72 protein-coding genes and 1 pseudogene are annotated in these 50,065 nt (G+C 70.4%); 6 read left to right on the forward strand and 67 right to left on the reverse strand.

Going from position 1 to position 50,065, the window contains the following annotated elements; translation table 11 throughout:
* The 16 genes from IF19_RS0131230 to IF19_RS0131305 form a co-directional block, all read right to left on the reverse strand.
* Positions 1–349: peptidoglycan recognition protein family protein (locus IF19_RS0131230; RefSeq protein ID WP_030290222.1), on the reverse strand; the 349-nt coding region annotated here is incomplete at its 3' end.
* Positions 349–585: a hypothetical protein gene (locus IF19_RS01000000135120; protein ID WP_030114506.1), complete on the reverse strand. Its 237-nt coding sequence runs from the start codon at positions 583–585 to the stop codon at positions 349–351. The genes IF19_RS0131230 and IF19_RS01000000135120, both read right to left, overlap by 1 nt.
* Before the next feature lie 70 nt (positions 586–655).
* Positions 656–1,060: a hypothetical protein gene (locus IF19_RS0131240; RefSeq protein WP_030114505.1), complete on the reverse strand. Its 405-nt coding sequence runs from the start codon at positions 1,058–1,060 to the stop codon at positions 656–658.
* Positions 1,061–1,070: 10 nt separating this feature from the next.
* Complete coding sequence (locus tag IF19_RS0131245; RefSeq protein WP_050494021.1) at positions 1,071–4,397, reverse strand: hypothetical protein; 3,327 nt, start codon at positions 4,395–4,397, stop codon at positions 1,071–1,073.
* Between the two features lie 3 nt (positions 4,398–4,400).
* Positions 4,401–7,598, reverse strand: coding sequence for a phage tail tape measure protein (locus IF19_RS1000000138755; protein ID WP_030276523.1), 3,198 nt, complete (start codon positions 7,596–7,598; stop codon positions 4,401–4,403).
* Between the two features lie 201 nt (positions 7,599–7,799).
* Positions 7,800–8,321: a DUF7426 family protein gene (locus IF19_RS0131255; protein WP_030114501.1), complete on the reverse strand. Its 522-nt coding sequence runs from the start codon at positions 8,319–8,321 to the stop codon at positions 7,800–7,802.
* Positions 8,321–8,794 (reverse strand): phage tail tube protein, encoded by a 474-nt coding sequence (locus tag IF19_RS0131260; protein ID WP_030114500.1) that lies wholly within the window; start codon positions 8,792–8,794, stop codon positions 8,321–8,323. Before IF19_RS0131260 ends, IF19_RS0131255 begins: the two co-directional genes overlap by 1 nt.
* A gap of 10 nt (positions 8,795–8,804) precedes the next feature.
* Positions 8,805–9,230 carry a minor capsid protein gene (locus IF19_RS0131265; RefSeq protein ID WP_030114499.1) on the reverse strand — a complete coding sequence of 142 codons (426 nt, stop codon included), beginning with the start codon at positions 9,228–9,230 and terminating at the stop codon, positions 8,805–8,807.
* Positions 9,227–9,577, reverse strand: a complete 351-nt coding sequence (locus IF19_RS0131270) for a hypothetical protein (protein WP_030114498.1) — start codon at positions 9,575–9,577, stop codon at positions 9,227–9,229. The genes IF19_RS0131265 and IF19_RS0131270 overlap by 4 nt, the downstream gene beginning before the upstream one ends.
* A gap of 12 nt (positions 9,578–9,589) precedes the next feature.
* Positions 9,590–9,796, reverse strand: a complete 207-nt coding sequence (locus tag IF19_RS0131275) for a hypothetical protein (protein ID WP_234313280.1) — start codon at positions 9,794–9,796, stop codon at positions 9,590–9,592.
* 107 nt (positions 9,797–9,903) lie between these two features.
* Complete coding sequence (locus tag IF19_RS0131280) at positions 9,904–10,569, reverse strand: hypothetical protein (protein WP_050494022.1); 666 nt, start codon at positions 10,567–10,569, stop codon at positions 9,904–9,906.
* A gap of 138 nt (positions 10,570–10,707) precedes the next feature.
* Entirely contained in the window at positions 10,708–11,220 is a 513-nt protein-coding gene (locus IF19_RS0131285; protein WP_050494024.1) for a hypothetical protein, read from the reverse strand.
* Complete coding sequence (locus IF19_RS0131290; RefSeq protein ID WP_030276526.1) at positions 11,220–11,645, reverse strand: hypothetical protein; 426 nt, start codon at positions 11,643–11,645, stop codon at positions 11,220–11,222. The genes IF19_RS0131285 and IF19_RS0131290 overlap by 1 nt, the downstream gene beginning before the upstream one ends.
* Positions 11,642–12,028, reverse strand: a complete 387-nt coding sequence (locus tag IF19_RS0131295) for a hypothetical protein (RefSeq protein WP_030114493.1) — start codon at positions 12,026–12,028, stop codon at positions 11,642–11,644. The genes IF19_RS0131290 and IF19_RS0131295 overlap by 4 nt, the downstream gene beginning before the upstream one ends.
* Positions 12,029–12,107: 79 nt before the next feature.
* Positions 12,108–13,058, reverse strand: coding sequence for a P22 phage major capsid protein family protein (locus IF19_RS0131300; protein WP_030114492.1), 951 nt, complete (start codon positions 13,056–13,058; stop codon positions 12,108–12,110).
* 15 nt (positions 13,059–13,073) lie between these two features.
* Positions 13,074–13,874 (reverse strand): hypothetical protein, encoded by an 801-nt coding sequence (locus IF19_RS0131305; RefSeq protein ID WP_030114491.1) that lies wholly within the window; start codon positions 13,872–13,874, stop codon positions 13,074–13,076.
* A 115-nt stretch (positions 13,875–13,989) separates the two neighbouring features.
* On the opposite strand from IF19_RS0131305, the gene IF19_RS0131310 reads away from it, so the two are divergent.
* Positions 13,990–14,274 carry a hypothetical protein gene (locus tag IF19_RS0131310; protein WP_030114490.1) on the forward strand — a complete coding sequence of 95 codons (285 nt, stop codon included), beginning with the start codon at positions 13,990–13,992 and terminating at the stop codon, positions 14,272–14,274.
* On the opposite strand, the gene IF19_RS0131315 is transcribed toward IF19_RS0131310, so the two are convergent.
* The 22 genes from IF19_RS0131315 to IF19_RS1000000137275 all read right to left on the reverse strand — a co-directional run bounded on the left by IF19_RS0131315 (position 14,271) and on the right by IF19_RS1000000137275 (position 28,377).
* The gene (locus IF19_RS0131315; protein WP_030276529.1) at positions 14,271–15,386 is read right to left on the reverse strand and encodes a phage minor capsid protein; all 1,116 of its coding nucleotides are present in this window, start codon (positions 15,384–15,386) and stop codon (positions 14,271–14,273) included. The two genes, IF19_RS0131310 and IF19_RS0131315, sit on opposite strands and share 4 nt — an antisense overlap.
* 9 nt (positions 15,387–15,395) lie before the next feature.
* Complete coding sequence (locus IF19_RS0131320; protein ID WP_030114487.1) at positions 15,396–16,910, reverse strand: phage portal protein; 1,515 nt, start codon at positions 16,908–16,910, stop codon at positions 15,396–15,398.
* The gene (locus IF19_RS0131325; RefSeq protein WP_030114486.1) at positions 16,891–17,070 is read right to left on the reverse strand and encodes a hypothetical protein; all 180 of its coding nucleotides are present in this window, start codon (positions 17,068–17,070) and stop codon (positions 16,891–16,893) included. The genes IF19_RS0131320 and IF19_RS0131325 overlap by 20 nt, the downstream gene beginning before the upstream one ends.
* Positions 17,067–18,344: a PBSX family phage terminase large subunit gene (locus tag IF19_RS0131330; protein ID WP_030114485.1), complete on the reverse strand. Its 1,278-nt coding sequence runs from the start codon at positions 18,342–18,344 to the stop codon at positions 17,067–17,069. The genes IF19_RS0131325 and IF19_RS0131330 overlap by 4 nt, the downstream gene beginning before the upstream one ends.
* Positions 18,344–18,874: a helix-turn-helix domain-containing protein gene (locus IF19_RS0131335; RefSeq protein ID WP_050494036.1), complete on the reverse strand. Its 531-nt coding sequence runs from the start codon at positions 18,872–18,874 to the stop codon at positions 18,344–18,346. Before IF19_RS0131335 ends, IF19_RS0131330 begins: the two co-directional genes overlap by 1 nt.
* Positions 18,875–18,937: 63 nt before the next feature.
* Positions 18,938–19,411, reverse strand: a complete 474-nt coding sequence (locus IF19_RS0131340) for a hypothetical protein (protein WP_030114483.1) — start codon at positions 19,409–19,411, stop codon at positions 18,938–18,940.
* Between the two features lie 807 nt (positions 19,412–20,218).
* Positions 20,219–20,611, reverse strand: a complete 393-nt coding sequence (locus IF19_RS0131350) for a helix-turn-helix transcriptional regulator (protein WP_030114482.1) — start codon at positions 20,609–20,611, stop codon at positions 20,219–20,221.
* 151 nt (positions 20,612–20,762) lie between these two features.
* Positions 20,763–21,152 (reverse strand): hypothetical protein, encoded by a 390-nt coding sequence (locus tag IF19_RS0131355; protein WP_030114481.1) that lies wholly within the window; start codon positions 21,150–21,152, stop codon positions 20,763–20,765.
* 147 nt (positions 21,153–21,299) lie between these two features.
* On the reverse strand, positions 21,300–21,695 hold the full coding sequence (locus tag IF19_RS0131360) for a hypothetical protein (RefSeq protein ID WP_050494025.1): 396 nt from the start codon (positions 21,693–21,695) through the stop codon (positions 21,300–21,302).
* A 152-nt stretch (positions 21,696–21,847) separates the two neighbouring features.
* The gene (locus tag IF19_RS01000000135125) at positions 21,848–22,219 is read right to left on the reverse strand and encodes a hypothetical protein (protein WP_032747595.1); all 372 of its coding nucleotides are present in this window, start codon (positions 22,217–22,219) and stop codon (positions 21,848–21,850) included.
* A 155-nt stretch (positions 22,220–22,374) separates the two neighbouring features.
* A complete protein-coding gene (locus IF19_RS0131370) occupies positions 22,375–22,746 on the reverse strand; it encodes a hypothetical protein (RefSeq protein WP_030114479.1) in 372 nt (123 codons plus the stop codon).
* A 146-nt stretch (positions 22,747–22,892) separates the two neighbouring features.
* Positions 22,893–23,138 (reverse strand): hypothetical protein, encoded by a 246-nt coding sequence (locus tag IF19_RS0131375; protein WP_234313281.1) that lies wholly within the window; start codon positions 23,136–23,138, stop codon positions 22,893–22,895.
* Positions 23,139–23,174: 36 nt separating this feature from the next.
* A complete protein-coding gene (locus tag IF19_RS0131380; protein ID WP_030114477.1) occupies positions 23,175–23,693 on the reverse strand; it encodes a hypothetical protein in 519 nt (172 codons plus the stop codon).
* The gene (locus IF19_RS0131385; protein ID WP_030114476.1) at positions 23,693–24,391 is read right to left on the reverse strand and encodes a PP2C family serine/threonine-protein phosphatase; all 699 of its coding nucleotides are present in this window, start codon (positions 24,389–24,391) and stop codon (positions 23,693–23,695) included. Before IF19_RS0131385 ends, IF19_RS0131380 begins: the two co-directional genes overlap by 1 nt.
* Before the next feature lie 5 nt (positions 24,392–24,396).
* Positions 24,397–24,546 (reverse strand): hypothetical protein, encoded by a 150-nt coding sequence (locus IF19_RS1000000137855; RefSeq protein ID WP_156095466.1) that lies wholly within the window; start codon positions 24,544–24,546, stop codon positions 24,397–24,399.
* A gap of 80 nt (positions 24,547–24,626) precedes the next feature.
* Positions 24,627–24,791, reverse strand: coding sequence for a hypothetical protein (locus IF19_RS1000000137860; protein WP_156095465.1), 165 nt, complete (start codon positions 24,789–24,791; stop codon positions 24,627–24,629).
* A gap of 74 nt (positions 24,792–24,865) precedes the next feature.
* Entirely contained in the window at positions 24,866–25,024 is a 159-nt protein-coding gene (locus IF19_RS1000000137865; protein ID WP_156095464.1) for a hypothetical protein, read from the reverse strand.
* 3 nt (positions 25,025–25,027) lie between these two features.
* Positions 25,028–25,885, reverse strand: coding sequence for a hypothetical protein (locus IF19_RS1000000135570; RefSeq protein WP_030114475.1), 858 nt, complete (start codon positions 25,883–25,885; stop codon positions 25,028–25,030).
* Between the two features lies 1 nt (position 25,886).
* The gene (locus IF19_RS0131410) at positions 25,887–26,336 is read right to left on the reverse strand and encodes a hypothetical protein (protein WP_030114474.1); all 450 of its coding nucleotides are present in this window, start codon (positions 26,334–26,336) and stop codon (positions 25,887–25,889) included.
* Positions 26,337–26,349: 13 nt separating this feature from the next.
* Complete coding sequence (locus IF19_RS0131415; RefSeq protein ID WP_030276534.1) at positions 26,350–27,009, reverse strand: hypothetical protein; 660 nt, start codon at positions 27,007–27,009, stop codon at positions 26,350–26,352.
* Positions 27,006–27,872, reverse strand: coding sequence for a hypothetical protein (locus IF19_RS0131420; protein WP_030276536.1), 867 nt, complete (start codon positions 27,870–27,872; stop codon positions 27,006–27,008). Before IF19_RS0131420 ends, IF19_RS0131415 begins: the two co-directional genes overlap by 4 nt.
* 55 nt (positions 27,873–27,927) lie before the next feature.
* The gene (locus IF19_RS1000000137275) at positions 27,928–28,377 is read right to left on the reverse strand and encodes a hypothetical protein (RefSeq protein WP_136975159.1); all 450 of its coding nucleotides are present in this window, start codon (positions 28,375–28,377) and stop codon (positions 27,928–27,930) included.
* 143 nt (positions 28,378–28,520) lie between these two features.
* Here IF19_RS1000000137275 and IF19_RS0131430 point away from each other — a divergent pair, with 143 nt between their 5' ends.
* Entirely contained in the window at positions 28,521–28,799 is a 279-nt protein-coding gene (locus IF19_RS0131430) for a hypothetical protein (RefSeq protein ID WP_050494027.1), read from the forward strand.
* 385 nt (positions 28,800–29,184) lie between these two features.
* Positions 29,185–30,012: a DUF3800 domain-containing protein gene (locus IF19_RS0131435; RefSeq protein ID WP_158706252.1), complete on the forward strand. Its 828-nt coding sequence runs from the start codon at positions 29,185–29,187 to the stop codon at positions 30,010–30,012.
* Positions 30,013–30,343: 331 nt separating this feature from the next.
* Here IF19_RS0131435 and IF19_RS1000000135575 read toward each other — a convergent pair whose 3' ends face one another.
* The 27 genes and pseudogenes from IF19_RS1000000135575 to IF19_RS1000000137990 all read right to left on the reverse strand — a co-directional run bounded on the left by IF19_RS1000000135575 (position 30,344) and on the right by IF19_RS1000000137990 (position 45,683).
* Entirely contained in the window at positions 30,344–31,090 is a 747-nt protein-coding gene (locus IF19_RS1000000135575) for a phage antirepressor KilAC domain-containing protein (RefSeq protein ID WP_050494028.1), read from the reverse strand.
* A 401-nt stretch (positions 31,091–31,491) separates the two neighbouring features.
* Positions 31,492–32,265 carry a hypothetical protein gene (locus IF19_RS0131445; RefSeq protein WP_030114465.1) on the reverse strand — a complete coding sequence of 258 codons (774 nt, stop codon included), beginning with the start codon at positions 32,263–32,265 and terminating at the stop codon, positions 31,492–31,494.
* Between the two features lie 91 nt (positions 32,266–32,356).
* Positions 32,357–32,800, reverse strand: a complete 444-nt coding sequence (locus tag IF19_RS0131450; RefSeq protein ID WP_136975160.1) for a DUF6011 domain-containing protein — start codon at positions 32,798–32,800, stop codon at positions 32,357–32,359.
* A complete protein-coding gene (locus tag IF19_RS0131455) occupies positions 32,797–33,048 on the reverse strand; it encodes a hypothetical protein (protein ID WP_030114463.1) in 252 nt (83 codons plus the stop codon). The genes IF19_RS0131450 and IF19_RS0131455 overlap by 4 nt, the downstream gene beginning before the upstream one ends.
* The gene (locus tag IF19_RS0131460; RefSeq protein WP_030114462.1) at positions 33,041–33,607 is read right to left on the reverse strand and encodes a hypothetical protein; all 567 of its coding nucleotides are present in this window, start codon (positions 33,605–33,607) and stop codon (positions 33,041–33,043) included. Before IF19_RS0131460 ends, IF19_RS0131455 begins: the two co-directional genes overlap by 8 nt.
* Complete coding sequence (locus IF19_RS01000000135140) at positions 33,604–34,134, reverse strand: hypothetical protein (RefSeq protein ID WP_032747601.1); 531 nt, start codon at positions 34,132–34,134, stop codon at positions 33,604–33,606. The genes IF19_RS0131460 and IF19_RS01000000135140 overlap by 4 nt, the downstream gene beginning before the upstream one ends.
* A 74-nt stretch (positions 34,135–34,208) precedes the next feature.
* Positions 34,209–34,748: a 3'-5' exoribonuclease domain-containing protein gene (locus IF19_RS0131470; RefSeq protein WP_030114461.1), complete on the reverse strand. Its 540-nt coding sequence runs from the start codon at positions 34,746–34,748 to the stop codon at positions 34,209–34,211.
* The gene (locus IF19_RS0131475) at positions 34,748–34,939 is read right to left on the reverse strand and encodes a hypothetical protein (protein WP_030114460.1); all 192 of its coding nucleotides are present in this window, start codon (positions 34,937–34,939) and stop codon (positions 34,748–34,750) included. The genes IF19_RS0131470 and IF19_RS0131475 overlap by 1 nt, the downstream gene beginning before the upstream one ends.
* Positions 34,939–35,445 carry a single-stranded DNA-binding protein gene (gene ssb / locus IF19_RS0131480; protein ID WP_030114459.1) on the reverse strand — a complete coding sequence of 169 codons (507 nt, stop codon included), beginning with the start codon at positions 35,443–35,445 and terminating at the stop codon, positions 34,939–34,941. The genes IF19_RS0131475 and ssb overlap by 1 nt, the downstream gene beginning before the upstream one ends.
* A gap of 156 nt (positions 35,446–35,601) precedes the next feature.
* Positions 35,602–36,324 carry a hypothetical protein gene (locus IF19_RS0131490; protein WP_030114458.1) on the reverse strand — a complete coding sequence of 241 codons (723 nt, stop codon included), beginning with the start codon at positions 36,322–36,324 and terminating at the stop codon, positions 35,602–35,604.
* Entirely contained in the window at positions 36,321–36,623 is a 303-nt protein-coding gene (locus tag IF19_RS0131495) for a hypothetical protein (RefSeq protein ID WP_030114457.1), read from the reverse strand. The genes IF19_RS0131490 and IF19_RS0131495 overlap by 4 nt, the downstream gene beginning before the upstream one ends.
* 5 nt (positions 36,624–36,628) lie before the next feature.
* A pseudogene (locus IF19_RS1000000138985) lies at positions 36,629–36,919 on the reverse strand (zinc finger domain-containing protein); the annotation flags it as partial.
* Positions 36,919–37,614 carry a hypothetical protein gene (locus IF19_RS0131500; protein ID WP_030114456.1) on the reverse strand — a complete coding sequence of 232 codons (696 nt, stop codon included), beginning with the start codon at positions 37,612–37,614 and terminating at the stop codon, positions 36,919–36,921. The pseudogene IF19_RS1000000138985 and the gene IF19_RS0131500, both read right to left, overlap by 1 nt.
* The gene (locus IF19_RS0131505; protein ID WP_030114455.1) at positions 37,611–38,597 is read right to left on the reverse strand and encodes a hypothetical protein; all 987 of its coding nucleotides are present in this window, start codon (positions 38,595–38,597) and stop codon (positions 37,611–37,613) included. Before IF19_RS0131505 ends, IF19_RS0131500 begins: the two co-directional genes overlap by 4 nt.
* Before the next feature lie 57 nt (positions 38,598–38,654).
* Positions 38,655–39,509 carry a DUF2303 family protein gene (locus tag IF19_RS0131510; protein WP_234313282.1) on the reverse strand — a complete coding sequence of 285 codons (855 nt, stop codon included), beginning with the start codon at positions 39,507–39,509 and terminating at the stop codon, positions 38,655–38,657.
* Positions 39,506–39,898, reverse strand: a complete 393-nt coding sequence (locus IF19_RS0131515) for a hypothetical protein (protein WP_050494030.1) — start codon at positions 39,896–39,898, stop codon at positions 39,506–39,508. Before IF19_RS0131515 ends, IF19_RS0131510 begins: the two co-directional genes overlap by 4 nt.
* The gene (locus tag IF19_RS1000000136625; protein ID WP_078581016.1) at positions 39,895–40,197 is read right to left on the reverse strand and encodes a hypothetical protein; all 303 of its coding nucleotides are present in this window, start codon (positions 40,195–40,197) and stop codon (positions 39,895–39,897) included. Before IF19_RS1000000136625 ends, IF19_RS0131515 begins: the two co-directional genes overlap by 4 nt.
* A 77-nt stretch (positions 40,198–40,274) precedes the next feature.
* Complete coding sequence (locus IF19_RS01000000135145; RefSeq protein WP_032747603.1) at positions 40,275–40,562, reverse strand: WhiB family transcriptional regulator; 288 nt, start codon at positions 40,560–40,562, stop codon at positions 40,275–40,277.
* Entirely contained in the window at positions 40,559–40,822 is a 264-nt protein-coding gene (locus IF19_RS0131525; RefSeq protein ID WP_030114451.1) for a hypothetical protein, read from the reverse strand. The genes IF19_RS01000000135145 and IF19_RS0131525 overlap by 4 nt, the downstream gene beginning before the upstream one ends.
* Before the next feature lie 147 nt (positions 40,823–40,969).
* Entirely contained in the window at positions 40,970–42,223 is a 1,254-nt protein-coding gene (locus IF19_RS0131530) for an AAA family ATPase (protein WP_050494031.1), read from the reverse strand.
* Positions 42,220–42,519 (reverse strand): hypothetical protein, encoded by a 300-nt coding sequence (locus IF19_RS0131535; protein WP_030114449.1) that lies wholly within the window; start codon positions 42,517–42,519, stop codon positions 42,220–42,222. Before IF19_RS0131535 ends, IF19_RS0131530 begins: the two co-directional genes overlap by 4 nt.
* A complete protein-coding gene (locus IF19_RS0131540; RefSeq protein WP_030114448.1) occupies positions 42,516–42,767 on the reverse strand; it encodes a hypothetical protein in 252 nt (83 codons plus the stop codon). The genes IF19_RS0131535 and IF19_RS0131540 overlap by 4 nt, the downstream gene beginning before the upstream one ends.
* Entirely contained in the window at positions 42,764–43,018 is a 255-nt protein-coding gene (locus IF19_RS0131545; protein ID WP_030114447.1) for a hypothetical protein, read from the reverse strand. Before IF19_RS0131545 ends, IF19_RS0131540 begins: the two co-directional genes overlap by 4 nt.
* Positions 43,018–43,740 carry a hypothetical protein gene (locus IF19_RS0131550; RefSeq protein ID WP_030114446.1) on the reverse strand — a complete coding sequence of 241 codons (723 nt, stop codon included), beginning with the start codon at positions 43,738–43,740 and terminating at the stop codon, positions 43,018–43,020. The genes IF19_RS0131545 and IF19_RS0131550 overlap by 1 nt, the downstream gene beginning before the upstream one ends.
* Entirely contained in the window at positions 43,737–44,489 is a 753-nt protein-coding gene (locus IF19_RS0131555; protein WP_050494032.1) for a BN159_2729 family protein, read from the reverse strand. The genes IF19_RS0131550 and IF19_RS0131555 overlap by 4 nt, the downstream gene beginning before the upstream one ends.
* Positions 44,486–45,079 (reverse strand): sigma-70 family RNA polymerase sigma factor, encoded by a 594-nt coding sequence (locus IF19_RS0131560; protein ID WP_234313283.1) that lies wholly within the window; start codon positions 45,077–45,079, stop codon positions 44,486–44,488. Before IF19_RS0131560 ends, IF19_RS0131555 begins: the two co-directional genes overlap by 4 nt.
* Before the next feature lie 79 nt (positions 45,080–45,158).
* Positions 45,159–45,683, reverse strand: coding sequence for a hypothetical protein (locus IF19_RS1000000137990; RefSeq protein WP_050494033.1), 525 nt, complete (start codon positions 45,681–45,683; stop codon positions 45,159–45,161).
* 230 nt (positions 45,684–45,913) lie between these two features.
* Between IF19_RS1000000137990 and IF19_RS0131575 the strand changes: the two genes are divergently transcribed.
* The 3 genes from IF19_RS0131575 to IF19_RS0131585 all read left to right on the forward strand — a co-directional run bounded on the left by IF19_RS0131575 (position 45,914) and on the right by IF19_RS0131585 (position 48,175).
* Positions 45,914–46,345, forward strand: a complete 432-nt coding sequence (locus IF19_RS0131575; RefSeq protein ID WP_234313284.1) for a helix-turn-helix domain-containing protein — start codon at positions 45,914–45,916, stop codon at positions 46,343–46,345.
* A gap of 151 nt (positions 46,346–46,496) precedes the next feature.
* A complete protein-coding gene (locus tag IF19_RS0131580) occupies positions 46,497–46,727 on the forward strand; it encodes a hypothetical protein (RefSeq protein ID WP_050494034.1) in 231 nt (76 codons plus the stop codon).
* Positions 46,728–46,741: 14 nt separating this feature from the next.
* Positions 46,742–48,175: a site-specific integrase gene (locus tag IF19_RS0131585; RefSeq protein WP_136975161.1), complete on the forward strand. Its 1,434-nt coding sequence runs from the start codon at positions 46,742–46,744 to the stop codon at positions 48,173–48,175.
* A gap of 183 nt (positions 48,176–48,358) precedes the next feature.
* Here IF19_RS0131585 and IF19_RS0131590 read toward each other — a convergent pair whose 3' ends face one another.
* Both IF19_RS0131590 and IF19_RS0131595 read right to left on the reverse strand, forming a co-directional pair.
* A complete protein-coding gene (locus tag IF19_RS0131590) occupies positions 48,359–49,516 on the reverse strand; it encodes a tyrosine-type recombinase/integrase (protein WP_030114440.1) in 1,158 nt (385 codons plus the stop codon).
* Positions 49,516–49,695, reverse strand: a complete 180-nt coding sequence (locus tag IF19_RS0131595) for a helix-turn-helix domain-containing protein (RefSeq protein ID WP_030114439.1) — start codon at positions 49,693–49,695, stop codon at positions 49,516–49,518. Before IF19_RS0131595 ends, IF19_RS0131590 begins: the two co-directional genes overlap by 1 nt.
* Positions 49,696–50,065: the final 370 nt, after the last annotated feature.

Raw genomic sequence — 50,065 nt, forward strand, 5'->3', positions numbered from 1 at the left:
CCTCGTTGTCCGGAGGCAGCGCCTTCTCCGCGATGACGGCGCGCAGGACGTCGTCGTCGCCGAGTCCGGCGTGGTTGGCCCGGCCGTTCCCGACGAGGTGGACCGTGCCGTCCTTGGCGATCACGCCGTGGCAGAGCGGGCCGGGCAGGGCGGAGTGGCCGTTGTAGCAGAGCTCGACGGAGGACGAGGTGCCCGAGGTCACGGTGTGGTGGATCATCACCCCATGCGTCGGACCCCACGGCCCCTTGTGATTCCGATTGTTGGTGCGCCAGCTCCGATGCTCGACGACGTGGAGCCCCTCGTCACGGAGCGCCTTGAGCAGCTTGTCGGCGGACAGCGGCACGGACATCATCTGCTCCCCTCATCGGATTCCGAGATCACGGCCAAGAGGACCGCGCAGTCCTTCGCCTCCCGAAGCTTCCGCAGGGCCGCGCTCAGCTCCGGGTCGTCGGGAAGCCTGTCGAGGAGCTGCTGCCCAAGGTCGTGGAAGGGCTTGCTCACCTCCTGGAGGTGAGCGGGGAGGTGGTCGTAAGCGAGGCCGCGGACCGCCTGGGCGGTGCTCGGGTGTCTGCCGGTGGTGTCCATGGGTGCCTCCAAGGCATGAAGAAGCCCCAGGCCGGGGCGGCGTGGGGCGTGGGGCGGGGGGCAGAGACGGTCAGCCTGTGACGAAGGTCCCGGCGAAGTTCACGCTGGCGCCAGACGCGATGCTGCTGGTGGGGTCCATGCTGGTCAGGGTGCAGACCCCGCTTGGCAAGATCCGGACCGAGCCGGAGGCGGTCCCCGCCTTGTCGAAGCTGGTCACATACATGTCGGCAGGACGGCAGTCCGGCGGCAGCGTGGCGCAGGCGATGTCGCCGATGTTCCCCGCTGAGTCGGCCGCGCCGAGGGAGGCGCCCGACCGGATGAGGATCAGCGTCCACTCCGTGACTCCACCCGCCCGCCGCCCGCTGAAGGTCGACACGGTGAAGCCGGCCGCGGGCGTCGCCACGCTGGTCAAGGGCACGGGCGTGAAGTCGTTCAGACGTGAGTCGGTGATCCTCATGCCGGGCTGCCAGAGCATGCGCTCCTCCTCATAGGGCGACGATGGTGGGGTGGGCGAGCCTCACGTCAGTCCCGGACGAGTGCCCCTTGCGGATGCCGTTGACGGCTCGGGCCACGGTCATCTGCTGTGGGCCGCAGTGCAGGTTGTCGAAGCTCGCCGTCAGCGAGGCGGTCGTGGCGGCGCTGCCGAGCAGGGACCGACACCCTACGGACCCTGGAGCAGTGAGATCACTGTCCGTCACGGACAGCTGCCACCCGGTCGGCTCCGCCGTCCCTCTCAGCCACATCTTCATGGCCAGGGTGCTGCCGATGATGGACAGGCGGACGGTGTACCAGGCACCAGGCGCATACGTGAGCCCCGTCGCGTAGGCCGACCCCAGCTGGGTTTCGCCCCCGACGCGTTTCCGGAGCGTCAGCGTCATAGCCCCCGATGCCGCTACCTGCACCCGACCGAAGTACATGCTGGTGGCCCCGCTCGCCCGGACCATGGGGAAGATGTATGCGGAGTCCCCCACCGGCAACGAGTTCAGCGACCAGTCGAACCGGAGGTCTTGGTCGGCTGCTGACGCGCTGGCGAGGGTGTGCCGGATGGTGTCCCGGGGGGTCATGGAGTGCTGGCCGACCCCGCCGGACACGGCGTAGTCGCCGGGGACGCCGCCGAGGAGCGTCCACGGTTGGCCACTGGGTGCCGTGCCCCACCCGGCCGATACGGTCCGGCCGGTGAAATCGTCCTCGGCCTGCCCAGTGATCGCGGTGCAGGTGGCGACCTCGCCGCCGGCCTTCACGTCGAACGGGAAGTCGCTCGGGTACTCCGCGGTCGTGATCCAGGCGCGGCCGGCCGTCACGGTGATCGGCCACGCCGTAGCGCCCTCCGTCACCGGGGCGGCCAGGACAGTACCGGACGTGTCCACCCGCCCGTGCACCGTATCGCCGACCACGCCGACCCGGTACGGGCTCGCCGGGGTGCAGACCAGGGTGACCGTCCACGCGCGCGGGCGTGGTTCGTGCTGGATCTGCATCACGTGCAGATCTGTCGTCGACTCACCCACCCACAGGGGCAGTCCGGTCAGCCGTACGAGGTCTCCGATCCGGAGGCGAAGCGCAGCTGGGATCAGCTCCGGGTGCTTATGCAGGTTCACCTTGATGCTCGGGTAGCGGGCCTCGTCCACCGTGCCGAGGTGCGCGAGCCACGACGCCATCGGCTGTGCCTGCGCGTCGTCCGCGAGATTCAGCTCGACGGACTCGTCGTAGACGCCCACGCCACCCTGCTCGGACGGCAGGACCGAGAGTGGACCGGTTTCGACGACCGCGCGCCCTGACCCGCCCCCGCGCCGGCTGGCCGTGACGTCGTTCCGTACGGCCTGGTCGTCCTCGACCGGCTCCAGGGACGGAGCGATTGCCCCGTACGGCAGCACGAGCTTCGGCGACTGGTTGTAGAGCGAGGCCCGTGTCCGGTAGACCAGCCCCAAGGCGTCCGGCCGTTCCATGAGGATTCCGCCGTCGGCCTCCGCGCATTCGTGCAGCAGCTCCACCAGGGTCTGTGGACGCTGCGGACCCATCAGCGCGCTATCAGCCGGGTCGCCCAGGACGGCCAGCTGCACCCCCTCCTCGGTCGCGAGCCGGACCGCTCGGGCACCCGCGGTCTCCCGGTTGTACCCGTGGTCGGCGTAGTCCATCACCTGCACGCCGGTACTGCTGAAGACCGAGAGGTGCCCGATCGCCGTCGCCTCCAGGACGGAGGTGTAGGACCCGCTGATCCCTCGCAGAGGGCCCACAGTGCCGGTGAATGACTGGTTCCAGACGCCTCCGGACCCGCCGATCGGGAGGATCAGGACGGAGATCCGGACCAGGGTTCCGTCCTGCGTCAGCGTCAGCCGGAAGCGATTCCACTGACCTGCGACCGGGCCTGAACCGCCAGTCAGTAGCGCCGAAGAGCTTTCGCCGTCGGCACTGGTCCCCATGATGGTGACCCCGCCGCCGGGGCCGATCCGCACCGAGAGGCGAGGCCACGGAGACACCCCAGTGGCCAGCTCCAGGATGGGCATCAGGAGCGTCGGCTCCACGGCCCGGAAGTACACGAACTCCAGCTGCCAGGAGGTGCTGGCGGGGTACGCGGGCACGGACGCCTTCAGCGTGGCCCCCGCCGTGATAGTCGGCAACGGGGACGAGCCCGGCAGCGTGTCGGCCGACGCCCAGTCCAGCCCCGGCGCGACGAGAGGCGCGCACCGAGGGACCGGGCTGTACGCCTGGGTCGCGCTGTCGCCCTCCTCCATCGGCCAGTACGCCACCGGCGCCCCACTCGGAATGCGCCGTCGCAGAGTCGAGTTGAGCGCCTTCCGGCCCTGCTGCATCCGCCGCAGAATCCCCGCGCCCTCGACAGGCACCCAGGCGTCCTGACCGGACGGGGCCCACCGGGATGGCCAGGACGCGATTTCGCCGACGCCGATGGGCTCCTGGGTGGTGATCTTCGCGTCGCCTTCGAGAGCCCACACTCGGCCGGTGGCGTCCGTGTGCGACGTCGCGCCAGCCGGTGCTGTCGCCCAGTCGACCTTGGCCGCCACGGGCCCGCCGATGCCGGCCCGGATCTCCGCGCCGTGCACCCGGCCCGGCATCCCGATCCACGACGTGGTCGGGATATCGCCGATCGAGAGCGGCGTCGAGGACGCATATGTCGACGTGGTGCCGGACCGCACGGTCGGCGACCCGAGCTGAGTCCACGGGCCCGCCAGGGTCGGCGCCTTGTACCAGGTGATCACATGGCTGCCCGACCCGTTGTCCACGTCCAGGGTGACGCGAGCCGCGGCCCGCTCGCCCGGCTGGAGCTCCAGTGCCGGCGACACCGCCCCACTGCTGTCGGTGCCGTTCGGCGACCAGTTCACTTGCAGGCGCCCGGTCTTCGCCTGCACGACGAGGACCCAGGAGCGCCCCGGGGCCGGGTCCCACCGGCTGAGCAGTTCTGTCGCATCGGCCGGCGACCAGGTCTCGGGGGTGAGCTCGACTCGCAGGTCGAGGTCAGTCGACCCGGCCGGGAGGCCGGTGCCCGCCGTGACGGCACGGGCACCGGGGGCCCCGTCCAGCGACAGGTAGGTCTCCCCGCCCGGCACCGAGATCCTGACCGGTGTGTTCCGACCGAGCTTGCCGTAGTACGGCGACAGAGGGTTCCTCGGGCTGAAGACGCCATCCTTGTTGTTGAGGGTGAGGGACAGGGACGCCGGGTCCACCCCGGTGCCCTGCGCGCTCATCCCCGCCACCGTCCGGATCGGGTCCCGCGTGTACGCGCGCTTCGTCACGTCCACCCAGGTGGTCCCGATCCGGAGCTCCGCGCGGAGCCCGAGCGGATCCTCGGGGAAGGCCATCGCCTACCTCCTTCCGCCGAGGACGAGTTGCACGTCCCCGCCCTTCGCCTGCACGGAGCTGCGCAACTCCTCGACGAGCCAGTCCGAGCGACGGGACCCGTCGGACCGGATCTCGATCACGGTCGGAGCCGCCGAACCCCGTGAGCCGGAGCTGAAGCCGCCGCCGTACGAGCCCGCACCCGCCGGCGTGATCACCGCGTCCGGGTCGACCAGGCCAGCCATCGACCGGTCGACCAGGCCACGCTCGCCGTCGATGCCCGCGACCAGGCCGCGCGGGATGTACTTCCCGATCGCCGCCATCACCCGAGACGGGCTCTTGATGCCGAGCGCCCGCCGGATCGCCCGCTGCATGCCGGTAGCGATTTTCAGCATCTGCCGTTCGATCGCCGCCTGCTCCCGCTGGAGCCCACGGACGAGACCCTGGCCGGCCTGAATGCCCGCGCCGTACATCGCGTCGCCCGCGGTCGCCCCCGCGCGCCCCGCCGCCCTGACGAGCGCCGCCTGATTCGCGTTGGCCTGCTTGATCTGCGCCTGCGACGCCGTAGCCAGAGCGGCGGCCGCCGACGCGCCCTGCTCGACCCCGGCCTGCGCGATCTGCGAGATCAGGTCGGCCCTGAGCCCCTTCTTGCGGAGCGCCGCCAGGTGCGCCTCGAAGGTCCGGGCCCGGGATGCCTGGGCGTCGAGCGTCTGGATGATCTGGTCGGCGCTGGTCGGCCCGCCGTCCCCCACGATGTTCCCGGCTTCGAGGACGCCCTTCCGCACATCGGCGGCGAGGGTGTCGCGGGCCTTGATCTGGTCGGCGAGCTTCTTCTGCGCGGTCTTCAGCCGCCCCGCTACCACTAGCTCGCGGTTGGCCAGCTTCACCAGCTTCTTGCTGTCGGAGCTGATCCGGCCGAGCGCCTTCGACCTGGTCTTCCCCGGGCGGAGGCTGTCGGTGACGATGTCCGCGAGCTTCGCGGCCGCCGCCCGGACCTGCTTCGCGGAGCCGGTGAGTCCGTCGACCAGGCCGCGGGCGATCCACCGCCCCTGCGCCTTCGTCACCTTCGAGGGGCTCGCGATCCCCAAAGCCTTCGCGATCGGCCCGGGGATGACGCTCCGCGCCCAGCCCATGATCTTGGCCTTGATCCAGCCGCCCATTGCCTGGATTCCCGACCACAGGCCCTGGACGACGTTGCGGCCCTTCTCCAGCAGCAGCGAGCCCAGGCTTCCGAGGCCCGCACTGATGCGTCCAGGCAGGCCGGAGGCCCATTGGATGAGCTGGACCGCTTTGGCTGTGGCGCCGGATTTGATGCGGTCCCAGTGCCGCAAGAAGATCGAGACGATGTTCCACCGGAGGAAGAAGCCGATGATGGCCGAGGCGATGCCCTTGATCTTGTCCCAGATCCACCCCCACGCCTGGGTAGTCCACTTGACGATCTTGTCCCAGTTCTTCCAGATCAGGACACCGAGCCCGACGATCGCGGCGATCACCCAGCCGACCGGGCCCATCGCGATCACCCACGCGGCAGCCATCCGGGCGCCCTGGAGTAGGGACTGCACGCCCATCAGCAGCCAGGCCCCGACCACGCGCGCACCCGCAGCCACCTGACCGGCCGCCGACGCAGCCGCCCCCGCACCGGCCATCAACCACCCGGCCGCCACCCGGGCCCCGTTGAGCACCGCGCGGCCCGCCATCAGCAGCCACGCGCCGGCCACACGGCCGGCCGCGGCGATCTGCGTTCCGGCCGACCGCAGCGCGGCGACACCGGACATGACCCACCCGGCCACCACCTGCGCGCCCCGCACCGTCGCGGCCACGCCCATCAGGACCAACGCCGGCACGAGCACACCCGCGACAACACCGGCGACGATGCGCAGGGTGACGCCGTTCTTCTGCGCCCACTGCCCAAACCGCATCAGGGCCGGAATTACCTGGGCGCCCAGGACATTCACGATGCCCTGCGTCACACCGCGCTTGAAAGCCTCGACGCGCACACCGGCGGACTCCTGAATCGAGTTCCCGGCCTTGTCGACCGCCCCGGAAAAGGTACCGAATTTCGCGGCCGCCTTTGACGGGTCCATGGTGTCGAAAGCGCCACCAAGGTCCTCGAATTTGGTGCCGAAGAGCCCGATGGCGACGGTGTTCTTCTTGACGGGGTCGTCGAGTCCGCGGATCTTGTCGAAGATCGTGTCCATCGCCTTGGTGGCCTTGGGGCCGCCAGCAGCAAGGATCTTGATCATCTTGTCGGCGTCGAGGCCGAGCGCCTTGTACGCCTCGGCCGCCGCTTCGCTGCCGTCGATGGACAGGAGCGAGAATTCCTTGATTGCGTCAGCCGCGATATCCGTGTCGCGTGCACCCCCGGCGAGAGCCTGCGAAACAAGCCCCATTGCCATCGGTCCATCAATTCCGACCTTGCGAAATTGGGTGCTGTACTCATCGAACGTATCGAGGAGATCCTCGCTCGCATTCAGGCCCTTCTGCTGGGCCTTGACGAGAATGTCCATCGCCTCTTCGGCGTCACGTGCCATCCCCGTCTTGACCATCTTCCCGACGGTCGTAGAGACGTGCGCGACCTCCTCGCCGAGGATCCGCCCGGTCGTCGCGATCCGGATACCGAGCGCGTCGAGCTGGCGCTCGGTCGCGCCGGTCGGGATCAACCCGTTCTGAGCGATCGCGGCCATGGTGTCGGCGGCGGTCTGGAAGTCCTCGACCATCGCCGAGGCGAAGAGCCGGCCCGCAGCCTTGCCGTACTTCTGCGCGACCGCGGGCGTGCCGCCGATCTGCCCCTCCAGCGTCCCCAGGATCTGGGACTGCTCCAGGTAGTCGGTGATCCCGACCACGAGGGCGGCCCCGGCCGCGACGCCCGCGCCAGCAGCGATGGTCTGGAGCCGGGAGAGACCGCCCTCGGCAGCCTGGACCGCGTCGTCGGCCCCATCTCGGGCCCCGTCGCGGAGCGCGTCGCCGAGGGCATCCCCGGCAGCGTCACCGGACCGGCGGGCAGCGGAGACGAAGCGGCCCCGGGCGTCCCGGATGCTGCCGTCGGCGGCCCGGGTGAAGCCGTCGCCGAGGGCCTGGCCCGCCTGCTGCCCGGCCTGCTCGGCGTCGTCTGCCATCCGCTGCCCGGACGCGTTGAGGTCGCCCTCCGCCCGGCGAAGGGCAGGGCGCACCTCGCCGTCGTCGAGCCGGATGAATCCCACCAGCTCGCCGACGGTCAACGCCACGGTGGCCCCCTTACTTGCTGCGCTCAGGAGGCGCGAAGTGCCGGTTGATCCTGGTCTCCGCAGAGAGGAGCCCGTAGATGCGGGTCTTCAGCCAGCGCCAGCTGCGCGCCCGCATGAGACCGGGGGTGTCGAGGTCGATCCCGTACGTTTGCTGGAAGTCGGCCTCGATCAGGGCCCATTGCTCCAGCAGCCCCGCCCAGGTCAGCTGCGGGCCGCCGCCTTTTTGGGCTTTTTGGGCCGGGATGCCGTCTTCGTACCACTCGTAGAGGCCGGTGGCTTCGTCGTACTCGCCGCACCCTTTGCCGAGGAGGCGCGCGCGCCCGACTTCCGCCGTGCCGCGCGATTCGGTTTTCCCGGCTGCGCCCCGGTCTTCCAGTACTGGGCGGCGGTCTCACGATCCACGGTGATCCACATCATCGCGGTGATCGCGACGTGCTTGAAGCGGGACCAGCGGAGGTCCGTCAGGAGGACGTCGTACTGGTCGCCGAGGCACATCTTGTAGAGGTCCAGCTCCTCCTGGTCGTCCAGGGCCTGGGACTCGACCGGGGCCCCGCCCGCGACCATCCGGGCGGCCAACGTCGTGATCTTCTCGATCTTCACGCCGTCCACGGCCGCCGGGTCCTCGATCCGGTAGACCCGCTCGACACCGTCCTTGCCCGTGACCGGGAGCTCCAGGACGTCGTCGAGGAAGGCGTCGAGCGCCTCGAACTCGCCGGCGCCCATCAGGCGATCGGGTTCGTGATCGGAGTGATCTTGCCGTCGCCGGTGATGGTGATCTCCACCTGGCCCAGCGCGGTGTGCTCGCCGCCGGACTCCTCCCACTTCACGATGCCCGTCCCCTCGTACGCCTCGGGGTAGCCCTCGCGGTCGAACCAACGGCTGTGGACCTTCGAGCCGGAGCCGAACTCGAAGGCCGCGAGGCGCAGCTTCTCGTGGGTCGGGTGGTACGTCCTGACCTGGTCGTTGACCTTGCGGTTCAGGGTCGTGGTCAACTCCCAGGACTGGGCCGTCTTGGTGTTGCCGTTCCAGCCCTCCGACTCGTAGTCGCTGCTGTCCTCGATGTTGGGGTCGGGCATCGGCGGCTTGAAGTCGGTGACGCCCATCACCGTCGTCCATTCCGGGGCCTCGGCGGTGCCCATGTTGAGCTGCCAGCGCCACCGGCGGGCGAGAGCGGTCTCCGGGGTGGGTGTCGACATGCGCGATCTCCTAGTCGTTCAGAAGGGGCCGGGTGGTCCGGAAGTAGAAGTTGCTGGTCAGCTCGTGCCGACCGTGGGTGTCCTGGCCCATGGGCCCGGCGGACTCGCGCCAGGACAGGGCCACGTAGACGCTGCGGAGCCGGTAGCTGCGCCGCTCGTGCAGCAGCCGGAAGGCGCCGTCCGCGAGGGCCCAGACCTCGCGGAGGTCCGGGCCGGCCCGGTACCGGATCTGCACGGCCGTGATCGCGTCCGTGGTGTCGGTGTCCTCGACCGGGTACGGCGTTAGCGCGTACACCCGGGCGGGCTCCTCGGGCATCGCCCCCAGGATGATCGGAGTCTCACCCGGCCGGATCGGGGCGTCGGGCCGGTAGACCCCAAGGCCCCCGCCGGCCATCAGCTCGGCCAGGCCCTGCAGGAGGTCCACGGTGTACGTCATCGCAGCGTCCGCCGGAGCTCGGCCGCGACGATCGCGGCCACCTGCTGCCGGGCCTGGTTCAGCGGCTCCTCTACGTACTTCGCCTGGCGCCCGGGCGCGTGCTGGAAGTCCAGCTCCTCGTGCTGCCGGACCGCGTACGGGGTGTCGTAGCTGACGGCGGAAGTCAGCGTCGCCTCGTCGACTGACGCAGTCCCGGACCGGGACAGGGCGGCCTCGTCGAGCGGGACGACGGCCTGGGTCTCGCCGAGGACGTACTCCGCGGCGAGGAACGCACCGCGGGCGGCGGCGGGCCGGAGCGCGCGCACCACCTGGTCGCCGTTGAAGCGGAGTCTGTAGCGCGCGGGCATGCGGCGGCCTCCCTACTCGAGCTGGATTTCCACGTGGTCGGGGGTGCCGAGGCCGCCGCTGTCCCGGGGCGCGTCCTGGATGACCCGGGTCTGGCGTCCGCCGGGGAGCGTGACCCGGGACAGCGGCGGGGCCGTGGTGCCCGGGGAGGCGTACGCGGTCGACGAGGAGACGACGACGTCCCCCTGGGGTGTCCGTACGTTCCGCGTTTTCTGGTCCAAGAGGCACCGCACCTCGACCGGGGGGCCGTACAGCGGGCCCGTGCTGGTCCGGCCTGCATACGGCTCGACGACGATCTGATGCCGCAGGAAGCGGCGCGGGATGGCCATCAGCAGCTCGCCAGAGCCGTGAAGCGGATGTGTTGCGAGGGGATGAGCTGGAGCGCCCGGAGGAGCTTGGGCGCGTAGTAGGACGGGCTCGCACGGTTGTCGCCCGCGCCGAACTGGAGGTTCACGCTGCCGATCTGGGCTCCCTGGAGAGGGCCGGAGATGTCGGTCTCCTCGCCGACCTCGCCCCAGAACTCCACCTGGCTGCACACCGCGTCCCGGAATCCGGCGGCGACGAGGGGGTGTGTCGGCATCCCGTCGCTGTCCACCTCGTAGATCGCGGTGAGCAGAAAGTCGCTGTCGAGGAGCTGCGACGCCCGTTCGAGCAGCCGCTGAGCGCCCAGCGGCGGCGCCTGTCCGAGGGCGTTGGCGAGATCGGTCGTCGTGGCGTACACCCGGCCGTCCCCGCGCGCGCCCGGGGCGGGAGCGATGGACACGAGCTCGTGCTCGACGCCCGCGCCGGTGCCGGTGATCGACCACGACAGCCGCCACACCCCGGCCGCCGTGTAGACCACCGGCGCGGTCCACGCCGCGCCGTCATCCACAGGCGTGACCACAGGTGTGGATACCGTGCCGTCCGGCGCGGCCACGACCAGCGTCACCGCCGTCGTCTCGTCGTGCTCGCCGACCTCCAGCCGAGCCGTGACGAGGTCTCCCACATCGGGCATCGAGTCCTCCTGTTCAGTGGCGCGGGCGGCCGGAACCCCGTCGGCCGTGCGAGAGCGCCCACCACAGCACTCCGTCGCGCGGCCAGGCTCCGACCGCCCACGCCTCCACCACCGCACCCACGGGATGGTCCAGGTCGGCTACGCGGACGCGCCGATGATGTGGATGTCGTAGGTGACCGCCGACCCCGCGCCGGAGTTGGCGATCTTCAGCAGGTCGCCGGTCGACGCGGTGACCGCGTAGCCGATCGCGTCGGCCACCCCGGTCCCGACGGCAACGAACCCGCCCGGGCGGACGGTCAGCGTGTGCGTCGCGCCGAGCAACGTGGCCCACGGGTTGCTGGACGCAGCGCCGACGACCACGTTGTTCGTGTTCCCGGCCGCCGCCGCGATCACCAAGCCCTTAATCCGGGCGAAGGTGATCGTCGCGCCGAACGCGTCGATGAGGACGCCCGCCAGGTCGAGGTCCTCGGTCCCCGACGCGGCCAGCGTGCGCCGATCGGAGAACACCCTGTCGGCCTTGCCCGCTCCTGTGCCGCTCGCCAGGGACATGGACCGGGACAGCGACTGGGGCGCCCGGCTGGTCCCGAGGTCGATGGCGGTGACCTGCTCGGCGAAGGCGGACACCGCGAGCATCGTTCCGGACAGCGGCATCAGCTATCGCCCCCGTACCGGGCCGCGAGCTCGTCGCGGGTGAGGCCCTCGATCTCGGCCTCCTCGTTGGAGTCCTTGGCGCGCGTGTGGGCGTACGCCTGCCAGTCGGCACGGCTGGCGTTCTTGGCCGGCTGGCGGGGCTCGCCCACCGGGGCCTGGCTGACCGGAGTCAGCTCGACCGGCGGCGTGTCCTGCGTCGGCACCTCGTGAGCCGCCGGGGGCGTCGTCTCGACGAGAACCTGGCCGGGGCCCCGCTCGGCCCGAGGCCCGGCCAGGGAGGGACGGGACAGGATGCCGTCGGCGACCACGGGCGGGTTCGGCTCGTCGTCGCCGAGCCGCTTCCAGTTGGGCAGCGAATCGAGTCGGGCGGACCGGCCGTCCATCTCGACCCGGTCGCCGGTCCGCTCGTTGAAGTAGGTGGTCATGCTGCCGGTACCGCCGTTCGCAGGTCGACCTGAACCAGGGTCTCGGTCGGGGAGCCCCCGGGGGTGCCGAGAACGACGGACAGGTTGTCACCGGCCGCGCAGGTGGCGTTCTGGACGGTGGTGCTTCCCGCCCAGGCGTCGGTCGTGGTGGCCATCGGCGACGCGAGCACGTCGCTGGTGCCCTTCTTGACCTGGACGGTGCCGGACGTCCCGCCGGTCCGGTAGGCACGGACGGCGATGATCACCGCTCCGGCCGGGACCTTGCACAGCTGGTACGTGCCGGCCGCCGAGGAGGCAACACGGACGCTCTTGCTGTACGTGCGGGCCGTCGAGGTGTCGACCTCGCCCGCGCGACCGTCCACGGTGTGGACCTTGTAGCCCATGTGGAATCCCTTCCTGGGAATGCGAAAGGGCCCGCACCGGCGGGCCCTGCTGGGTCAGTGGCGCGTGACGCGCCGAAGATCAGGCGGCGTCGGCACCCTTGATGAGCACGGCGCGGTTGGCGTCGAGGGTCTTGGCGCCGTACAGGGTGTCGATGCTGACGACGTCCTGCTTCTTGTCCTGGTCGTAGCCGTAGATCACGCGCAGGGCGAAGCCCTTGTAGTTCATGATCGCGGCGTTCTGCGCACCCTTGGGGAGCTCCAGCGGGCGGAACGCGAGCGCGAACGCGGTCCGGTGGAAAGCGAGGTTGACCTCGGTGGTCGGCTGGCCCGGGGCCGGAGACTGCGCCGGCTGGCCGACGTTCTGGGTCATGTACGGGTCGAAGCCGGATACGCGGCCGCCCATCGACGCCTCCAGCAGCCCCTCCGTGGAGCCGCGCTTGTCCGCCTGCCGCCAGGTCTTCTCGGCGGTCCAGCGGGCCTGGGTGGTCGGGCCGACGACGACGCTGCGCTGCGAGAGCGGCACGTTCTTCCGGCTCAGGAGTGCTCCGGCCTCGACCAGGACGCGGGAGTCGCTGTACGGGTAGAGGCCGCCCGGGTAGTTGTAGTCCTCGCCCGCGACGTTCTCGGCGACGCCGCCGACCTCCTGGACGATGTCGTCCCGCAGGAGGAGCAGGTCGTTGTCGATCTTCTGGGAGATCGCCTCCATGGCCGGGGTGAGGAGCTGCTCGTCAAAGTCCTCGATCTTCAGCGTCATGTCCTCGGACGTGACGGCGAAGCTCACGTCGGCGAAGTGGTTCAGCGTCATGTTGACGCTGGTCTCCGTCGCCTCCTGGACGATGATGCCCTGCTGCCGGTTGTACTCGTGGGCCTCGAAGACGGCGGGCTTCCGGATGGTGATCGCGTCGCCCTGCTTGCGCGCGAACTCCGGCTCGTAGTCCCGGTGCACGAGCGACGCCATGACGGTGGTCTCGTACAGGTTGGCGAGGGCCTGGCGCGCGATGACCTGCGCGGTCAGGAACTGATTGGCCATGAGGTGTGTCCCTTCTTAGCCGGTGCGGCGCTTGCGGCGCGCCTTCCGGATCTCGTCGATATCGGTGGGGTCGGAGCCGTCGCCGTCCCCAGTTCCGCCGCCGAAGTCGCCAGCGGAGCTGTCGGGGGCCGGCGTTCCGACCTTGAGCTTCGGGTTGTCCTCGACGGCCTTCTTGATGGCCGCGGACACGGCCTTGCCGAAGCCCTCGTCGGAGGGGTCGAGGCCCTTGATCGAGTTCAGGAACGCTCGGGAGTCGGTGAGTGCGTCGGGGTCTGCCCCGTGCTTGCCCGCGCCCCGGTACACCGCCAGCTCGACCGCGGTCTCACGGTGCGCGGCGGTGGCCTGCTCGATCTTGGCCGTCAGGGCGGCCGCGTCCGGCGGGGTGTCCTTCTCGTCCTTGATCAGGCCGAGCGCCTTGCCGAGCTCCTGCACGATCTCCGTGCGGGCCTCGTCGGCGGCCGCCTTCTTCGCTGTCGTACGGGCCTTCGCCGACTCGCCGTTGGCCGCCTTCAGCTCCTTCTGGAGCCGCGCGATCGTTGCCTCGGGACTTTCGTCGCCGGGCTTCTTCGCGGGTGCCTTCGGCTTCGGCTTCTCGCCCTTCGCCGCGTCGTCGTCCGGGCCGTCGTCGTCACCGGTCCCGCCGGTGTCCTCGTCGTCCTGGTCGCCTGCGTCATCGCCCTCATCGCCGGTGTCGTCGTTGCCGGAGCCGGAGTCGTCTCCGTCCCCGCCGTCGGCGTAGAGGAACGGGCCGAAAGGGCCGGTGCCGTAGGGGTGTGACCACCCGGGCCGGTGACGGGCAAGGGTTCCCTGCTGCATCGTGCACTCCTGGTGCGCGTAGTTGGAGGCCCCGCGCCCGGCGGGGCTGTACTGCGGTCCGGACCGCTTCTAGCGGACGGAAGACATGGGCTATGAGGCGGGGTTAACGTGCCCCATGGCAATAAGTGACGAGCAGTTGCTCAACTTCGACAAGGAACGCCTGTCCCACTGGGACGAAGGGCGTGCGGAACACACCCTCACTGGGGAGCACGGCGCGATCTACCGCAACCACCTGGAAATCGCCCACTGGATTGACAGTTGGGTCGAGAACATGGAGCGCAACGACGTGGGCCGTCACAACCCCGAGCAAACGGGGTTCGTGAAGGGAGTACGAGAGATCGCCGCGAACCTACGGCAGGGTGATCTCGTGCCCAACGGGATTCTCTTGCAGGACTCCTAGCGGGACGCCGCAAGCTGTTCGCGGTGACGCTTACGGGGTAGCCCGGTCTCGTCTACCAGGTCCCGGATGCGGGCCTGGTAGGCGCGGACCTTCGCACGCGCGGCCGTCGCCTTGTGCTCGTCCATCGCGCCTGCGGCCTCGCGCTTCCACCGGCGGATCTGCCGCTCGTAGTAGCGCTGCCGCTGTGTGTCCTCGTACGTCCCGCGCGAAGGCGGCTTCGGCTGCTGCTTCGTCAGCCCTGGCAGGTACGCGCGCACGTCGTGCCGGCAGTTCGGATGGAACAACCCGGCGGCACGTGCCTCCGGGAGCGACCCGGCGACCGACACGGTCACCATCCGGCCGTCCTCCGTCGCGTGCTCCAGCTCGACGTCGCGCTCGCCCGGGGCACCGTCACGGGCGAGGATCTTCCCCTCCCAGCGGCGGCACAGCGGGCACTCCTCCGGAGCCTCCGAGATCATCACCAGCTCGACCCCGGCCGCGCCAAGGCGGTCGGTGTGCGCGTCGACCGCCGCACGGCCGACGACGCTGCGGGTGGCCATCTCGACGTACGACCGCATGTCCCACGAGCGGCCGGCGCGGTCGATGAACCCGGTGACGCCGCGTGCGGTGAAGCGGTCGAGGGCGGTCTGCGCGGCCTGGCGGCGGGTTTGCGCCCCGAGCAGCGGAGCCGACGAGGCGTAGGCGACGACCTCCCGATAAACGTCCATGGTCTGCCGGAGGATCCGCAGGTGCACGGGCCCGGTGTCGGCGATGAGCGCGTTGGCCAGGCGGTCGACTGCGGCGGCCGCCGGCACTGCGGAGGCGGCGGCCGCGGCCTGGCCGACGGCGAGCGCGCCGAGCTCCGCCACAGCCGCCTGCTGACCCCGCGCGTACGCCTCCGCGACGGCTTGCTGGATCGCCCCGGACGCATCGAGCTGGAGCGCGTCGATGACAGCCTGGACCGCGGCCTGAAGGTCGCCGAGTGAGCGGGCCTTGAGCTCCAGCCACAGGGGCGACTCGATGTCGGCGGCCAAGGCGTCGCGGATGCGCTCGATGATCGTGCCCTGCGCAGTTTCGTACAGGTCGGCGATGGCCGCCGCGAGGTCCTCGGCGAGCGCGGGGGACACGGGCATCGGGGCCTCCTACGGCAGGGCGCCGGACTGCATCGGGTCCGGCACGGCCATGCCGCCTTCCTGGTGGATGCGCTCGACCTCGGCGGCCACCATCGGGTCGTCCCACTCGGGGTGGGTCATGCGGACGAGGGTGTCGGTCGAGGCCGCGTTCGCCCGGCGCAGGATGTCCGCCGTGTTGGCGAGGGCGAGCGGGTCCTCCTGGACGCCGTCCTGGAACTCGACGTTCGGCCTCGTCGGGACGCCCTTGGTGCCGAATACGTACTGGTCGACCGCGAGGAGTGCGTGCACGGCGTTGGCCAGTCCGGGGCGGACGCGGAGGATCTTCTTCCCCCGGGTGGTCATGCTTCTACGCTCCTTCGAGACGACCTCAGTGGCCGTCACGGCGACGTCCGCGCCGATCCCGAAGGTCTGTGCCGAGTAGCCGCACGACCGGAGGATCTGGTTGATCAGGTCCTCCGAGGTGTCCCGGTGCTCCTGCACGCGGATCGCGAACTGGGAGACCGTGAGGGCCATGCCGTCGCCGCGCGCGAGCGCGTTGACCCCAGCGAACGCCTCCTGGTCCGGATTCCACGACGCGCCCCGGCCGGGGCCGTTGGACTGGAGGTAGGAGTCGGGGACGACGAGGCGGCCCTTGCCGATGCGGATGTCCCGCATCCAGCTGGCGTACGTCTCGTCGAGCTGGTCCATCAGCGACTCGACGCCGTCGAGGTCGGACCGGCCGAAGTCCCGAAGGTACCCGTCCTTTCGCCAGCGCCTGCTGGCCTGGTTCGGGATGTACGAAACGTCGAGGCCCTTAAAGCCCGTCTCGATGATCCCCGCCGCGTTCACGGCGGCCGCGAAGCCGCGGGTCGCCTCGCTCTCCTCCAGCGGGACCGGGTGGCCGAGCCTTCCTGACGTGCCCTGGTACAAGCCGTGCTGGATGCCCTCGGATTCATGGCGCTCCAGGTGTCGCCAGACCTGCCCGTCCTGCTCCCGTACGACCTTCCAGAAGGTGACGGCGGCCAGCTTGCCCCACCGGAACTCGGGCAACGCGGCGTCGGCGTGCACGGCGTCCAGCCAGGGGTGATCCGCGAGCTGCTTGTCGTAGACCGGGCGGAGATAGACGCCGCCGAGTGCGGCCCCGACCTCAGCAGCGGTTTGGAGCGTGGCCAGCATCCCGTCGTCGGTCAGCGCGTCCAGGCGCTCCTGTGTCGCCGCGTTCTCGACGGTGAACTGGGGCGGCTCGGAGAACAGCAGGTCCGCCGATCCGGCGCAGATGTCGCCCGCGATCGGCACGTGGATCTTTGTACGCCGTTCGCCCTGCGCGGTCGGGGTCCCCCACCACCAGCGGGCGATCCGGCCGATAGCCCCGGAGGCGTACTGGAGACGCTTCGGATCCGGCGTCCCGGCCCCGGAGCCGCCTCCGTACAGGGACTCCAGACGGTCCGGGTCGCCTGCCCACCAGGTGTCCCAGGTGTTCATCGACGACAGCGCGGGCGACAGCTTTGGCGGGGGCCAGGGGACGTTACCCGTGGGCAGCGGCATTCGGCACCTCCCCAGCGTGGTCGCGGCCTTCGATCTCGGTTGCCAGCGCCCGGAGCAGGACGGGCAGTTCCGCCTGCATCTCGGCGAACGTCTCGCCCTCGGCTTCACCGACCACTGCGTCCGCCTGGCCCGCAGTACGGAAGACGACTTCGATCTTCACGCGGCCACCTCCAGGCGGGTCGGGATGTACGGGCGCCACAGAGCCTCGGTCGTACGGACGCCGTACCGGAGCGCGTCGCAGCTGTGGTCGTTCTCCTTGATCGGCTTGTCCTCGCCTGCCTCGGCGGCGGTGTCGTCCCAGGAGTAGCCGGGCAGCTCCTCGACCAGGCCGGTCGCGGACTCGTGGATGAGGAGATCGCCGGTGCCGAGAAGAGAGCTGATGGTGCGGATGCCGTCGAGGACGGCGTTGTCGGCGTGCGTCACGCCGGTGACCCCGTCGCGGTGCAGCTGCTCGATGAAGCTGGACGCGGACGGGTCGACGACCGTCCACTCCGGGGTGACCCCCACGGCGGTCGAGTGCGGGTGCCGGACGCTCGCCAGCCACGTGCGGCGGGCCCGGCTGTACTCGGCGTCGGTCATCTGCCGGCGGGCAAGCCGGGAGTCGTGCCGGTACTCCCCGACCACGTACAGCCGCCGGTCCGTACCGAGCCCGACGAGGACGTCCGCGAAGGGGTTCACGGTGCCGTAGTCGATGCCATCCGCCAACCAGCGGTCGATCCTCGGGAGCTCCGAGACGACGTGCCGGGTCGGGTCGAACATCTCGTAGACCGCGCCCTCGGACTGCACCCAGGCACCGAGGATGAAGCGCCGGTACCAGAGGCCGACGTACTCCTTCTTCAGCGAGGCGACATAGTCCGTGTCCAGGGACGGGTTGTCGTCCAAGTTGAAGTGCCAGCTGCGAAGGTTCAGTTCACCCGCGCGGTCGAGGTACTCCTTCTTCAGCCAGTGCCCCGGGTTGTCCGGGTTCGTGGTGCCCATCAGCTTCGCGCCCTTGACGGACAGTCGGCCGAGGAGCTGGCGGAAGAAGTCCTTCGGGAGGAGCGACACCTCGTCGCAGTAGACGAGGCTGACGGTGGCCCCTCGGATCTTGGCCTCCGATCGGCGGTCGTTCGCGCCGATCAGGTGCACCGTCCGGCCGAGGATGACCGCGGTCTTCGCGCCCGGAGTCCAGACGATCAGCTTCGACAGCTCGCCGAACAGGCCGGGGTCGACGAGCGGCTCCATGATGTTCCGGCCGATCGTGTCGAGCGTCCGCCCGGTGATCAGGATGAGGCCGGCGCGCGGGGCGGCGGCGACAGCGGCGAGCAACGCGATCAACGAGGCGATCGTCTTGCCGCTCCTGATGGCCCCGTGCCAGATGTTGATGCGCGCCGTGCACTCGACGATCGAAGCGATCTGCTTCCGGGACAGGGGCAGGTCGACGTTCTGGAGCATCACGCCCCCTCGTCGGCCTCCTGGTCCTGCTGCTGGGCCTGGTAGACCGTCGTCAGTCCGGACATCAGCTGTGTGATGAGGGCCAGGCCCTCTTCGACGCCGGACTCGTCCTTCGGAGGCACGAGCTTCAGGGACCGGTCCACGGCGATTCCGACGGCGGACATCAGGGTCCGCTTCACGTCGGCGGGAGCCTCGGGGAACACGTGGTCCTCGTACGTGTTCTCCTTGCCGCCGAACGACCAGACCGTGGTCGGTACCCAGAGCTGGGCTCGCATGCGCTCGGCGTCGTCCTGGAGCTGCTCGGCGAGCCGGGCCCGGCGGTCCGCGAGGTCTGCCTGACGCACTTCGGTGGCGGCGGCGACCTGCCCGGCACGGGCGGCGAAGGAGATGCCTAGCTTCCCGGCCTCTTCGCTGATCGTGCGCCCGGAGCGGCCGAGCTCCTTGGCGATGGCGTTGCGGCCCTTGCCCTCGGCGTGCAGCTCGCGGATGCGCTCGCGTTCCTGGTCGGTGACGGGGTTGGCCTTCGCCATGGTCACCCCCGGGCGCGCGGAGGCCCGGCCGCGCACGGGCGCAGTCGGGCCGGTCTGGGGCGGCTACTTGTCCTTCGCGACCAGGTCGCCGAGCGCCTGCTCCAGCTCGTCGCGCCGCTCGTCGGAGGTGAGCGCCTGGTCCCGCGCGCCGAAGGCCAGGGCGAACCGGCCAACCTGCCGCCAGTCCGCGTCCTTCGGCATCTCCTTCACCCAGTGCGCGGCGACCTTCGGCGTCCCGAACTCGTAGACGCTGACGGTGTCGGTGGTGATCAGCGCCGTGCAGTCGTTCGGGTGCGGCTCTTCACCCGCGGCCTTCTGGGAGCAGCCAGCCGTGTTGTCCTGCGGGTCACCGAGGGTCTTCACCCCGGTGGCGTCCGCGAGGCCAGCTGCTGCCTTCTTCGCGGTGAGGCCGGCGGGCTGGCTGCTGGTCGGCGCGGACGGCTTCGACTCGGTGGTCGGCTCGTCGGTGGGGCCGCAGGCGACGAGGGTGAGCAGGAGAGCGACGCCGGTGACGGCGGCGGTGGTGCGGGTGCGCATGGTCCCCCCAGGACAGGTGCGATCGAGGGACCAGCATGGCGGAACGGTGGCCACCGCGTGGAGGAAACGCGAAGGCCCGCGCAGTGGCGGGCCTATATGTCCGGGCACGCCGGACTTGCGGACAGGATGCGCCATTCGCCGCGGATGCGCAAGCGGCGATGACTCAACGCCCTGCGCAGATCTTGGCCCAGACGCCGGGAACCTCGGGGGGTGGTTCCCCGGTGAGGTCGACGGATCGAAGGGCGGGGCCAACAGGGAAGCTGCATATCCGCTGGTCAACGAGGGGGGGTGCTCTCGGCAGGGCAGGGGCTACTGCGAGTCACGCGAACCGCGTAAACTCCCTCATGCCTCTCAGGAATCCCTGAACTCGCGTCCTATGGGCCTGGGTTCTTAGCTTCCGGTGCCGCACGGGTGCCGGTCGGATGAATGGGAGGTGAGAGTGAGTTCCGAGCTGGAAAAGCCCGGCCCGAAGTGGACGAGCGCTGAGCATGCGCAGTTCTGGGTGGCCGTGGCAAGCGTCCTGTTGGCGATCATCGCTCTCGTGAAGTAGCAGTCGTTCGGCATCACCGAGCGTTCACGCACGACCTCCGGCGCGACGGGGCCACCTGCACACGCAGCGAGCCCGGTCTCCAAGACAGCGACCGGGCTCGTGAACTGCAACGGAGGTCCCAACCCTGGCAGGGGTTGGGGCCTCTGCATTTTCCCGGGAGTGAGAATATGTCACCCCACTGACAGTGAGGGTACCCGGCCTAGGCCGTATGGCATAGCAATACGTTTCGGGGATGGTGGTGCAGTCCCGAAGCGCTCTCAGCCCCGCCGGTAGACCTGGCGGCCTGCGAGGGCGGCGGTGACGGTGGCCCCACGCCACCGGTTGGCCGGCCCGTCGGTGTCGTCGGGTGCCGGCCACCGACCCTTGGACACGTCGGCGCGGATCGTGGCGGCCGTGATGCCCGCCAGCTCGGCGATCTCGCGGGCGGTGTAGAGGCGGCGCGGCTCGAAGTTCAGGGGGCGCGCGAAGTGCTTCTCGACAACGTGATCAACCTCAACCGGGTCGTAGACGTACGCGCGCCCGCGCTTGCCCGTGTGGGCGGGCCAGTCCGGGTGCTGGCTCCAGACGTTGGCGATGGTGGCGTGGGAGCGGCCGTAGCGGGCGGCGATCTCGCGGAGGGTCTCTCCGTCGGCGGGCGGGGTGGCTACCATGGTGGTCCGGCCTTTCTGGCTGGGTGCGACCGGCAGGTTTTCGCGAGCACCCTTCGGGGTGTCTGGGCTTCGGCTCGGGCCTGCCGGTCTTTGTCGTTTCCGGGGGTGGTTCGGGGTGCCGCCCCGGCTGGGTGCCGGGGCGGCGGGGTGGTCAGTCCTGCGGGGGCTCGGTGCCCTCGGGGTCGACCAGGGCCTCCATGAGGTCCGCGAGGATCTGCTCGCCGAGCAGGCAGTTGAGGACTGCTGCGTCGGCCCGGTGCTCGGCTCCGGAGAGCGCGTAGCCGAGGGCGAGCTCGGCGGCGGTGATCCAGTGGAGCAGTGACGTCACGGCGGCGGCCTGCTGCACCTCGGGGAGGGGCTGCTCGTCGACGATCTCGTACGCCCGGATGATGGCGGGGAGGTAGTCGCCGATGAGGCTGATCTCGCCCTTCGGGAGGGCGATCGGGATGGGCAGGGCGGCCATTGCGATGTCGATGCCGTGGGCGAAGTGGGCGAGTCGCCGCATCAGGTCGTCGGTGCGGGCTTCCGGGTGGTCGGACATGTGGTCCGCCTTCCTGTGGTGGGTGTTGGTTGGGGTTCGCGGCCCCTTCCTTGTGTCTCCAGTATGACACCAACGCCATCATTTTACAACACCCGTGAGGAGGGGAAAGGGGAGGCCCCCGGCTGGCTGCCGGGGGCCCGATCCGATCTACTTGTCGTTCTCCTCCAGCCAGCGGTCGGCCAGCCAGGTGGTGATCTCGGCCAGCTTCCTGTCCGCGTCATCCAGGACGGTCGCGGCGCTGAGGGCGCGGGCGGTGTCGTAGCCGTTCACCACCAGCAGCGTGAAGACGTCCACGGCCGCCAGCCAGTAGCAGCAGGCTGCGACGAACGTGTCCTTCGGGCCCTCGGGGAGCGGCTGCTCCTCGATCAGGGCCATGGCCCGGCGGATGGCGGGGATCGCGTCGGACAGGATGATCTCCTGCCCGCTGGGGGCGGGGAGTGTGATGGAGATCGGGAGGCCCGCGCAGACGACGACGAGGTCGCTGTAGGAGTGGGCGATCAGGCTGGAGAGGTGGCGCTTGGTCTCGTCTTCGAAGTCGGACATTGTCCATCCTTTCGGTTGGGTGGCGGTCGGGGTTCGCGGCCCCTTCCTTGTGTCTCCAGTATGACACCTAACTCCATTCTTTTGCAACACCCTCAGGCGGGGGAATGGGGAAGCCCCCCCGACTGGCTGTCGGGGGGGCTTCGTTGCGCCGGTTACTCCTGATCGGCCAGCCAGGCCGCCAGGTCCTCCAGGTGGCCATCAGCCATCAGCAGGTTCGCGGCGGCCGAGTGGGCCCGGGAGACCTGCCACTCCTCCTCGCGGATCAGGAGGCCGTAGCAGTCCATCGCACCGAGCCAGAAGGCTGCGGCAGCGAAGACGTGCGCCTTCATCGTCTCGGGCATCGGCTGGTCGAGCGTGAGCTCCATCAGCCGCCGGACCGCCGGGACGCCCTCCAGGTTGCTGACCGTGCCGGTCGGCAGGGTCACCGGGAGGGGCAGGGCGAGGCAGACCGCGACCATCGCGCTGTAGGTGGCGGAGAGGTGGGCGGAGACCTTGCGGTTCGCCAACTCCTCGAAGTCGGACATGGGGTCCGTCCCTTCTGTTGTGGGTGACGGGTCGGGGTTCGCGGCCCCTTCCCTGTGGCTTAAGTATGGCACGTAACGCCATTGTTTTGCAACACTAGAGGGTGAGGAAAGAGGAAGGCCCCCCGGCTGGCTGCCGAGGGGCCTTCGGGGTGCTGCTAGCTGGACTGCTCCAGGAGCCAGGTGCCCAGGTCGTGGATCGCGTCACGCGCGATCATCAGGACCCCGAGGACTCCGGCCGCCCGCGCCTCCACGTAGCCCTCCTCGACCAGGAGGCGGTAGAGGTCGGCTGCGGCCAGCCACAGGATCGCGCCCGTGTAGAGCGCCGACTGCTGCGCCTCCGGCATCGGCTGCTCCTCTGCCAGTTGCTCGATCCGGCGGACGGCCGGGATCATCTCCAGGTTCGTCACCGCGCCGGTGGGCAGGGCGATCGGCAGGGGGAGCTGTGCGCAGCAGGCGACGAGGCCGCCGTAGGCGGTGGTCAGGCGGTGGGCCGCCGTGCCCATCATCCGGTCTTCATGGTCGGACATCTTCCTCACCTTTCGGTTGGGTGGCGGGTTCGGGTTCGCGGCCCGTTCCCTTGTGTCTCCATTATGGCATCGAATGCCATCGTTTTGCAACACCTATAGGTGAAGAAGTGGCCCCAACCCGACCGGGCTGGGGCCACTCCCGTCAGCTACCTCCGCCGCCACCCCGACAGCCGGTCATCCGCACCGACCACCGCCGACAGCCGCATCCCCGGCAACTCCGAGGCCGGCACACCGACCTCCTCCGCGATCAGCGACGCCGCGTACCGGGCCGGCACATCCGCATCCGGCGCATCTGCCACAACCTCCGCCTCCCCGCCGACCAGCAACAGGATCTTCACGTTCACGCGCTCGCTCATGGGCTCTTCCTTCTCGAAGGTGATGGTGTTGTACATGGGAAGCAGCAGGGGCCGCCCCCCCGGGTGTGGTCGTCAGGTGCTGTCGGACCGGCTGTCGACGACGCGGCCGGGGGCGGCCCGTGTGCCGTAGCCGGTGGCAGCCTGCCGCAGCGCGGTGTGGGCGTCGCGGCTCCGCTCCCGCGCCGCGTCGAGCCGGGCCTCGACCTCCGGGGCGTATCGACCGTCCTCCGGAAGGCCGGGGTCGATCTCGCTCAGGTCCAGGGCCGACCACGCCGCCCGCCCGGCCGCCCGGAGCAGAGTTTCGTCGGTGACGACAAGGGCGAGCCGGTCCCGGGCCTCGGTCACATCGCTGCGGGCCTGGTAGAAATCGGCCCGGCCGACGGGGTCGGGCTCGCCCGCGCGGAGGGCATCGACCCGGAGCCAGTAGAGCTGCCGGTACCGAAGTGCGGCGGACAGGAGCTGCCCGACCAGGTCAGCTACCTGCGCCCGGTGCTGCTCGCGCTGCGTGCGGCGGTCGGTGACCTGCTGGGTCACGGTGACCAGGAGGCCGCCCGCCAGCGTGCCTATGACCGCGATCGCGCTCTCCCACATCAGCGCACTTCCCGGATCGAGACGACGACGGCGGTGGCGTCGTCGCGGTAGCCGTCCTGGTCGGGCTGCGCGGCGGCGACCAAGGCGTCGGCGAGGGCCTGGGGATTGGCCTGGTGCTCGCGCACGAGGTCCTCCAGGGTGTCGGCGGGGACCTGGTCGTGGATGCCGTCGGAGGTGAGGATGATCATGCGGTCGCGGATGCCGGCGGTGTAGACGGTGCCGATCGTCGCGCGGGCGAGCGACGTCCTCAGCCAGTTGTCGTGCTGCCGGGACAGCTCCAGCGCGACGCCGTTGGCGCGGAGCTGCTTCCCGACGGTGTGGTCGTCGGTGTACAGCTCCAGCCGGGTGCCGTCCCACCCGTAGGCGCGGGCGTCTCCGGTCCAGTTGACGACGGCGACCCGGTCGTCGGGGCGCACGCGTACGGCGACGGCGACCGCGTCGGCCTCCTCGCCGTCGGCCCCGCGGTCGGCGATGAGCTCGGAGGCGGAGAGGAGTCCGCCGAGCGGGCCGCGCCGGGCGGAGACGCGGGCGGCGGTTTCGGCGAGGAGCGGCGCGGTGCGGGAGGTGTGGGGGCCGTGGCCGATGCCGTCGATGACGGCGGCGCCGACGGTGCCGTCCGCGAGGACGTACACCTTCGCCGCGTCGGCGTTGTCCTGGGCGGTGCCCTCGCGGGTGGCGAGGCCGGTGGTGATGGTCATGCTGGTCATCGTCCCTTCGGTTGCTGGCTGATGGGGGCGGATCCGGTCTTCTCCTGCGTACGGGCGGTCTGCGACTGGTCGTTCTTCCGCTTGAGCTCGCCGATGCTCATCGTCTTGTGCGTCAGGCCGGTGCTCGTCGGCTTGAGCGGTGCCATGATCGTGGTCCTGTCTCGTGAGGGATGGGGCCCGGGGCGGCCGGTCGCCTGGCAGTGAGTCGGCCGCCCCGGAGCGAGGGCTACTTGCTCTTGTCGTCGCCGCTCTTGGCCATGTCGCGGAGGTTGTCCGAGAGGCTCCCGGGGCCTTCGAGCATTGCGTGGACGATCGTGTCGGCGGCGGCCTCGGGCCGGCCGTTGTCGATGGCGGCCTGCGCCTCGGCACGGCGGTCGCTCAGGAATCCCATGGGTGCCTCCTGGTGTGGGCCGGGCTGTCCGGCTCCTCTCACCGCCCGGTCGGGCCGGGCGGATCGGGCAGCCGTCAGCTCTCCTCGAACCTCGCGGTCGCGCAGGGCGGGCAGAGCGTCATCTCGTCGTGGTCCGTGTCCTCCGGGTAGAGGGCGGTCGTCATCGGGTCGAGCATGGTTTCCACGGTCTTGTCCTTCGTGCCGCAGGTCTCGCAGGCCTTCTTCTTCGCCATGGGTCAGGCCCTTTCGTGGTGGACGTGGTGGCGGACGGGGTTGGTGGGGTCGGGCGTGATCCGGAAGGGGCGGTCCGGGCTGTGGCCCGCGTTGTTGTTGTTGCTCTGACCTGCGACAACAACACCAACAACCGGCGGCCCAGCAGGGGGAGGGGGGAGGGGTGGGAAGTCCTCGCGGTGGACCCCCTCGCGGGTGCCTGCCGGGGGCACCCGTACGCCGGGCCGTACGCGCACCCCGTGGCGGGTGAGGAGGGCGCGCACGTGGGCGGTGCGCCAGGGGGTGGCGGGTAGGCCCATCAGGGGGGTCGCGGTGAGGTGCTCGGCGAGGGTCGCGAGGTGCACCCCGGAGCCCTCGGTGTAGAGGGTGGAGAGCAACACCGCGACGTGCTCCCGGGGCAGCAGTTCGGAGGGGTGCTGTGGGGGCTCGTCGGGCTTCTTCTGCTCGCTGCTCTCGTCCTTCTCGGACGGCTTCGCCTTGGGCCTGGTGGCGATGAGGCCGAGGGTGATGGCGGTGGTGGTCCAGGCGGCGGCGGCCGCGATGGCGATGCGGGTGGTCCAGGGCAGGCCGTAGATGAACCCGATGGCGAGGACGAGGCAGAGGATGCGGAGGGCGGGTGACCCCTTCGTCGGGGTCGTCTTCCTCTTTTCCGTCTTCTCCGGAGGGGTCTTCTCTGCGCCCTCCCCCGCCTCCTCGGCACGCTCCTCGGCGCTTCCTGCGGCCTGCTCCGCTTCGCTCTTCGGCTTCTGCTGGGGTGCGGTCGGCTTGGTCGGGGTGGTGCAGAGCACGAGGTCGATGGCGCGGCCGCTGAGGGCGATCCAGCCGACCCACACGGCGGTCCAGAACCGGATCCAGCCGTCCACGTCACCCTCCAACAGACATGAGGGCGGCGGCGGCGAGCTGTCCGGGGATGGCCCAGATGGTGCCGTCGCCGGTGGCCGGCCATACGAACGCGGCGATCAGGGCGACGACGGCGGCGCTTTTCGCGCCGAGGGGTGCGGCGAGCATGATGATCAGGAGGAGCAGGGCGACCGCGCCGATCCCGACGTGGCCGAAAGGCCCGTCGGATCCCACGCCGAAGCCGGTCAATCCCTGGGCGACCACGCGCTCGGCGTTCTCCCAGATCTTCCCGGCCGCCACGTACGAGGTTCCGGCGAGGAATGCGCAGACGCCGGCCTTCCCGGCCCCGAACTTGATCCGGCCTCCCCCGCGGACGCCGAGGATCAGGAGGGCGGTCAGGGCGAGGGCGATCCCGCCGCCCCCGAGGCTACCGAGGACGGCTCCGCCGCTGGTGGGTGCTGCGATGACGTGCATGGTCAGGGGGTCCTTACAGGTGGCCGGGGGCGTGCAGGGCGAGGGCGATGGCGGCGGAGCAGACGGGGATGCGGGCGGCCCAGACGAGGACGGGGCGCAGCGCGGGGGGCATGTAGGGGAGGCCGGGGAGGTAGCTCGCGACGATCCAGGTGACGAGGCCCATGGCGACGCCGACGGCGGGGGCGGCCGGGCCTGCGTCGGCCAGGAGGTCGCGCATCAGGTCCACGAGGTTGACCGCCCATCCGGCTGCGGCGGCGCCGCCGTGGTAGGCGAGCCAGATCCGGCGCCGGTGGAGGCGCTCGGCGGCCCGCTCGGCGGCCGGGTCCGGGGCGAGCCACGGAGGCGCGGCGGGGGCGGGCTGGTTCACGGTGACGTAGAGCCCGGGGCCGACCTCCTGCTCGACGGGGCCCGGGTCGGGCTCCGGGGCGGTGGTGCGGCGGCCGAACGGGCCGGGCGGCAGGGACCACCAGGGGCGCTCGGGGGCCGTATCGGGCTCGTCGTCCTCGTGCTCCTGGTCGTCCGGCGCGGCCGGGGCCGGCGGCTCGGCCGGAGGCGGGGGGACGTAGCGGACCTGGACGAGCGGGTCGGCGGCGGGCTCCGGGGCGGGGCCGTCGATCCGGTCCCGGAGCCACGCCCGGACGCGGCTCTCGGCGTCCCTCTCCGGGGCGCTCATGCGGGCCTCCGGACGGTCCGGAGGTACCGCTCGACGCTGCTCTCCTTCGCGTTGGCGTCCGCGACCTTCCGGACGTAGCGGAGGACCGCGTCCGGATCGGTGATGCCGCTGGAAACAGCCGTCCGGACAGCATCCGCAATGGTCATGGGCCCCGTGGTGGCAGGCGTCTCCTCGTCGTCCGGATTCTCCACCCGGGCCTCCGGGCGATCCGGATCAGCGTCCGGAGACGGTCCGGAGGCTCCGGAGAGGGCGGCCCGCTCGGCTGCGACAGCTTCCTCGGCGCGGGTCAGCTCCCGGCGGACGGACACCATCGCGAGGCGCCCGCCAGCCTTCGCACGCTCGGCGTCGACCCACTGCTGGGTGTGGCTGTCGAGGGGCTTGGCGTGGTGGCGCAGGACCACGCTCCACATCACCTTCGCGAGGCCGGACACGGCCGCGGCCACACAGCCGATCGCGAACTCCCCGGCAATCCAGCCGTGGGCACCGACCGCGCCCATGGCGATGCCGAGGGCCACGTATCCGGCGCGGCGAGGAAGGACGGCGCGCTCCTGGTCGTAGCGGGCCAGCCACTCCAGGGCCATGCAGGACAGCCACACGAGGTCGAAGACCAGAGCGGCGGCGTACGCGGCGGCGGTGAGCGGGACGACCAGGTCGAGGAGGCTGCCGATGCTCGCGGTGGACCAGATGATCGAGGCGACCCCGATGACGGCGGCGGCCGCGGTGACGCCGGTGAGGACGAGGCGGTCCCAGTCGCGCGGCGGAAGGGGCACCTTCTCCTCGTACCGGTCGAGGACGAGGTGGGTGGTGCCGTCGATGGTGTGCGGGACCAGGCGGGAGCGCTCGACGGTGCGAGTGCGGGGCATGGGGATCTCCGGAAGCGTGGGCCGGCCGGGCGCGCGGTGGTGCCCGGCCGGGTGTTCAGCGGGTGGCGGAGGCGTTGCCGTCGATGCGCGCGCAGACGACTGCGGCGAGCGCCTGGTCCTCACGAGGGCGGGCGGCGGTGAACGCCTCGGCGGCCTCCCGCTGGAGCTCGGCGACGCGCTCCGCCCGGGTGGCGCGCCCGGCGCGGGCGCGGAGGAGGAGCGCGTACTCGCCACGGGTGATGGGGCGGGTCTCGATGCGGGGCATCTGCCGGAGGAGGGCCCGCTCGACGGCGAGCGCCATCGGGGTGCGGTAGCCGTGCTCGGCGTCGGAGTAGTCGCGGGCGTAGGCGAGCCGGTTGACCTCGCGCATCGCGCGGCCCGGCAGGTTCTCGGTGAGTCGGTCGGCGATGCGGGTGAGGAGCTGGCGGAGGTCGCCGGCCTCCTCGATGGCGCGGGTCTGGCGGAGGGCTTCGTCGGGCTGGGAGAGATCGGTACGGTTGGGCACGGTCATTCCTCCTGGATGAGACAGGTGGGATGGCTGGCCCCGGGCAGAGGTTCGCAGCTCTGCCCGGGGTCGATCTGTATCTGACAGGAACGACCGTAGCACTTATTTGCGCTAGCGCTAATAAGTTGTGAGAGGATGACGCTATGTCCAGCTCCCCCGGGGAGGAAGCGAGCGAGGAGGCGCCCAAGTTGGTGACGATCCCGCAGATCCCGGACTTGCTGGAGGCCGCCGGGCTCAAGCGGGTCGGCCCAGCGCGCATCCGGCAGCTGGCGGCCGAGGACGAGGCGTGGCCTCCGCCTGTCTTCCAGGACGGTCGCATGCGCGTTTTCGACTGGGTGGCCGTCGAGCGGTACTTCCGGAATCGGAAGACGCGGCAAGGAGAGCGGACGGACCTGAAGGCGAAGGGCGCAGAGGGCGGCTGACCTCGACGACTCGTATCTCCTGTGCGGTAAGCCCCGGCCTCACGGTCGGGGCTTACGCGTTCTGGCCCCCGGCTCCTGGATCGGTGCCCCTGGCCCTGAAAGCGCTTTGCGGCTGGCCGAGTTATGCACAGATTCAGAGAGATCTCGCTGACCACAATCTGTGGGCCGCATCGTCGCAGGTCACGGGTGTGAAGCTTGTCAGCGGATCGCTCTGTCCACAGGTTCGTCCGCAGGCTTGTGCACCAACTCCACCGTGTTATCAACAGGTTCGAGATGCGTGTCCACAAGATCGTGAATAACATTCGTTGGTTCTCCGGGCGTTGCATGCCACGATCGTTCTGCGATGTACCTGAGTCGCCGTCTCGTATACGACGGCTGCGAGTGCATGCAGTCGTTTCGCGTCAACGGGATGGAGTGGTCGCACGTGTCGTACATGCAGTCGGTGCCGCAGCAGTTGCAGCGTGGAGCTGCCCCCCGGCGGCAGCTCCACGCCTACGTGGACGAGGCCGGCGTACGGTCCCACTCGAAGGCGTCCAGCGACCACTTCGTCATGTCGGCGGTGATCCTGGGCGACGAGGACGCTCCGGCCGCAGCAGACTTCCTTGCCCAGCTGCGACGCGACCTTCGGCGTCGACCGGGTGACCCCCTCCACTGGCAGAAGTTCAATGCGCACACCGACCGCCTGCACGCGGCCCAGTCCCTCGGGAGGCAGGAGTGGGCAACGGTTTCCAGCGTGGTGGTGTGCAAGCGTCACCTCGGCGGGGCCTCGCAGATGAACGAGGACCAGGAGTACCTCTTCACCCTGCGCTTCCTCCTGGAGCGGCTGTCCTGGTTCGCCCGGGACTCCTCGGCCGTGATGACCTACACCCTGGCCCACATCATCCGGATGAAGCTGTCCAAGCTCCGCGAGTACGAGTCGAAGCTGCGGGTGGACCCGGGCTGCCGCATTCACTGGCCGGCCCTGGATCCGAAGGGTGGACGCATTGACCAGCCCAAGCGGATCGAGATGTTGCAGGCGGCCGACCTCGCGGCGTCGGCGACGTTCGCCGCGTTCAACCCAGACAAGTTCGGCAACGTCGAGCCGCGCTACCTGGAGGGGTTGAGCCCTCGCCTCTACCGGCGGGGCTGCTCTCCGGTGGTGTCGTACGGGTTGAAGATGCATCCGTGGAATGGCAGCACGAAGGCCGCGTACCCGTGGGTAGCGGCCCTGTGATGCGCGTCGGCCGGCTTAAGCCGCCCTTGGCGGGTGCTGACGTTTCCGACCAGCAGACGACCGTCCGCGCACTATCCACTGTAGACGGTGAGTCTTAAGAGTCAACGGTCAAAAGCGGGCATTTTACACGGTGATGGCAGCCACTAGGGAGTGGATCTCCAAAGCAGTGTTCGCGAGTTGCGCACCTCAAGCACGATGACCAGATCCGCCCGCAGTTGGCGCACCGCACGACAGGGGTGGCTCCGGCTCCTCCGTGCTAACTGGTCCCCGCGCAGACCAGCCGACGACGCGAAGGGTCCCTACTGCTGCGGCAGTAGGGACCCCAGGTACGTCAGGCGGCCGACAGGGCCGTTCCGCCCAAGCGGTCCACCAGCCAGTCGAGCCCCTTGGGCGTCAGAAAGGTCTGCTCCACCCACTGGTAGCCAGCCTGGACCATCTTGACCTGGGCGCGCCCGGCCTGGATGTGCACCTCGTAGGGGATCCGAGGGTTCTGCACCTGGAGAAAGCGCAGGTCGCTCTCCCGGAGCCGGTTCATGAACTTCGTCCGCCCCAGTCCACCGGTGACGTCGGTGAGCGCTTTCGCGGCCGTGCCCATGTCGATCAGCCCGTCGCTGTCACAGAAGGCGTCCCACTTGCCGGCCTTCGGTGCCGCGACCGCGAGTTCCTTCTTCGTGGCGACGAGTTCCTTCGCGGCGGCGACGTACTGCTCCGCGAGGGCGAGTACGCCCTCGGGGCTACCGACGTCCGGCTTCGCGGCCAGTTCGGCCTCCCGGGTCTTCACCGCGAAGTACGTCTTCGCTGCCGCCACCTCGGGCTTCCTGCCGTCTCCGGCGAGCGTGACGTGGTAGGCGCCGAACCGGGTGAGGCGGTAGTCCCTCACCTTGGTGCGCCCCCACCTGCCCGTTTCCATCACTTTGGCGGCACCGACAATGTGATCGAGAGGGTCCATCCCTGCCGCCTCGATGGTGGCCGCAGCGCGGGAGATGGTGTCGTCGAACTTGCGCCACTCGTCGTACCCCATGAGCTGCTGGAGGTCGCGGGCGGACCAGCGTTCCTCGCCCCGGTGGTCCAGGAGCATGATTCGATCGAATGGACTAGACCCCCCACTGTTGCCAGAGAGGGGCGACACTGTAGTGTCATAAGAGTCAGTCAAGGGTTCCATCCTTGCTGTCGTAGCTTCGGCGGGAGGCACCCCGCACATAGCTGTTCCCAGGCCGCCTTCGGATCGAAGGCGGCCTTGTGACGTTCAGGTTACGCCATCAGGTTGACACGAAACCGGCATCGCGTTCGACACTGGGTGCCGCGTACCGGTGAGTCACTTAAGAATCCAAGGTGACGGGCAATCAGCCCTGGCACAGAGTGTCACCCTTGTTCCTTTTTGGTCCCGCGACGTGAGCCATGTCTCGAATGCTGTCGTGTCGTGGGGCATTGAGCTGAAGATGTCTCTCACATGTGTTATGGGGCGGAGCAGCAGTTTTGTCAGGTCAAGGGTCGAAGTTCCTGTACATCAGCACCGCCCCAGGTACGCCCGCACGTCTGGCAGCGAACTAGGGGTGCGACTCCCCCGCCGCCTTGCATATCAAGGCAGCCGGCGCACTCGGGGCAGAGTGCGGCGAGGCGTACGCGGCCGTCGCCGACGTCGAGGGCCCGCTCGACGAGGCCGGCCGACGTGCGGGCGACCACGTCAATGCGGTGCTGCTCAGCCTCGGTGAGCGGCCGCCAGGGTCCGCGTACGCCCTGGGTGCGGGCGAGGAGCCAGAGGGCGGCGAGCGGGGCGGTGCGCTGCTCCCCGGTGTACCGCCATCGGCGCGGGTCCTTCCCCTGCCGGAGCGCCAGCTGGTTGCGGCGCCGGTCGTCCGCCTCGGCGGTACGGCGGGCGCGCGGGTCGTCCGGCCACGACCGGCGGGGCGGGGCCGGGGTGATTGGTGCGTGCTGGACGGCGGCTGCGGTCTGGTCGGCGAGCTCCAGGAGGCCGGCCTCGACGGTGACCATGGTGTCGAGGACGTCGAGGCGCAGCGGGGCGGCGGTCCATCCGGGCTGGTCCGGGGACCGTTCGAGGGCGCGGAGGGCTTCGGCCCGCCAGGTCGCGGCCTCGGCCTGCTCGTCGTCCTGGTCGCGGTGGCTGATGATGCCGATGCCCATGGTGGGGGGCCAGGTGGTGCCGCGGGTGGCGAGGTGTTCGCGGAGGTCGCGCCAGTGGTGGGCGATGGTGAAGAGGTGGCGCTCGGTGGTGTGGGTGGCGGTGGTGGTCATCGGGCGCTCCGGGGTGCGGTGGGGCTATCGTGATGATCACCTGGGGGCGCATCCGGTCTTGGCGGACGGTGGATGCGCCCCTGCTGCATGCTCAGCGGCGGCGGGGCTCGGCGGTCGGCTCGGCGGGGCCAGGGGCCGGCGCTTCGTGGTTGCCGTTGGGCCAGGTCGGGGAGAGCAGGTCGATCACCTGCTTCGGGTTCACGCCCGCGCTGCCGGAGGCGACGACGTACGCGCGCATCTGGTCGACGGTGCGCTTGATCGCGGCCTCGGCCCGGTCCGCGCGGGCCTTCTCGGCGAGGTACTCCTTGAACTCGGCGACGGCGGCCTGGTCGCCGGGGCTGAGTACGGTGCGGGGGTCGTTGCCGCAGCGACCGGTGGGCTTCGGGTCGGTCATGGGTTCCTCGAAGGTGAGTTGGTGGGAGCCCGCGGTCGCGGTGCTGCCGTGGAACTTCTTCGCGCAGGTGGGGCCGATGCCGGCCGCCCTCGACTCGGGGTCGAGGAGCGGCCGGTTGCACACCCCGCAGGTGTCGCTCAAGGGCTGAGCCCGATCTCGGCCTCGCAGTCGGCGCAGAGCGGGTGATCGCCGGGGCGGGCGCCGTCCGTGCCGCACTTCTCGCACTCGACGGACCGGTGGTACGGCAGGTCGGGCGCGAGGGCGACGAGCCGGTCAACCAGCTCGCCCCATGCGTGGTCGCTGGCGAGATGATCGAAGAGGTCGAACTCGTCGGCCTCGGTCGGGCAGTCCTTGAGGGGGCAGCGGAGGAGGTCGGGCAGCTCAGACACCGGCGGTCTCCCGGGCCCGGTGCGCCGCGCGCTGCTCGGCCTTGCACCGGGCGCAGTACGACACCCCGTCCTCCTCGAACTTGCCGTGCACGGCCTGGTCGTGGCCGTGGACGCAGCGCTCGGGCCGGGCGGTACCTCCCATCAGGTACCGGAGCTGCTCGCGCGCCTTCTGCCGGCCGGGCTCGTCCTCAACGTGCTCGGGGGCGACGCAGTGGTGGTAGCCGCACTCGGGCAGGACGTAGCCGACGGGCGCCCGGCCGGTGCGGATGCGGAAGGCGACGGAGGCCGCGGTGACCACGGCGCCCCTGTAGGCGAGGACGGGGGTCCCGGCGCTGCTGCCCTTGGACCCGGTCCAGCGGACGTGTCCGCCCGCGACCCGCTTCGTCTTGGTGGCCCACTTCTCTTCGAGGGTGGGGAGGTGGGGCTTGTGGGCGGGGAGGCCGGCGGCCTGGCGGAGTCGGGCGACGCGGTGTTTGTCGACGTGGAGCTCGCGGACGATGGCGCTGTTGGAGGCCCCGGCGCGGAGCCGGGTGGTGATGTCGTCGTCGGAGGCGTTCACCGGCCGTCCCCCTTCGCGCTGAGGGCGTCACCGAGGGTGTCGTCGATGGTGATCGTGACGGAGGTCTCGTCGTCGTGGACGAGACGCCAGCGGCCGGCCTCGCGGTCCCATTCGATGTGCTCGTCGCCGCTCGGGTTGCTGATGTGCCCGTCGGGCTCGATGTGGAACGGGATCTGGGCGTCGACGAGGGCGTTGAGGCCGTCGACCGCGCGCTCCCAGGGGCCGGTCTCGGGAAGGCCGAGGGTCTGGCGGGCGGCGGTGGACTGGCCGCTGGTGGCGTTGAGCAGCTGCTCGGCGAGCGAGGTGGCGGTACGGCGCTCGGCTTCGAGATCTGCCTCGTCGGCGAGCACACGCCGGATGGTGGCGAGGTGGGCGTCGATCTCGTCGGCGAGGTCCTGCTCGGCACAGCGGCGGGCGGCGGCGATGTCGGCGTCGCGGAAGCCTTGGAGGAGGCCGAGCTTGGTGTGGAGGCCGAGGATCTGGAGCTTCGCGGCGCGGAGGCGTCGGGTGGTGGTGAGTCCGAACATGGTGGGTGCTCCTGGCGGTATGCCGGGGGCGGGCCCTCGTGTAGGGCCCCAAATCCGGTCGTACGGAGGGTGGGTCAGGCCTTGCGGGTGATGGAGTCCATGTACTTCGCCATGGCGAGGTTGTGGCGAGCGTCCGCGATGGCGTTGTGGTGGCCGGCCTCCTGCTTCGGCAGGTCGGCCGGGGTCAGCCCGAGGCGCTTCGCTTCGGTGACTAGGTCGTCGGTCTGCATCGGCAGGCCAGCGGGGAGGTTGGACATGGGGCCGAAGAGCTGGGCGTACGCGACGTGGTCGTACGCGGCGTAGTACGCCCAGAGCTGCGGGTCCGGGGTCTCCTGGATGAAGCGGGAGACCATGCGGGCGATCTGCGGGCGGGGGTGGACGTCGGGGTCGGTGACGTCGATGCGGTCGGTGCCGCGCACGCCGCGGGGGTTCCGCAGGATGGGCAGGCTGGGCCAGACGTTGGCCATGAGCCAGCCGTGCCGGCGGACGGCGCCCTGGTCGAACTCGCTGCTGACGGCGTAGAGCTCGCGGCCGTCCTCGGCGACCATGCCGATGCTGATGAGGTCGATGGTCCGGCCGTCGTCGAGGAACTCGGTGTCGTAGAAGATGCGCATCAGTTCTGCTCCTGGGTGGTCTTGGGTACCGGCAGCTGGTCGAGGGCGTCGCCGATGTCGTTGGCGATCTGGCGCCAGCGGGCGGCGAGCTTGGGGGCGGTGGTGTCGCGGGCCCCGGCAGCAACGAGGAGCGCCTCAACGATCTCGGAGGCTTCGCCCGCGCCGCCGGGGAGGCGGAGGACGGCGGCCATCAGAACGGGGGCTCGTCGCTGTGGCCGCGGGCGTTGTCGATGGCCCAGGGGTCGTCGGCCGGGGGCTGGGTCGGGCGGGACTGCTGGGGTCGGCGCTGCTGGGCCTGCCCGCGCGCCTGTCCGCCTCCCTGCCCGCCGTTCTGCCCGGTCGTGACCTTGGTGACCTTGGCGGTGGCGAACACCAGCGACGGGGCGATCGAGCGGATCAGCAGGGCCGTCCGCTCGTGCTTCTGACCGTCCTTCTCCCAGGACTCCGTCCGGAGCTCGCCCGTGACGATCACCTCCATGCCCTTCGCCAGGGTCTCGACGAGGTTCTCCGCCAGGCGCTCCCACGCCGAACCGCGGACGTACAGGACGTCGCCGTCCTCCCACTCCTGCGTCTGGCGGTTCAGCTTCCGGCTGTTGAACGCGAGCGGCACGGACGCGACGGCTTTGCCGTTCGGGGTGAAGCGGAGTTCCGGGTCGTTCGTGAGGCGGCCGACGCCGGTCATGGTGGGAAGAGCCATGTTGATCTTCCTGTTCTCCCTGCGCGCGAACCGGATCAGAACCGGTTCACGCGGTGGGTATCTATCGCTTGGTGATCTTGAGGTTGGGGAGGTTGGTCCAGGTGCCGGTGATGAGGCCGGTGGTGATCGCGACGAGGGCCACGAAGGCGACGATGATCACTCGGTGGTCTTGGGGTCGATCAGGTCTGCGGCCTCCAGCAGCGTTTGCTTCCCGAGATCCGTGAACTTGGTCGAGGTGAGGTCGCGGATGCGGTGGGCGGCCTGGTGCAGAGCTTCGTTGCAGATCAGCGGGGCGGCTGCGGTGAGCACAGCGTCGGCCAGGGACTCGTAGGGGGCCATGAACGTGGTGCTGGGGTGGTCCTTGACGGCCTGGATCGCGGCGTCGCGGGCGGTGGCACCGAGGTGCGTGGTCTCGGTCTGCGCGGCGGCGTGGACCGGCGCGGAGGCAAGCTCCTCCTTGGCCATCCGCTCCAGGTGGTCGGCTGCCCAGCGGATGCCGGCTCCCCGTTCGGTGTTGGGGTGGGCTACGGCCCGCAGGGTGGTGATGGTGTCGGCGATGGCCTGGGCGCGGATCTCGGCGCGCTCCTGGGCCTTGGCCTTGCGGACGGCGGCAGCGAGCGGGGCGATGGCGGCGCGGGCGGCCTCGTCGTCCTCGACTGGCTGGGGACGGTCGCGCCAGGCTTCGAACTGGTCCGGGTGGACGTTCAGCATGTGGTCACGGAGGGCGTACGCGGTCGGCTTCACGACGACGCACAGCTCACATGCGTGCTGCTCTGCGGGATCGGGGCCGGTGCATCCGAGCTGGGCTCGAATGGTTCCGCTGTGCCGTGGGTCGGTGCACGGCTGCTCGGGAAGCTCCGGGATGGAGGTGTCGGTCATCGGTTCTTCTTCCGTCGGTGGTCGGAGAGTCGGGTGACTCCGGCCGGGAGCGGGAGGGCGGTCTGCTCCTGGCGGGCGGGGCAGGTGGCGATGTGGGGAAGGTGGAGGCGTTCCCAGCCGGTCAGGGGGAGGTCGGCGGTCGGGCGTCGGGACCGGAGGGCCCCGGTGCCGTCGCGCCAGACGGCCGCGTTCCCCTCGGGGTGGGGATCGGGGTCGACGGCGAGGTTGCGGCCGGCTTCGGTGCGGGTCCAGCGGATCGGGTTCCGGCAGTCGGGGCAGTGGGCGGCTGGTGGGGCCATGGCGGGGTCCTGTGGGTGGCGGTGTGGGTGGTGTCCGCCTCGGTGATCCGCTCGGGGTGCGGGGCGGTCAGCGCGGTACGGAGCGCGGGGGGCTGGGTCATGCACGGGCTGTCGGGGGCGGCGGCGCAGACGGGGCAGGTGGTGGTGTGGATGACCCAGGCGACGCGGCGGGCGTCGTGGGTCTTGTCGCGCCAGGTGGTGCCGGCGGCGGCGTTCGAGCAGAGCTCTCCGACGGGGGCGGTGCACGGGGGCCAGGGGCAGCGGACGGCGAGCTGGGGGAAGCGGGCGGTACGCATCAGGGGGTCTCCTCGGTGGTGTCGTGCTGGGCGAGGGCGGCGGCGGAGGCGGCGCGGATGCGGTCTTCGGCGGCGCGGGCCTCGTCGGGGTCGAGCGGGGGGAGGCCGGCGGCCTGGCGGCGGGCGTCTTCGAGGCGGGCGGGGTGGACGTCGCGCATGCGGCGGCCGCGCGCGTCGCAGCTGATGCCGGGGAGGGCCTGGCAGACGCGGCAGCCGATGGTGCGCGGGTTGACGACGCCTTCGCGGGCGGTGGGGGTGGCTTGGCCGACGGCGGCCCGTGCGGCCGCGATGCGGTTGGTGTACGGGCCGGGTTCGCCGGGCGGGAGGGCGAGCCGGTCGGCGGTGCCGAGGGCGGCGGCGGGCGTGCGGGCCGGGAAGAGGCCGTCGGCGGCGGCGGTGATGAGGGCGCGGCGGGATGCGGCGGACTGGGCGCCGGTCTCGTCGGGGTCGCCGTCGTAGACGACGTGCGCCAGCTCGATGCGCTCCTCACGCCGGGCCTTGACCTCCGTGATGACGTCGGCCGGGGCGACGAAGGGCTGGCGGCCGGCGACGACGATGACGGCCGCACGAGCCTCGTCGAGGTTGTACGGGGCGAAGAGCTCGCCCCAGACGTCGGGGGTGAACTCGCTGATGCGCTGGGCGGGGCAGGCAGCGGCGACGTATTCGAGCAGCAGGATGGCTTCGTCCTGGGTCACTGGTCCTGTCCTTCCTGGGTGGTGCGGGCGGCGAGGCGGGCGCGGGCGCGGTCGAAGACGGTGGTTCCGGTGGCCTGGTCGTAGAGGGCGCTTCCGGGGGCCTGGCGCGGAGCAGCGGCGGCGGCGTTCATGACCTGGTTCACGACGCTGGGGAGCGTCGAGGGGTGGAGGCCCTTGGCCATCCAGTGGGCGATGCCGCGCCGGATGTCGTCGGGGTCGATGCGGTCCTCTTCGAGGAGCACGCGGATGGTCTTGGACATCTGGCCGATGACGGAGCCGGGTGGGCGCTTCGGTGCGCGCTCCAGCCACTCGCCGACGATCGTCTGGGCGGTGACCTTGCCCGGGTGCTCGTCCGCAGGTTCGTCGAGGACCTCGGCATCGACGACGTCGTCTTGCGCGGCTTGTGCGTCAGCCGAGACGGGTGGTCCGAGAGAAGAGAGAGGTCTTGTAGAGAGAGGAGAGAGAGTAGGCGTCCGGGATTCCCTGACACTGACGTCCGGGATTCCCTGACACTGAGACTCGTCAGTGTCAGGGATTTCCGGACACTGGCCAGTGTCCGCAGAATCCGGACGCTGAGAGTCGTCAGTGTCAGGAGAATCCGGACCCTGAGCGTCAGTGTCAGGAGTTTCCGGACCCTGACCGTTCTCCTCAGCGTCAGGGGAATCCGGACGCTGACCGTCGTCCTCAGCGTCTGGGATCTGCGGACACTGGAGCGGCAGGATCATGTACTTCGCCGTGCCATTCTTCTGGCCGGCGGAGACCTTCTTCAGGCAGTCCTTCGCGATCAGCGCCTTGATCACGGCGTAGATCTGGGCGCGGGAGACCTGCGCGCGGCGGAGGATCTTCTCCGACTCAACGCTGGACCAGGTGATCCGCGTCGAGTCCCGGGCGTCGTCGGCCAGCACCGCGAGGGCGAGCTTCTCGCGGTGTGTCAGCGTCGTCGGCGCGTAGTCCAGCACCTCGACGTACAGGCGGCCGCCCACAGGGCTCCTTCGAGATGGTGCGGGGTGCGGCCGGGGTCACCGGCCGCACCAGAGGGATCAGCGGTGTGCGGGTGCGCCGTTCAGCACGGCCATCGGGACGTCGGAATCGATTAGCGTCCGGATGTCGGCGAAGGCCGCGGCGAGGACATCGCCGGGGCGCTCGATCTTGAAGCCGAGGCGCAGCTCGCCCTTCGCCTTGTCCAGGCGGTACTTGAAGCGGGCGATCACCTTGTAGGGCTCGGTGCCCTCGAAGGGCCGCAGGGCCAGGGTCAGCGTCGCCGGGATGGTGATGTCGCCCTTGTGGCCGGCCTTCCCGGTCTGCTCCTCGACGTACGAGAACTTCCTGGCACCGGAGTCGAGCCGCTGGGACGACTGGAACTCGGCGGAGGTGGTCACCTCGAAGGACTCGGCGAGCTCCAGCATCGTGGCGGCCGTCGGCTCGACCAGGTCGACGAGGTTGTCCTCGATGAACTCGGCGAACTGGCCCTGCGGGACCAGCTGGCCATCCATGGAGGTCCAGGCCCGCCAGGCGGACGTCTCGCGAAGGTGGAGCTCGACGCGGTGACCGCCCCAGCGGGCGTTCTCGCCGGTGTGGGCGTCGAGGACCGCGGTGATGGTGCGGCGCTCGACGTCCGCGTACACCTCGGAGTTGTCGTCGCCGTGCTTGTCGAAGTAGGCGAGGAAGGAGTCGACGTCGCGGACCAGGGTGGTGCCGGACTTCCGGGCCGGGACGCCGGTGTGCTCGGGGCCGGTGAGGTCGACCTTCTGGACATCGCCGCCCGGGGTGACGAGGGTGTAGAAGAAGCCGGGGTCGAGCTGGTGGGGCTGGGCGGCGCGCATGGCGACGTCGATGACGGCCTGGGTGCCGTTCAGGTCGGACGGCATGGCGGCGTCGTAGCGGTTCAGCGTCACTTGGCGCTCCTGAGCTGGGTGGGGGCGGGGGTGGGCTCGACCTCGCGGAGCCCGGTGATGACGGGCTGGCGCGGGTCGGTGCGGGAGAGGTTGCCGGTGTCGTCGACGAAGAAGATCGACTTCGGGCGCTCGGCCTTGGGGACCTTCGAGGTGACGGTGTCCGTGACCGTGACGGTCCGGCCGTCGGTGCCCACGATCGGCTTCACGTCGATCTTCAGCGCGATGGCCCCGGCCTTCCCGGTCTCGCGGACGGCCTCGATGAGCTCGTGCAGGCGGGTGGACAGCTCGTCGTGCAGCTGGCCGCCGGACTGCTCCTGGAGGAATGCCGCGAACGGGCGGACCGTGCGCTCCTCGGTCTCCTCGGCGATGGGCTTGGTGGTGGTGCTCATGACTTCCTTCCTCGGACTGCTTGCTGTGCTGCTCGGTAGGTGTGGGCGGAGGCCCGGCGCTTGCCGGAGGCGACCGCCCGCTGGTCGAAGAGGGCGGAGGCGCTCTGGGGCGAGGGGGTGGTCCAGGCGCCCGCCGGCCAGCCGGGGCCGGGCGGTGGTTCCGGCCGCCCCCGGAGGGCTGACGGGGTGTGGGCGGGGCACCGGAGGCCGGGCAGGTAGCGGCGGACCGCGTCGCGCGCACGGCAGTACCGGCGGTCTGCGCCGATCCAGTGCGTGCACTCGGGCGGGGTCTCCGTCACCGTGCTGTCCTTCCGGGGGTTAGTGAGTGGTGGCCGGGTGCGCGGACGGAGCGGGTCAACGTCCGCGCACCCGGTGCTCAGCAGGCGCGCTGCTGCTTCGGCCGCGCGCCGGTCCGGGTCGCCAGCTCGAAGCGCTGCTTGCCGGACTTCCCGCCCCGGATTCCGTGGCGGCTCGATGCCCCCATGCCGCGCTCCTCGATGAGGGCGGACTCCAGGCACGCGTCGCGGATCGGGCAGCGGAGACAGGTGGTCTTGGCCGCAATGCGGGCGGTGTTCGCCGCGCTGGTACGGCCCTCGGGGAACCAGGTGTCCGTGTCGCAGCCCAGGCAGGCGGCGAGTCCCCACGGGACGTTGATCGGGGTCATCGGAGGTCGTCCTCTCCGGTGTGGATGGGGGCGTCGGGCCAGATGCCCCAGCAGTCGATGAGGTCGGCGGACGGGCCGCCGGGCTCGGTCTCGATGTCCGCCGTGGCGATCGCGGCGCGGAGGCGGTCAAGGCCGACCGTGAACTCGGAGTCGTCGTGCCTGCCGAGTGAGTAGGCGATGCGGGCAACGACACCGGCGGCGAGCGTCACGACGGCCCAGGTGAGGACGAGGCCGATGACGATCCACTCGAAGACGTTCATGCGCTCACCGCCGTGATGGTGTCGACCCAGGCGAGTGCCTCGGCGTCGCGCTGCTCGGGGGTGGGGTCCACCACTGTGGGGTCCTCCTCTCTGGGGTGGTGCGGGTCCGGCCGGGAGTCGGCGGCCGGACCCGCAGTCAGTGGTGGATCAGGCGTGGGCGGGCTGCTTGGCGGCGTCCAGGAGCTTGTTCAGGTGCTCCCGGAAGCGGTCGGCCGCGTCGTCGCCGGTGAAGCCGTCGAGCGTCTCGATGACGACGGCGGCCTCCCCGAACGTCAGGTCGTTCTGGGTGGGGACCTGGCGGCCGACGATGAGGCTGATGGCGCGGAGGCGGCGCTCGCGGTCGCTGTTGTCGAAGCCGAGCCCGGCGAGGGCGGCGAAGATCTTCCGCGACTGCGGGGCCGTCACCGCCTCGCTGGCGGGTTGCTGGTCCGGGCCGATCGCTCCCTCGGCGGCGACCGCGTCGGAGGTGGAGTACGGGGCAGGCCCGGCCGGGGCCGACGGCGCGGCGGGCTGGGAGCGGAGCGCCGTACCGTACTCGGCGATCAGCGTGCCGATGGTCGTCGGCTCACCGGTCTTCGGGTGTAGCTGCCCGGTGTCCAGGAGCCCACGGCTCTTCGCCCGAGCGTGCAGAGCCAGAGCACCCTCGTAGGTCAGGCCGGGGGCCGTCAGGTCGGTCATCAGGACCTCGATCGGGTCCACACCCTGGCCGAGCTGCTCAAGAATGATCTCTGCCAGGTCCTCGCCCGGGTGGTGGATCGTCAGACCCTCCAGCGGTTCGTACCGGGTCTTGGTGACGTTGCCGGTGCCCTCGACCATGTCGAGGATCAACCCGAGCTCGTACTCGGCACCTTCACGCTGGACTGCCTTGACGCCGACCTTGGTGACCTTCTTGCCCTCGATCACGTAGTCGCCCTTGGTGCGCATGGTGGCGATGACGTGGCCCGGGTAATTGAGGAGGGCGTCGAGCATGTCCTGCTCGATCGGGTTGCCCTCGCGCCAGCCGCCGAAGGACCCGCCCGCGCCGGGCTTCCGGCCGGCCTCCTCCACGATGGTGAGGAGACCGCCCCGGCCGTTCCAGAAGTGGGACCAGCTGTCGACGATCAGCACGCTGATGCTGGCGGCGCGGGCGGCGGCGATGGCCTGGATCAGGTGCCGGGGGTCGTGGGTGTCCATCGGCATGTGACCGAACTCGTGGCCGCCGAGCTCGGGCTTGCCGGGGACGGGCGCGTAGGTGAGGGCGGAGCCGCGCTCGGTGTCGATGACGCCGATGGAGCCGCCCTTGGCGAGGCCCTCGGCGATACGGAGGGCCGACTTCGTCTTGCCGGAACCGGCCGGGCCCTGGAGGCCGATGCGGGCCTTAGCGGCTTCTCGGGTGGCGGGGGTGAAGGAGAAGGTGTTCACGTGGTGCTCCGGGGGTCGCGCTGCTGCGGGGTGGTGGTGAGGCGGCCGGTGGCGGTGTCGGCGATGAGCCACTTGGCGGCTTCGTGCATCGCGCCGAAACGCCTGGTCCGGGTGCGTCCGAGGGCCCGGGACTCGCCGGGCTGCGGCTTGCCGTACAGCTCAGTGGCGTGGGCGAGGAGGGCGGCGGAGAGCTCCGCCCCCGTCTCCGCCCGCAGCTGAGCGAGGAGGTTCGCGGCCTCGGTGGCGGGCATGCCCCCCTTGACGAGGCCCCGGTAGGCGCGGGAGTAGGCGCTCATCCGCGCTCACCCCGCTTCACACCCGCGACCTCGTACCAGGCGGCGAACTCGCCGCTACCCATGCCCGGCTCGGAGCCGTCCACGGCGGCCTGCATGGCGGTCGCGGCGGCCAGAGCGAGGGTGGCGTGTACCTGCGCCTCGGCGGCGAGAGCGGCACCGACGACCGGGTTGGCCCCGTCGCCGTAGGTGAAGTGGTGGGCGCGCTCGACGAGCCACTCGGCCTCGCGGTAGTGCTGGGGACCGTTCACCGGGTATCTCCCACGCGGAGTTCGGCGAGGGCGGACCCGTACGCGGCGCAGTCCCAGGAGCAGAAGTACCGCTTCGGCTCCGTGGACCCGACCACCTCGATCAGGACCCAGCCGGGGTGGCGGCGGGCCCCACCGGGCTGGGCGCCGCACCCGGTGGTCGTGCACCGGGCGGTCGTCTCCACGGCGCGGGGCGGCTTCGGCTCACCGACCACGCCCTTGTTCCACACCTTCTGCGGCTTGGTGGCGGCCATCAGGCACCGTCCTTGGGCTTGGCGAGGAGGAAGTAACGGCCGTCGGCGGGGCCGTGGGCCGTGAGGAGGCCGCGGGCGGCGAGCTCGTTCAGGTCGCCCCGGGCTCCTCGGCGGCGTCCGCGCGTCGGGTAGCCGAGGTCCGCGTACACCTGCTCCGCGCGCCCGGTCTGCCACCGGGTGCCGGGGTCGTCCTGGATGTGGGCGAGCAGCTGCTGAGCCCGGTAGCTGAGCGCCGGCGCTCCCCAGGTCCCGGCGTCAATGCGGGCGACGATCTCGGCGCGCTCCTCGGCGGCGTCCGCGCACTGCACGCACAGCCAGCCGCTACCGTGCCGGACCCAGCCCCGCTCCTCGGCCTTCGAGGACCACTCTCCGAAACGGCAGCCCATCGCGGAGCAGCCGAGCATCTCGCCCAGCTCGGCCGGGGCGGACCGGTGCCGCCAGTGGATCTTCATGAAGCGTCGGGAGCCGCCGTACCCCTTCGTCTCGACCGTCACGTTCACGGCCTGGGCGACGTCGGCGATGCCCGGCAGGTCCGCGCGGACCATGTGGTTGGTGCCCTGCGAGATCAGGCCCGGCTGGTAGCCCTCGGGCAGCCAGCCGCCGATCTGCATATAGCTGTGCCCGTAGAAGTCGGGGGACAGCTCGGTCAGCGCCCAGTCGGTCAGGGTGACCGTGCCGTCGAACAGCTCGACGGTCGCGGGCATGGTGGTGATGGCGTTCATCCGCGCTCACCGCCCTGCGCGGCCGTGACCGGCTCACGGACGGGGAGAATCGGGCCGAGCATGTCGACCACGCCGGCCAGGCTGCACCGCTCCGGCCGGCCGTCCTTCGACAGCAGCGGCATCCCTTCCGCCGAGTAGTCGCCGTGGAAGTACCAGGTGTCGCCGGTGATGTCCTTGTGCCCGACGGCCAGGTCGTAGATGAGCCCGGCATGCCGATACGGGCGGCGGGCCTTGGCCTGGGCGATGAGCTGCACCTCGGGCAGGTCGTACGCCAGCACGCTCACCGGCACGTCGCCGATCGTCGTCCGGCCACACACCACGTAGTCGAGGCCGGTCAGCTGGTGCTCGACGATGCCCAGGGTGGACATCCACCCGGCCCACCGGGACAGCTCCGCGATCTGGAGACTGATCACGACGGTGTCGCGGTCGGCCCGGACACCGACGAAGTCCGGCTCGGCGGCGTAGGTGGCCCGGACGACGTGGACCAGCTGAGCGGCGCGCTCGCACGCCGCGTCCCAGTCCGACGCCTCCTGCTCCAGCTCCGTCGGCTCCGGCGGCGCGGCCTGCGTGGCCGGAGAGACCGGGGGCCACCCTTGCGGGGTCCGGCGGAGGACCGCGCCGAAGGCGCGCTCGGGGTCGACCAGAAGGCCGGCCCCATCGAGGGCGTGACCGATGGCGCTCGCGACGTCGCCGTCGCCGGCGAGCAGCTCACGGATCATCGTGATGGCCTGGGGGAGGTTTCCGTTCATGCCGCCACCGCCAGACGGCGGCGCATCGTGGCCAGGCCCCGGTGCGTGAGCTGCTTGATGCTGCCCTCGCTCCGGTGCATCGCCGTGGCGGTCTCCCGGAGCGACAGCTGCCCGAGGTAGCGGAGCTGGACCGCGCCGTACTGGTCGGGGGTGAGTGCCAGGAGGGCGGTGTGCAGGGTGTCGGCGGCCTCGATGGCGGCGAGCTCGCGCAGCCCCTCGTCCTCCGCGCTGTCGACCAGGATGTCGCCGTCGAGCGTGACGGCGACGACGACCTCCAGCCGGGCCCGTGCGGTCTTGAAGTGGTCGACGATCAGGTTGCGGGCGATGGTGACGAGCCAGGCGCCGAAGTCGCGGCCCTGCCAGGTGAACGTGTCGATCCGGCGCAGCGCACGGAGGAACGTCTCACTTACCAGGTCCTCGACGAGATGCACGTCACGGACGCGGCCCCGGATGTACCGGGACACCTCGGCGTGGTGCTCGTTGTAGAGGGTGGCGAATGCCTCCCGGTCGCCGCTGCGGGCGAGGACGAGGAGCTCCGGCTCCCGTCCCGCTCCCGGCGGGGTGATCTTGGGGCTAGCCTGTGGTTTCACGGCCTGCCTCCTGTTCTCTGGTGTGGTGGTGGGTCTGGGGTCGTCCGGTACTTGGCGGTGCGGGCGACCCCGCGGTCTGTCAGGCGGAGACCTGGGTGCGCTGGTCGCGCATCCCGTCGAGGACCGCCCTCGGGTCGAAGCGCCGACTGCGGCCGACGTAGTGCAGGCCCGGCCACGTACGGCCGGCCTCCTTCGCCGCCTTGATCTGCGCGTCGATCCAGCTCGGCGACTTCCGCAGGAAGCGCGACAGCTCGCGCTGGTCGAGCAGCTGCTCCGGCAGAGGTGCGGCCTTCCGCGACGCCGAGGCGCCGGATTCGTCAATCTCCAATCTCCGTGGAGATGTAGATTTCACGATCGTGAGGAAGACGGTCTCGAAGAGCGCGTCGACCTCCTGGCCGAGGGCCTGGGCGATGAGCTCGGCGGCCCGCTCGGAACAGTCCTCGCGGGCGCTCTTGCCGGTCCCGGCGATGAAGCCGACGTACGCGGGCGAGAGGCCCTTCCCCGTCGGGTCCAGCTCCTTCGTTCGGGCGGCGAGGTGCGGGATGTCCAGCCCGGCCGCCCTTATGGCGGCTCGGAGCGGGGCTCCCTTGTCCAGTCGTCGCATGGTGATCCTCCGGCGCATGGCCGAATAGGGGTTACGCGGGTCGTTCTGACCTGCGCTATCTACAATCTCCATGTAGATGGAGATCCTGTCAAGGGGGCTCGCTCGGGCTGCGGGCAAGCTCAAGGGGGGCGCACAGGGGTCTTGTAGGTGCGCCGGTGCGCGGTCAAATACGGGTCAACGTGCTGGGATCTACTTGCGCATGTAGATGGAGATGCGGGATTCTGCCGTGTGTGACTACAGGCCCGAGCAACCCCGGCGACCCCCACGGGCGCGCCGCCGAGGACCCCGCCCCTGCTGGCGAGGACCTGGCAGCACTACTAACCCGTCTCCTTGAGGAGGCGGGAGGCAAGTCGCAGAAGGACTTGGCGGACGCCTCCGGCGTCAAGCACCCCACCTTGAATCACTGGATCAAGAGGACTCGCGGCACGAGCCGGATTCCCCCGGAGAGTTTGCGGGCGATCGGCAGTGTCTTTCGTGGGTGGGGGGTCGAGGTCACGCCACGCGAGCTGTTCGAGGCCGCAGGCCGTCCCGTCCCAGGGCAGGCGGACGAGGAGCGCGAGCGCCGGCTCCTCGACATCTACCGCCAACTGCCGACTAAGGCACAGCGCGCGCTCATCCAGAGCGCCGAGGCCATGCTGGCGGCCGCTCGCGTCTCGCACTAGCCGCTAAGGGTTGCCTAATTCGAGGGGGAATTCAGTCTTCCGAATGCATATGACGAAACGCCTGCGCCATATCCGCACACAGATGTAATCTTCAACCTCCGCTGTCCTCCCGTAGCGGCTACCGCACCTATGCGAGCCCTGGGGGATATCTGTGTGCACTCTCATCGCCGTAGCCGACGCCCAGTCGGAGACCGCAATTTGGGACCCGGACGAGATCACCATCACCGTCCAAGGGGGCACCCACCACCACACCCTGATCAGAGACCTCGCGGCGCTCCTGGCCGACCTCGGCGCACCCACCACACCCGGCGGCGAACTCACCTGCTTCTGCGGCGAACCCATCACCATCCCGCGCGAAGCCATCGCCGCCGGCCCACTCTGATCAAGGACGCCACCGTGGGACGTAAGAGCACAACAGCGAACCCGCGCCAGGTCCGCAGCAAGCGCTGCGGCTGCAAGCTTTGCCTGGCCAAGTACCCGGGAAACCGGGCCAAGATGAAGGAATGCATCGGCTCCTGGCAGGCGCGCTACACGCCGCCCGGCCAACGCGAGCAGGCGAAGAACTTCGACATCGAGGACGACGCAGACGCTTTCCTGGACCGGTTCCGCACGGAAGTGCGCGAGCGCCGGTGGATGGACCCCGCCCGCGGCGAGATCACGCTGACGAAGTGGCATCCGCTCTGGTGGGAGTCGCAGACTGCGCAGCTGGAGGAGAACACCATCGACCGGGACAGCCGGTCCTGGCGCAACCACGTTGAGAAGCGGTTCGGGACCGTACGCCTCGTGGACATCACCTGGCTCGACGTCCAGAACTGGGTGAACTCGATCTGGGACGGGAACGGCGGGCCGCTCGCCGCCAGCTCGGTGACGAAGGCCTTCCAGGTCCTCGACCGCATGCTCACCGCCGCCAAGCACGACCGGCGTATCCCCTTCAACCCGTGCGACGGCATCAAGCTGCCGTCCGGGAAGGGGAAGCACCCCGACGACAAGCGGCCGCCCACCGTCGAGCAGCTCGCCCTGGTCCGCGAGCAGCTCCCCGAGTACCTCCGCCCCGTGCAGCAGCTCGCCGAGGAGACCGGCCTCCGGTTCGGAGAGCTCGCCGGCCTCCGCTGGTGCCGCGTAGACCTCGCCTCCCGCCGCATCCAGGTGCGCGAGGTGCTGATCGAGCCAGGCGGACACATCAAGAGGAAGGCCTACCCGAAGAGCGACGCCGGGCTGCGCACCGTGCCGCTCACCGAGACGGCGGTCGAGTTGCTGCGTGGCCTCTGGGCCGCTGAGCCGGACGCCACCCGTCATCTGTCTGACGTCAGCGACGGCCTCCGGCCCGACGAGCTTGTCTTCCATGGCCGGAACGCGGTTCGCCGCGGCTCGAAGAAGGGGGGCGGGGGTGGGGAGCGATACCGGGCCCCGCTGCGCCGGAGCAGCCTCCGGCGCCGGTGGGTCGACGCCATCGACAAGGCCGGGATCGCCCGGAAGGTCGTGAAGACCTGGGTCGAGGAGGTCGAGGACCCGGACACGGGGCGCATGAAGAAGGAGGAGAGGAAGAGGACGGACTGGTGGCCGGACTTCCATGATCAGCGGCACACCTTCGCCTCGAAGCTGCACGCCCTCGGGGTGCCGGAGGCGATCACTCAGGAGATCCTCGGGCACGAGCGGGCGGGCGAGGTGACGTGGCTCTACACGCACGCGTCGGCGGACTACGCGGGCCAGGTGCTCGCGGCGCTGGAGGGTGCAGAGCCCGGGTACGCGCAGCTCAGGATGGTCGCCGGAGAGTCCGGCGGAGTCCGGAACGAGTCCGGGACTGGAGTGGGCTGGGCGGGGGTCGCATGAGGTTTAGCGGTGTAGGGCCGTGTAGATGGGTCTTGACCTGGCAGTTCGTCTACCAGCGGCTATCCTGATTCTGACACCGGGCCTGATAAGGATGAGGCCACAGGTTCAAATCCTGTTAGCCCCACCAGACACGAAGGCCCCCCACCGGGAACGGTGGGGGGCCTTTGACATCTACGGCTGACATCAGCCGATCAGTGGATCTTCCAGGAGTTCGGCGAGCATCGTCACGGCCTCCCGCTCACCGTCGCCCACCACGTGGGTGTAGACGTCCATCGTCATGCTGATCTGGCTGTGCCGGAGGATCGCCTGGGCGACCTTGGGATGCACCTTCAGGAACGCCAGCAGGGTGCCGCAGGTGTGCCGGGCGAGCCGCACCGTGATCCGGCGGACCCCGGCCCGCTTCACGAGCGCGTTGAAGCTCCTGGAGAAGCCCACGGGGTCGATCAGCCCGCCACGCTCCGACGAGAAGATCAGGTCCTGACCCGGCTCCTGGCTCCAGCCATCGCCCACGATCCGCCGTTCGAGGTCCTGGAGCTCCCGACGCTCCTCCAGGGCGCGGGCGCAGAACCCCGGCAGCGGAAGCACGGCGTGCGACGACTCCGTCTTGAGGTCCTTGAGGACCAGGCCGACACCCTTTACCCGCTGCACCTGCTTGAGCGGCGTGAACTGACGCTGATCGAAGTCGATGTCCTGCCAGCGCAGCCCCAGCACCTCACTGCGACGCAGGCCGAGGACGAGCACCAGGACGCAGGCCGCGTAGAGCCGGTGGGCCCGAGCGGACCGAAGGAACGTGATGGCCTCCCGCGCATTCCACGGCTTTGCCTCCTTCTTCGTCACCTTCGGCATGTCCACCAGCTCGGCCACGTTCCGGGTCAGCAGCTCCTCGCGCACGGCCCGGTTCAACGCGTTCCGCAGGACCCGCAGCACCTCGAAGCGGGCGGCCGGCGGAACCTCCGTGCGCTTCAGCTCGGCCATGAACGAGCGGAGCTGAGCCGGGGTCAGCCGAACCAGCGGCTTCTTGCCCAGATGCGGGACCAGGTACAGCCGCACCTTGGACTCGTACTTCACGTACGTGTTGTGCTCCCGGTTCGGCTTCACGATGTGCTCAAGCCAGTAGGCCAGCCACTCACCGAGCGACCAGGTCCGCGACGGCACCGGCACCCCGTTGCGCTCCTGCTCCTGGAGCTTGCCCAGCTTCTCGGCCGCCTCGTCGTACGTCGAGCCGTAGACGAACTTCCGCACCCGGTGCCCGTCCGTGTTGGTCACGTACGCGGCGCCCTGATAGCGACCGTCCTTCCGCCTCGTGACGGTGCCCCCGCCATTGGGACGGCGCTTCGCCATCAGGCAGCCTTCTCAAGACGGGACGCGAGGAACGCCCGGAGACCGTCAGCCGGGATACGGCGGCTGGAGCCTATTGTCAGCGAGGGCAGGCGACGCGTACGGATCAGGTCGTAGACCGTGGTCCGGCCGACCTTTAGCCGAGACATCACCTCAGGCACCGTCAGCAGCTCGTCAGACATCCCAACCACCTCCGTCAAGGCACCCGGCTGCGCTCCGCTCCGCCGGGCGCGCTTCCCGGCTCTGGCTGCGCCCTCGCTCCTGCCTTCGGCCCGCTCGGCGCTGCCGCCGCCGACGCGCGCCCGCAGTGGATAGGCCCGTGGGGCATGAGACGAGAACCAAGCCCGCGGCTTCAAGAGGATGCCTCCGGCGGGGCGCTCAGACTCCGGGATGGACGGGGCGCCGTTCGCGAGTACCGGCCGGAGCGGGGCGAGCGTCGCGGGGGCTCCCATGCCGACCACCTTCGACCCAGGCAGAGCCGAGCAGTCGCGGCCCAGGGCGTCAAGGTCGTTCGTACAGTGGCGCGCTCCACCTTGACGCCCTGAACCACGA

It is taken from the genome of Streptomyces californicus (assembly GCF_000717645.1).
Lineage (GTDB): Bacteria > Actinomycetota > Actinomycetes > Streptomycetales > Streptomycetaceae > Streptomyces > Streptomyces californicus.

Coding starts and splice junctions, on each gene's coding strand:
- IF19_RS0131555 (WP_050494032.1), bottom strand. CDS start 44,489: ATGAACGGAAACCTCCCCCAGGCCATCACGATGATCCGTGAGCTGCTC.
- IF19_RS0131305 (WP_030114491.1), bottom strand. CDS start 13,874: ATGCAGCAGGGAACCCTTGCCCGTCACCGGCCCGGGTGGTCACACCCC.
- IF19_RS0131370 (WP_030114479.1), bottom strand. CDS start 22,746: ATGTCCGACCATGAAGACCGGATGATGGGCACGGCGGCCCACCGCCTG.
- IF19_RS1000000137860 (WP_156095465.1), bottom strand. CDS start 24,791: ATGGGATTCCTGAGCGACCGCCGTGCCGAGGCGCAGGCCGCCATCGAC.
- IF19_RS0131245 (WP_050494021.1), bottom strand. CDS start 4,397: ATGGCCTTCCCCGAGGATCCGCTCGGGCTCCGCGCGGAGCTCCGGATC.
- IF19_RS1000000137990 (WP_050494033.1), bottom strand. CDS start 45,683: ATGCGACGACTGGACAAGGGAGCCCCGCTCCGAGCCGCCATAAGGGCG.
- IF19_RS01000000135140 (WP_032747601.1), bottom strand. CDS start 34,134: ATGTTCGGACTCACCACCACCCGACGCCTCCGCGCCGCGAAGCTCCAG.
- IF19_RS0131515 (WP_050494030.1), bottom strand. CDS start 39,898: ATGAGCACCACCACCAAGCCCATCGCCGAGGAGACCGAGGAGCGCACG.
- IF19_RS0131320 (WP_030114487.1), bottom strand. CDS start 16,910: ATGCCGCTGCCCACGGGTAACGTCCCCTGGCCCCCGCCAAAGCTGTCG.
- IF19_RS0131240 (WP_030114505.1), bottom strand. CDS start 1,060: ATGCTCTGGCAGCCCGGCATGAGGATCACCGACTCACGTCTGAACGAC.
- IF19_RS0131380 (WP_030114477.1), bottom strand. CDS start 23,693: ATGTGGGAGAGCGCGATCGCGGTCATAGGCACGCTGGCGGGCGGCCTC.
- IF19_RS0131550 (WP_030114446.1), bottom strand. CDS start 43,740: ATGAACGCCATCACCACCATGCCCGCGACCGTCGAGCTGTTCGACGGC.
- IF19_RS0131420 (WP_030276536.1), bottom strand. CDS start 27,872: ATGCCCCGCACTCGCACCGTCGAGCGCTCCCGCCTGGTCCCGCACACC.
- IF19_RS0131280 (WP_050494022.1), bottom strand. CDS start 10,569: ATGCCCGATGTGGGAGACCTCGTCACGGCTCGGCTGGAGGTCGGCGAG.
- ssb (WP_030114459.1), bottom strand. CDS start 35,445: ATGGCTCTTCCCACCATGACCGGCGTCGGCCGCCTCACGAACGACCCG.
- IF19_RS0131260 (WP_030114500.1), bottom strand. CDS start 8,794: ATGTCGACACCCACCCCGGAGACCGCTCTCGCCCGCCGGTGGCGCTGG.
- IF19_RS0131525 (WP_030114451.1), bottom strand. CDS start 40,822: ATGAACGTCTTCGAGTGGATCGTCATCGGCCTCGTCCTCACCTGGGCC.
- IF19_RS0131310 (WP_030114490.1), top strand. CDS start 13,990: ATGGCAATAAGTGACGAGCAGTTGCTCAACTTCGACAAGGAACGCCTG.
- IF19_RS0131315 (WP_030276529.1), bottom strand. CDS start 15,386: ATGCCCGTGTCCCCCGCGCTCGCCGAGGACCTCGCGGCGGCCATCGCC.
- IF19_RS0131490 (WP_030114458.1), bottom strand. CDS start 36,324: ATGACCGACACCTCCATCCCGGAGCTTCCCGAGCAGCCGTGCACCGAC.
- IF19_RS0131430 (WP_050494027.1), top strand. CDS start 28,521: ATGTCCAGCTCCCCCGGGGAGGAAGCGAGCGAGGAGGCGCCCAAGTTG.
- IF19_RS0131355 (WP_030114481.1), bottom strand. CDS start 21,152: ATGTCCGACCACCCGGAAGCCCGCACCGACGACCTGATGCGGCGACTC.
- IF19_RS0131595 (WP_030114439.1), bottom strand. CDS start 49,695: ATGTCTGACGAGCTGCTGACGGTGCCTGAGGTGATGTCTCGGCTAAAG.
- IF19_RS0131410 (WP_030114474.1), bottom strand. CDS start 26,336: ATGCACGTCATCGCAGCACCCACCAGCGGCGGAGCCGTCCTCGGTAGC.
- IF19_RS0131290 (WP_030276526.1), bottom strand. CDS start 11,645: ATGACCACCTACTTCAACGAGCGGACCGGCGACCGGGTCGAGATGGAC.
- IF19_RS0131435 (WP_158706252.1), top strand. CDS start 29,185: ATGCAGTCGTTTCGCGTCAACGGGATGGAGTGGTCGCACGTGTCGTAC.
- IF19_RS0131265 (WP_030114499.1), bottom strand. CDS start 9,230: ATGACGTACACCGTGGACCTCCTGCAGGGCCTGGCCGAGCTGATGGCC.
- IF19_RS0131495 (WP_030114457.1), bottom strand. CDS start 36,623: ATGGCCCCACCAGCCGCCCACTGCCCCGACTGCCGGAACCCGATCCGC.
- IF19_RS0131295 (WP_030114493.1), bottom strand. CDS start 12,028: ATGGGCTACAAGGTCCACACCGTGGACGGTCGCGCGGGCGAGGTCGAC.
- IF19_RS0131445 (WP_030114465.1), bottom strand. CDS start 32,265: ATGACCACCACCGCCACCCACACCACCGAGCGCCACCTCTTCACCATC.
- IF19_RS1000000137865 (WP_156095464.1), bottom strand. CDS start 25,024: ATGGCGAAGAAGAAGGCCTGCGAGACCTGCGGCACGAAGGACAAGACC.
- IF19_RS0131535 (WP_030114449.1), bottom strand. CDS start 42,519: ATGAGCGCCTACTCCCGCGCCTACCGGGGCCTCGTCAAGGGGGGCATG.
- IF19_RS0131350 (WP_030114482.1), bottom strand. CDS start 20,611: ATGGTAGCCACCCCGCCCGCCGACGGAGAGACCCTCCGCGAGATCGCC.
- IF19_RS1000000135575 (WP_050494028.1), bottom strand. CDS start 31,090: ATGCTCCTGGACCACCGGGGCGAGGAACGCTGGTCCGCCCGCGACCTC.
- IF19_RS0131360 (WP_050494025.1), bottom strand. CDS start 21,695: ATGTCCGACTTCGAAGACGAGACCAAGCGCCACCTCTCCAGCCTGATC.
- IF19_RS01000000135145 (WP_032747603.1), bottom strand. CDS start 40,562: ATGACCCCGATCAACGTCCCGTGGGGACTCGCCGCCTGCCTGGGCTGC.
- IF19_RS0131415 (WP_030276534.1), bottom strand. CDS start 27,009: ATGAGCGCCCCGGAGAGGGACGCCGAGAGCCGCGTCCGGGCGTGGCTC.
- IF19_RS0131330 (WP_030114485.1), bottom strand. CDS start 18,344: ATGCTCCAGAACGTCGACCTGCCCCTGTCCCGGAAGCAGATCGCTTCG.
- IF19_RS0131335 (WP_050494036.1), bottom strand. CDS start 18,874: ATGGCGAAGGCCAACCCCGTCACCGACCAGGAACGCGAGCGCATCCGC.
- IF19_RS0131545 (WP_030114447.1), bottom strand. CDS start 43,018: ATGGCCGCCACCAAGCCGCAGAAGGTGTGGAACAAGGGCGTGGTCGGT.
- IF19_RS0131285 (WP_050494024.1), bottom strand. CDS start 11,220: ATGCCGCTGTCCGGAACGATGCTCGCGGTGTCCGCCTTCGCCGAGCAG.
- IF19_RS01000000135120 (WP_030114506.1), bottom strand. CDS start 585: ATGGACACCACCGGCAGACACCCGAGCACCGCCCAGGCGGTCCGCGGC.
- IF19_RS0131270 (WP_030114498.1), bottom strand. CDS start 9,577: ATGCCCGCGCGCTACAGACTCCGCTTCAACGGCGACCAGGTGGTGCGC.
- IF19_RS01000000135125 (WP_032747595.1), bottom strand. CDS start 22,219: ATGTCCGACTTCGAGGAGTTGGCGAACCGCAAGGTCTCCGCCCACCTC.
- IF19_RS0131590 (WP_030114440.1), bottom strand. CDS start 49,516: ATGGCGAAGCGCCGTCCCAATGGCGGGGGCACCGTCACGAGGCGGAAG.
- IF19_RS0131375 (WP_234313281.1), bottom strand. CDS start 23,138: ATGTACAACACCATCACCTTCGAGAAGGAAGAGCCCATGAGCGAGCGC.
- IF19_RS0131255 (WP_030114501.1), bottom strand. CDS start 8,321: ATGGGCGCCGGCGAGTTCGAGGCGCTCGACGCCTTCCTCGACGACGTC.
- IF19_RS0131470 (WP_030114461.1), bottom strand. CDS start 34,748: ATGCGCATCTTCTACGACACCGAGTTCCTCGACGACGGCCGGACCATC.
- IF19_RS0131475 (WP_030114460.1), bottom strand. CDS start 34,939: ATGGCCGCCGTCCTCCGCCTCCCCGGCGGCGCGGGCGAAGCCTCCGAG.
- IF19_RS0131340 (WP_030114483.1), bottom strand. CDS start 19,411: ATGCGCACCCGCACCACCGCCGCCGTCACCGGCGTCGCTCTCCTGCTC.
- IF19_RS1000000137855 (WP_156095466.1), bottom strand. CDS start 24,546: ATGGCACCGCTCAAGCCGACGAGCACCGGCCTGACGCACAAGACGATG.
- IF19_RS0131385 (WP_030114476.1), bottom strand. CDS start 24,391: ATGACCATCACCACCGGCCTCGCCACCCGCGAGGGCACCGCCCAGGAC.
- IF19_RS0131300 (WP_030114492.1), bottom strand. CDS start 13,058: ATGGCCAATCAGTTCCTGACCGCGCAGGTCATCGCGCGCCAGGCCCTC.